The 57328-nt window shown below is 53.3% G+C and carries 55 protein-coding genes (2 of these 55 cut by a window edge); 20 read left to right on the forward strand and 35 right to left on the reverse strand.

What is annotated here, in order from left to right; all coding sequences use genetic code 11:
- On the forward strand, positions 1 to 1091 hold the 3' portion of the coding sequence (locus OGY83_RS14145) for a cytochrome-c peroxidase (protein WP_123268853.1). 304 nt of this gene lie to the left of the window's left edge; the window shows 1091 of its 1395 coding nt (coding positions 305-1395); its start codon lies beyond the left edge, outside the window; the stop codon is at positions 1089 to 1091.
- 110 nt (positions 1092 to 1201) lie between these two features.
- Here the strand turns inward: OGY83_RS14145 and OGY83_RS14150 are convergent, their stop codons facing one another.
- On the reverse strand, positions 1202 to 1924 hold the full coding sequence (locus tag OGY83_RS14150; protein WP_191234522.1) for a hypothetical protein: 723 nt from the start codon (positions 1922 to 1924) through the stop codon (positions 1202 to 1204).
- Positions 1925 to 2115: 191 nt separating this feature from the next.
- Between OGY83_RS14150 and OGY83_RS14155 the strand changes: the two genes are divergently transcribed.
- Positions 2116 to 2544 carry a hypothetical protein gene (locus tag OGY83_RS14155; RefSeq protein ID WP_286636126.1) on the forward strand — a complete coding sequence of 143 codons (429 nt, stop codon included), beginning with the start codon at positions 2116 to 2118 and terminating at the stop codon, positions 2542 to 2544.
- Positions 2545 to 2559: 15 nt separating this feature from the next.
- On the opposite strand, the gene gorA is transcribed toward OGY83_RS14155, so the two are convergent.
- Both gorA and OGY83_RS14165 read right to left on the reverse strand, forming a co-directional pair.
- Complete coding sequence (gene gorA, locus OGY83_RS14160) at positions 2560 to 3912, reverse strand: glutathione-disulfide reductase (protein ID WP_079938180.1); 1353 nt, start codon at positions 3910 to 3912, stop codon at positions 2560 to 2562.
- Between the two features lie 104 nt (positions 3913 to 4016).
- Complete coding sequence (locus OGY83_RS14165; protein WP_003023347.1) at positions 4017 to 4859, reverse strand: 23S rRNA (adenine(2030)-N(6))-methyltransferase RlmJ; 843 nt, start codon at positions 4857 to 4859, stop codon at positions 4017 to 4019.
- Positions 4860 to 5067: 208 nt separating this feature from the next.
- Here OGY83_RS14165 and prlC point away from each other — a divergent pair, with 208 nt between their 5' ends.
- A complete protein-coding gene (gene prlC / locus OGY83_RS14170) occupies positions 5068 to 7110 on the forward strand; it encodes an oligopeptidase A (protein ID WP_286636127.1) in 2043 nt (680 codons plus the stop codon).
- Positions 7111 to 7244: 134 nt separating this feature from the next.
- Complete coding sequence (rsmJ, locus tag OGY83_RS14175) at positions 7245 to 7994, forward strand: 16S rRNA (guanine(1516)-N(2))-methyltransferase RsmJ (RefSeq protein WP_079938177.1); 750 nt, start codon at positions 7245 to 7247, stop codon at positions 7992 to 7994.
- Between the two features lie 379 nt (positions 7995 to 8373).
- Here rsmJ and OGY83_RS14180 read toward each other — a convergent pair whose 3' ends face one another.
- On the reverse strand, positions 8374 to 9573 hold the full coding sequence (locus OGY83_RS14180; RefSeq protein WP_286636128.1) for an NAD(P)/FAD-dependent oxidoreductase: 1200 nt from the start codon (positions 9571 to 9573) through the stop codon (positions 8374 to 8376).
- 232 nt (positions 9574 to 9805) lie between these two features.
- Between OGY83_RS14180 and OGY83_RS14185 the strand changes: the two genes are divergently transcribed.
- Positions 9806 to 10309 carry an RrF2 family transcriptional regulator gene (locus tag OGY83_RS14185; RefSeq protein ID WP_003023361.1) on the forward strand — a complete coding sequence of 168 codons (504 nt, stop codon included), beginning with the start codon at positions 9806 to 9808 and terminating at the stop codon, positions 10307 to 10309.
- Between the two features lie 85 nt (positions 10310 to 10394).
- On the opposite strand, the gene dtpB is transcribed toward OGY83_RS14185, so the two are convergent.
- Entirely contained in the window at positions 10395 to 11867 is a 1473-nt protein-coding gene (gene dtpB, locus OGY83_RS14190; protein ID WP_079938175.1) for a dipeptide/tripeptide permease DtpB, read from the reverse strand.
- 281 nt (positions 11868 to 12148) lie between these two features.
- Entirely contained in the window at positions 12149 to 12586 is a 438-nt protein-coding gene (gene uspA / locus OGY83_RS14195; protein ID WP_003023368.1) for a universal stress protein UspA, read from the reverse strand.
- A 393-nt stretch (positions 12587 to 12979) separates the two neighbouring features.
- Between uspA and uspB the strand changes: the two genes are divergently transcribed.
- Positions 12980 to 13315, forward strand: coding sequence for a universal stress protein UspB (uspB, locus tag OGY83_RS14200; protein WP_003023371.1), 336 nt, complete (start codon positions 12980 to 12982; stop codon positions 13313 to 13315).
- A gap of 64 nt (positions 13316 to 13379) precedes the next feature.
- Here the strand turns inward: uspB and pitA are convergent, their stop codons facing one another.
- Positions 13380 to 14879 (reverse strand): inorganic phosphate transporter PitA, encoded by a 1500-nt coding sequence (pitA, locus tag OGY83_RS14205; protein WP_003827471.1) that lies wholly within the window; start codon positions 14877 to 14879, stop codon positions 13380 to 13382.
- A 229-nt stretch (positions 14880 to 15108) separates the two neighbouring features.
- On the opposite strand from pitA, the gene OGY83_RS14210 reads away from it, so the two are divergent.
- Both OGY83_RS14210 and OGY83_RS14215 read left to right on the forward strand, forming a co-directional pair.
- On the forward strand, positions 15109 to 16305 hold the full coding sequence (locus OGY83_RS14210; protein ID WP_286636129.1) for a BaiN/RdsA family NAD(P)/FAD-dependent oxidoreductase: 1197 nt from the start codon (positions 15109 to 15111) through the stop codon (positions 16303 to 16305).
- Between the two features lie 102 nt (positions 16306 to 16407).
- The gene (locus OGY83_RS14215) at positions 16408 to 17085 is read left to right on the forward strand and encodes a FadR/GntR family transcriptional regulator (RefSeq protein WP_370614973.1); all 678 of its coding nucleotides are present in this window, start codon (positions 16408 to 16410) and stop codon (positions 17083 to 17085) included.
- A gap of 10 nt (positions 17086 to 17095) precedes the next feature.
- On the opposite strand, the gene OGY83_RS14220 is transcribed toward OGY83_RS14215, so the two are convergent.
- The 4 genes from OGY83_RS14220 to OGY83_RS14235 form a co-directional block, all read right to left on the reverse strand.
- A complete protein-coding gene (locus tag OGY83_RS14220; RefSeq protein ID WP_286636131.1) occupies positions 17096 to 18568 on the reverse strand; it encodes a fructuronate reductase in 1473 nt (490 codons plus the stop codon).
- A gap of 107 nt (positions 18569 to 18675) precedes the next feature.
- Entirely contained in the window at positions 18676 to 19857 is a 1182-nt protein-coding gene (gene uxuA, locus OGY83_RS14225) for a mannonate dehydratase (RefSeq protein ID WP_079938172.1), read from the reverse strand.
- Between the two features lie 20 nt (positions 19858 to 19877).
- Positions 19878 to 20903 carry a zinc-binding dehydrogenase gene (locus OGY83_RS14230; RefSeq protein WP_191213768.1) on the reverse strand — a complete coding sequence of 342 codons (1026 nt, stop codon included), beginning with the start codon at positions 20901 to 20903 and terminating at the stop codon, positions 19878 to 19880.
- Positions 20875 to 22164, reverse strand: a complete 1290-nt coding sequence (locus tag OGY83_RS14235) for an MFS transporter (protein WP_063941413.1) — start codon at positions 22162 to 22164, stop codon at positions 20875 to 20877. Before OGY83_RS14235 ends, OGY83_RS14230 begins: the two co-directional genes overlap by 29 nt.
- Positions 22165 to 22724: 560 nt before the next feature.
- On the opposite strand from OGY83_RS14235, the gene OGY83_RS14240 reads away from it, so the two are divergent.
- The 10 genes from OGY83_RS14240 to OGY83_RS14285 all read left to right on the forward strand — a co-directional run bounded on the left by OGY83_RS14240 (position 22725) and on the right by OGY83_RS14285 (position 36363).
- Entirely contained in the window at positions 22725 to 24200 is a 1476-nt protein-coding gene (locus OGY83_RS14240; protein WP_286636133.1) for an MFS transporter, read from the forward strand.
- Positions 24197 to 25741 carry an FGGY family carbohydrate kinase gene (locus OGY83_RS14245; RefSeq protein WP_286636135.1) on the forward strand — a complete coding sequence of 515 codons (1545 nt, stop codon included), beginning with the start codon at positions 24197 to 24199 and terminating at the stop codon, positions 25739 to 25741. The genes OGY83_RS14240 and OGY83_RS14245 overlap by 4 nt, the downstream gene beginning before the upstream one ends.
- Positions 25738 to 27417: a glycerol-3-phosphate dehydrogenase/oxidase gene (locus OGY83_RS14250; RefSeq protein WP_079938168.1), complete on the forward strand. Its 1680-nt coding sequence runs from the start codon at positions 25738 to 25740 to the stop codon at positions 27415 to 27417. Before OGY83_RS14245 ends, OGY83_RS14250 begins: the two co-directional genes overlap by 4 nt.
- Entirely contained in the window at positions 27414 to 28973 is a 1560-nt protein-coding gene (locus OGY83_RS14255) for an FAD-binding oxidoreductase (RefSeq protein WP_286636136.1), read from the forward strand. The genes OGY83_RS14250 and OGY83_RS14255 overlap by 4 nt, the downstream gene beginning before the upstream one ends.
- Positions 28970 to 29545 carry a glycerol-3-phosphate responsive antiterminator gene (locus OGY83_RS14260; RefSeq protein WP_003827492.1) on the forward strand — a complete coding sequence of 192 codons (576 nt, stop codon included), beginning with the start codon at positions 28970 to 28972 and terminating at the stop codon, positions 29543 to 29545. Before OGY83_RS14255 ends, OGY83_RS14260 begins: the two co-directional genes overlap by 4 nt.
- Before the next feature lie 16 nt (positions 29546 to 29561).
- The gene (locus tag OGY83_RS14265) at positions 29562 to 29876 is read left to right on the forward strand and encodes a putative quinol monooxygenase (RefSeq protein ID WP_286636137.1); all 315 of its coding nucleotides are present in this window, start codon (positions 29562 to 29564) and stop codon (positions 29874 to 29876) included.
- 32 nt (positions 29877 to 29908) lie between these two features.
- Positions 29909 to 31075, forward strand: a complete 1167-nt coding sequence (locus tag OGY83_RS14270; protein WP_275396716.1) for an iron-containing alcohol dehydrogenase — start codon at positions 29909 to 29911, stop codon at positions 31073 to 31075.
- Between the two features lie 352 nt (positions 31076 to 31427).
- Positions 31428 to 32495, forward strand: a complete 1068-nt coding sequence (locus tag OGY83_RS14275) for an HlyD family secretion protein (protein WP_079938164.1) — start codon at positions 31428 to 31430, stop codon at positions 32493 to 32495.
- The gene (gene rbbA / locus OGY83_RS14280; protein WP_286636140.1) at positions 32492 to 35239 is read left to right on the forward strand and encodes a ribosome-associated ATPase/putative transporter RbbA; all 2748 of its coding nucleotides are present in this window, start codon (positions 32492 to 32494) and stop codon (positions 35237 to 35239) included. The genes OGY83_RS14275 and rbbA overlap by 4 nt, the downstream gene beginning before the upstream one ends.
- A complete protein-coding gene (locus tag OGY83_RS14285; protein ID WP_286636142.1) occupies positions 35239 to 36363 on the forward strand; it encodes an ABC transporter permease in 1125 nt (374 codons plus the stop codon). The genes rbbA and OGY83_RS14285 overlap by 1 nt, the downstream gene beginning before the upstream one ends.
- A gap of 97 nt (positions 36364 to 36460) precedes the next feature.
- Here OGY83_RS14285 and nikR read toward each other — a convergent pair whose 3' ends face one another.
- The 21 genes from nikR to OGY83_RS14390 form a co-directional block, all read right to left on the reverse strand.
- Positions 36461 to 36862: a nickel-responsive transcriptional regulator NikR gene (nikR, locus tag OGY83_RS14290; protein WP_006687486.1), complete on the reverse strand. Its 402-nt coding sequence runs from the start codon at positions 36860 to 36862 to the stop codon at positions 36461 to 36463.
- 49 nt (positions 36863 to 36911) lie between these two features.
- Entirely contained in the window at positions 36912 to 37490 is a 579-nt protein-coding gene (gene acpT / locus OGY83_RS14295; protein ID WP_286636143.1) for a 4'-phosphopantetheinyl transferase AcpT, read from the reverse strand.
- 1 nt (position 37491) lies between these two features.
- On the reverse strand, positions 37492 to 38721 hold the full coding sequence (locus OGY83_RS14300) for a beta-ketoacyl-ACP synthase (RefSeq protein ID WP_079938160.1): 1230 nt from the start codon (positions 38719 to 38721) through the stop codon (positions 37492 to 37494).
- The gene (locus OGY83_RS14305; RefSeq protein ID WP_194212312.1) at positions 38718 to 39449 is read right to left on the reverse strand and encodes a 3-ketoacyl-ACP reductase FabG2; all 732 of its coding nucleotides are present in this window, start codon (positions 39447 to 39449) and stop codon (positions 38718 to 38720) included. Before OGY83_RS14305 ends, OGY83_RS14300 begins: the two co-directional genes overlap by 4 nt.
- Positions 39446 to 39922: a hotdog family protein gene (locus tag OGY83_RS14310; protein WP_057067185.1), complete on the reverse strand. Its 477-nt coding sequence runs from the start codon at positions 39920 to 39922 to the stop codon at positions 39446 to 39448. Before OGY83_RS14310 ends, OGY83_RS14305 begins: the two co-directional genes overlap by 4 nt.
- Entirely contained in the window at positions 39919 to 41088 is a 1170-nt protein-coding gene (locus OGY83_RS14315; protein ID WP_079938158.1) for a beta-ketoacyl-[acyl-carrier-protein] synthase family protein, read from the reverse strand. The genes OGY83_RS14310 and OGY83_RS14315 overlap by 4 nt, the downstream gene beginning before the upstream one ends.
- Before the next feature lies 1 nt (position 41089).
- The gene (locus OGY83_RS14320) at positions 41090 to 41674 is read right to left on the reverse strand and encodes a DUF3261 domain-containing protein (RefSeq protein WP_123268833.1); all 585 of its coding nucleotides are present in this window, start codon (positions 41672 to 41674) and stop codon (positions 41090 to 41092) included.
- Entirely contained in the window at positions 41671 to 43989 is a 2319-nt protein-coding gene (locus tag OGY83_RS14325; protein WP_286636145.1) for an MMPL family transporter, read from the reverse strand. Before OGY83_RS14325 ends, OGY83_RS14320 begins: the two co-directional genes overlap by 4 nt.
- Positions 43958 to 44563, reverse strand: a complete 606-nt coding sequence (locus tag OGY83_RS14330) for a LolA family protein (protein ID WP_079938155.1) — start codon at positions 44561 to 44563, stop codon at positions 43958 to 43960. Before OGY83_RS14330 ends, OGY83_RS14325 begins: the two co-directional genes overlap by 32 nt.
- Entirely contained in the window at positions 44560 to 44982 is a 423-nt protein-coding gene (locus OGY83_RS14335) for an acyl-CoA thioesterase (protein WP_003827529.1), read from the reverse strand. The genes OGY83_RS14330 and OGY83_RS14335 overlap by 4 nt, the downstream gene beginning before the upstream one ends.
- A 3-nt stretch (positions 44983 to 44985) precedes the next feature.
- Positions 44986 to 46677 carry a glycosyltransferase family 2 protein gene (locus OGY83_RS14340; RefSeq protein ID WP_286636146.1) on the reverse strand — a complete coding sequence of 564 codons (1692 nt, stop codon included), beginning with the start codon at positions 46675 to 46677 and terminating at the stop codon, positions 44986 to 44988.
- On the reverse strand, positions 46668 to 47021 hold the full coding sequence (locus tag OGY83_RS14345; RefSeq protein ID WP_123268830.1) for an ApeI family dehydratase: 354 nt from the start codon (positions 47019 to 47021) through the stop codon (positions 46668 to 46670). Before OGY83_RS14345 ends, OGY83_RS14340 begins: the two co-directional genes overlap by 10 nt.
- The gene (locus OGY83_RS14350; RefSeq protein WP_286636148.1) at positions 47008 to 48369 is read right to left on the reverse strand and encodes an AMP-binding protein; all 1362 of its coding nucleotides are present in this window, start codon (positions 48367 to 48369) and stop codon (positions 47008 to 47010) included. The genes OGY83_RS14345 and OGY83_RS14350 overlap by 14 nt, the downstream gene beginning before the upstream one ends.
- Positions 48366 to 48947, reverse strand: coding sequence for a COG4648 family protein (locus tag OGY83_RS14355; RefSeq protein WP_079938152.1), 582 nt, complete (start codon positions 48945 to 48947; stop codon positions 48366 to 48368). Before OGY83_RS14355 ends, OGY83_RS14350 begins: the two co-directional genes overlap by 4 nt.
- Before the next feature lie 6 nt (positions 48948 to 48953).
- Positions 48954 to 49205, reverse strand: a complete 252-nt coding sequence (locus OGY83_RS14360) for an acyl carrier protein (RefSeq protein ID WP_123268828.1) — start codon at positions 49203 to 49205, stop codon at positions 48954 to 48956.
- A gap of 12 nt (positions 49206 to 49217) precedes the next feature.
- Positions 49218 to 49475, reverse strand: a complete 258-nt coding sequence (locus OGY83_RS14365) for a phosphopantetheine-binding protein (RefSeq protein WP_003827537.1) — start codon at positions 49473 to 49475, stop codon at positions 49218 to 49220.
- Positions 49456 to 50271: a lysophospholipid acyltransferase family protein gene (locus OGY83_RS14370; RefSeq protein ID WP_079938151.1), complete on the reverse strand. Its 816-nt coding sequence runs from the start codon at positions 50269 to 50271 to the stop codon at positions 49456 to 49458. Before OGY83_RS14370 ends, OGY83_RS14365 begins: the two co-directional genes overlap by 20 nt.
- Positions 50268 to 50990 carry a beta-ketoacyl synthase chain length factor gene (locus OGY83_RS14375; RefSeq protein ID WP_123268827.1) on the reverse strand — a complete coding sequence of 241 codons (723 nt, stop codon included), beginning with the start codon at positions 50988 to 50990 and terminating at the stop codon, positions 50268 to 50270. The genes OGY83_RS14370 and OGY83_RS14375 overlap by 4 nt, the downstream gene beginning before the upstream one ends.
- A 40-nt stretch (positions 50991 to 51030) precedes the next feature.
- Positions 51031 to 52092 carry a class I SAM-dependent methyltransferase gene (locus OGY83_RS14380; protein ID WP_079938149.1) on the reverse strand — a complete coding sequence of 354 codons (1062 nt, stop codon included), beginning with the start codon at positions 52090 to 52092 and terminating at the stop codon, positions 51031 to 51033.
- A gap of 68 nt (positions 52093 to 52160) precedes the next feature.
- The gene (locus tag OGY83_RS14385) at positions 52161 to 52538 is read right to left on the reverse strand and encodes a hypothetical protein (RefSeq protein ID WP_122973906.1); all 378 of its coding nucleotides are present in this window, start codon (positions 52536 to 52538) and stop codon (positions 52161 to 52163) included.
- A 469-nt stretch (positions 52539 to 53007) separates the two neighbouring features.
- Entirely contained in the window at positions 53008 to 54054 is a 1047-nt protein-coding gene (locus OGY83_RS14390; RefSeq protein ID WP_079938148.1) for an AI-2E family transporter, read from the reverse strand.
- A gap of 133 nt (positions 54055 to 54187) precedes the next feature.
- Between OGY83_RS14390 and OGY83_RS14395 the strand changes: the two genes are divergently transcribed.
- Positions 54188 to 55405, forward strand: coding sequence for an MFS transporter (locus OGY83_RS14395; protein ID WP_003827545.1), 1218 nt, complete (start codon positions 54188 to 54190; stop codon positions 55403 to 55405).
- Positions 55406 to 55408: 3 nt separating this feature from the next.
- On the opposite strand, the gene OGY83_RS14400 is transcribed toward OGY83_RS14395, so the two are convergent.
- Together OGY83_RS14400 and OGY83_RS14405 are read right to left on the reverse strand one after the other, a co-directional pair.
- Positions 55409 to 55966 carry a DcrB family lipoprotein gene (locus OGY83_RS14400; RefSeq protein ID WP_003827547.1) on the reverse strand — a complete coding sequence of 186 codons (558 nt, stop codon included), beginning with the start codon at positions 55964 to 55966 and terminating at the stop codon, positions 55409 to 55411.
- 72 nt (positions 55967 to 56038) lie between these two features.
- Complete coding sequence (locus OGY83_RS14405) at positions 56039 to 56704, reverse strand: 7-cyano-7-deazaguanine/7-aminomethyl-7-deazaguanine transporter (protein WP_003827549.1); 666 nt, start codon at positions 56702 to 56704, stop codon at positions 56039 to 56041.
- Between the two features lie 168 nt (positions 56705 to 56872).
- Between OGY83_RS14405 and tusA the strand changes: the two genes are divergently transcribed.
- Positions 56873 to 57118: a sulfurtransferase TusA gene (gene tusA, locus OGY83_RS14410; RefSeq protein WP_003827551.1), complete on the forward strand. Its 246-nt coding sequence runs from the start codon at positions 56873 to 56875 to the stop codon at positions 57116 to 57118.
- Between the two features lie 81 nt (positions 57119 to 57199).
- Here the strand turns inward: tusA and zntA are convergent, their stop codons facing one another.
- Positions 57200 to 57328 carry the 3' end of a Zn(II)/Cd(II)/Pb(II) translocating P-type ATPase ZntA gene (gene zntA / locus OGY83_RS14415; RefSeq protein ID WP_286636150.1) on the reverse strand. 2070 nt of this gene lie beyond the right edge of the window, so 129 of the gene's 2199 nt are visible here — the last part of the coding sequence; its start codon lies beyond the right edge, outside the window — the gene reads right to left on this strand; it ends in the stop codon at positions 57200 to 57202.

The following is a 57328-nucleotide window of genomic DNA, read 5'->3' on the forward strand; positions in this document are numbered from 1 at the left end:
TGGTCGCAGATAAACCCGTTTTGCAAAGCGACCTGAATAAAATTGAATGGGTGATGCAATACGACACCATGCCGCCAACGCGATACACCGCGCTGCACTGGGCTGGCAAGGTAAGCGATACGGAGCGAGCAGAGATCCTGGGCTGGATTGCGAAACAGCGTGAGCAGTATTACGCCAGTAACGATACCGCCGCGCAGCATCGTAATGAACCTGTGCAGCCGATACCGGAAAGCATCCCAACCGATGCCCGCAAAGTGGCGCTAGGCTTTACGCTTTACCACGACCCGCGTATTTCAGGTGACAGCACGATTTCTTGCGCGCATTGCCACGCCCTGAATGCAGGCGGTGTGGATGGCCGGAAAACGTCGATCGGCGTAGGCGGCGCAGTTGGTCCGATTAATGCGCCGACGGTGTTTAACTCGGTCTTCAACGTTGAACAATTCTGGGATGGTCGTGCGCCAACATTGCAGGCGCAGGCAGGCGGCCCGCCGTTGAACCCTATCGAGATGGCGTCTAAATCCTGGGATGAAATTATCCAGAAACTGGACAAGGATCCGCAACTCAAGCAAGAGTTTATCGCGGTTTATCCGCAGGGATTCAGCGGGGATAATATTACCGATGCGATTGCTGAGTTTGAGAAAACGCTAATTACGCCAAATTCGCCGTTTGATAAATGGCTACGCGGCGATGAAACGGCATTAACTGCTCAGCAAAAACATGGCTATCAGTTGTTTAAAGATAATAAGTGTGCGACCTGTCATGGCGGTATTATTTTAGGTGGACGCTCATTCGAACCTTTGGGTTTGAAAAAGGACTTTAATTTTGGCGAGGTCACTGCCGCAGATATTGGCCGCATGAACGTCACTAATGAATTACGTGACAAGCTGCGTCAAAAAGTCCCTGGCTTGCGTAACGTTGCGCTGACCGCGCCTTATTTCCATCGCGGTGATGTGCCTACGCTCGACGGTGCGGTAAAACTGATGCTGCGTTATCAGGTGGGTAAAGAACTGCCGCAGGAAGATATCGACGATATCGTGGCGTTCCTCGAAAGCTTAAACGGCGTGTATACGCCATATATGCAGGGTAAATAATCCCTGACATTATCCAGCCTGACGCGTTTTGCAGGCTGGATAATTTTTCTCCATGAACCGGTATAACATGCCTGCTCGGTTACAACAGCACGTCGATATCGGGTGATGAGTTAAGCAATGTATTCCTCTTCTTCCTGCACATAGCTTGCTTGTGCTTGCGCAAATATTTCTTCGGAGGAAACGAGAGCATGGTACCCCTGACCTTCAGGTTGAATAACAATCTTCAACGATTGAGAGAGGGGAACGCCGTTGTCTTTTTTGTTCTGGCCAATGACGGCACCGGGCGCAAAAGGCGCAACTGCACAAGCGAAAGCCTGAACCATTTTCTCGCGACTCGCGTAATGTGACTTCTTAATGCTGAGGGCGTTACTGATGATAGCGCTGTCAATCATTGTTCCGGTCAACCAGTCACATGATGAAGAGTAACCTGCACACCAGCGCAAACCACTTCCCTGAGTGTACTCTTTCAACAGCTGAGTTTTGGTTCCTGCAAAACACGATCCCAGCATCAACCCGCTGATGTTATTGTCTGCGGCTTTTTCACTGACTGCTTTTAGAATATCTTTCAGCAAAATGCCGCCAATGTGTGATTCGCTACCATGCGCTGCGACGTAAACAATTGTATTGCGAAAAACCTGCATACACAGGCACTCAAGGGCAATTTCGAAACTCTTCTTATTGTAGAAATTCAGAAAATAGACCTCAGTGTCGCCCTGGAGTCTGGCGATCCCTTGAATAAATGGAACGACCGAAGAACGATTGGAATCATGGTCATCCAGTTTCCAGGGGGACTCAATGACCAGGATACAATTACTGCTTTTACTTTTTGGCATGAAATATACACCTAAGTGAAATTATTCTTTTTTGTTTGTGTAATAACTGTGTTTTTGAACTTTTATATCGTTACGCAGCTCTGCAAATAACTGGATAAAAACGGTCTTGTTTCCAGGTAGCTAAACAGGTCATTTAAAGGTCCCTCTTATTTGTTATCCGTCCGGATAACGTCACAATTATTGGAATCTTTATGAACCTTAACGCTAAGCGTCAGGGGATTATCCCTTTGTGTTTGCAAAATACTCGTGAGAAGAATACTTTGCAACATCAAGGAGATAAATCCACGCAATTTGCTGTGAATGGCTTGCAAGAACACCAGCAATTCATAGATCAGCATATTCAGAGTCAGCCTGTAAAAGCGATATTCTTTCGCAGTAATTTAATTAATAGTAGTTTTAATAATATTCTTTTCGCAAATTTAACTCTGAATTGTTGTTATCTTGAAAATCTTATTTTTGAAGATTGTGTCATGCGAAATGTTTGGTTTTCATACTGTGTGATCGTACAGCCTGTGGTTCTACGACGGTGCAATGTGGCGGGAATGCGTCTACTGAATGTGCATCGGAGGATGTTTGTTTTTGAAGAGTGTACCGGTGTCGGGGAATTACTCATTTCCTGACACCGGTCATTCAGATTAACGCATGGTAACGAACTCTTCTGCCGCCGTTGGGTGAATCGCAACGGTGTTATCAAAGTCTTTCTTGGTTGCGCCCATTTTCAGCGCGACCGCGAAGCCTTGCAGCATTTCATCCATTCCAAAACCAATGCCGTGAATACCGACAATTTTCTCTTCCGGACCGACGCAAACCAGCTTCATGCGGCACGGCTGACGATGTGAGGTGACAGCGGTATACATCGCGGTAAACGATGATTTATACACTTTCACCTGGTCATCACCGTGCTGTTCACGAGCCTGCTGCTCGGTCAGGCCCACGGTGCCAATTGGCGGATGGCTGAAGACTACGGTCGGGATGTTGCTGTAATCCAGATGCTCGTCCGGCTTGTTGTTAAACAGACGCTCGGACAGGCGACGGCCCGCGGCAACGGCAACCGGCGTTAGCTCAACGGCGCCGGTATTATCGCCGACGGCATAAATACCCGGCACGCTGGTATTCTGGAATTTATCAACGACGATGTAGCCTTTTTCGTTGGTTTTCACGCCGGTAACAGCCAGGTTGAAATTATCGGTGGCTGGTTCACGACCAATTGCCCAAATCAGGCAGTCTACCGTTTCGCTACGACCATCTTCCAGTTGCAGGGTCAGGCTGCCGTCAGCGTTTTTAACGACCGCTTTCGGAATCGCGTGAGTATGCAGAGTCGGGCCTTCGGCGTTCATCACCTCAACCAGCGTGTCGACGATCATCGGGTCAAAGCTACGCAGCGGCGCGTGTTTACGCACGAACAGATGCGTTTGAGCACCCAGGCCGTTAATCACGCCCGCCAGCTCTACGGCGATGTAGCCTGCGCCAACAACGGCCACGCGTTTTGGCAGCGCGGGCAGTTCAAAGAAACCATCGGAGTCGATACCGTATTCCACACCCGGAATGCTCGGATGGCTCGGGCGACCACCGGTGGCAATCAAAATATGATCGGCAGTAATGGTTTCACCGTTTACTTCAATGGTTTTGGCATCCACAAAGCGGGCAAAGCCTTTGATCACATCGACATTATTTTTGCCCAGCACATTGTCGTACGAGGTATGAATGCGGTCGATATAAGCGGTACGCGTGGCGATCAGTTTATCCCAGTCGAACTTATTGATGGTGGTGTCGAAACCGTAATCCGGACCGTACATGTGGATCGCTTCGCGGACCTGTGCGGCATGCCACATCACTTTCTTCGGTACGCAGCCAACGTTAACGCAGGTGCCGCCCAGCTCTTTGGCTTCAATCAGTGCGCATTTCTGGCCGTACATTGCTGCACGGTTAATGGAGGCAATACCGCCGCTGCCGCCGCCAATAGCGATGTAATCATAGTGCTTGGTCATGACCGCTCCTTTATGTTCATTGTAGGGCGGAGAAGCTTTACGCCATCCGCCAAAATATTCGCGATTGTATACCTGATATTAAAAGGTTCCACCGATGGCTGCGATTACTCCGGCACGATCCAGCTTACTGAAGTATGCCCGGTTCCTGCCGGGACCAGTTTGCTGTGTAGCCACGGCAGGACGTTGTTCATCTGCTGCTCCAGCTTCCATGGCGGGTTAATCACAATCATGCCGGATGCCGTCATGCCACGCTGATCGCTGTCCGGGCGTACCGCCAGCTCAATTTGCAGAATTTTGCGGATGCCGGTGTCTTCCAGATCGTGGATCATGCGCTTGATTTGTTGGCGCAGAACCACCGGATACCACAACGCATAGGTGCCGGTCGCGAAACGTTTGTAGCCTTCGTTAATACCGGTCACTACTGCCTGGTAGTCGCTTTTGATTTCGTATGGGGGATCGATAAGGATCAACCCACGGCGGGAAACTGGCGGTAATTTTGCTTTTAGCTGCTGATAACCATCGGCTTTGGCCACGCGAGCGCGCTCATCCTTCTGGAATTCGCCGCGCAGCAGAGGGAAGTCGCTCGGGTGCAGTTCAGTTAATTGCAGGCTGTCCTGTTCGCGCAGCAGCTGGCGAGCAATTAACGGAGAGCCCGGGTAGTAGCGCAACTGACCGCTACGGTTGAAGTGTTGCACCACGCCAATGTAGGGTTCCAGTTCGGCAGGCAAATCGTCCTGCTGCCAGATGCGGGCGATCCCTTCCAGATATTCACCGGTACGTTCGGCATGCTCACTGCTCAGCTGATAACGGCCAGCGCCAGCATGGGTGTCCAGATAGAGAAACGGTTTTTCTTTCTCTTTGAGCGACTCGATGATCAGACTCTGAACGGTATGTTTAAGGACGTCGGCGTGGTTGCCTGCGTGATAACTGTGGCGATAACTGAGCATGGGTAATGAAATTCCGCTGAAATGACGATTTGCCACAGTTTACAGCAGATCGGCACAGATTACCCGTAGGCCCGGTAAGCGCAGCGCTACCGGGCGTCTTTCCGTCACGGTTAGCATTGAAATCCTCTACACTTAACCCCATTGTACAAATTAATATGCACAGCGCCGGATACGCGCTTCATTCACTCTTTTCAACAGGACCGCGCTAATGACCAATCCATTGTTGACTCCCTTCGAACTGCCGCCGTTTTCTAAAATTCAGCCTGAGCACGTTGTGCCTGCCGTTACTAAGGCGCTGAATGATTGCCGCGAAAACGTTGAGCGCGTGGTTGCGCAGGGCGCGCCGTACACCTGGGAAAACCTCTGCCAGCCGTTGGCGGAAGTTGACGATGTGCTGGGGCGTATTTTCTCTCCGGTTAGCCATCTGAACTCGGTGAAAAACAGCCCGGAACTGCGTGAAGCCTACGAACAAACGCTGCCGCTGCTGTCTGAATACAGCACCTGGGTTGGACAACATGAAGGCCTGTACAAAGCGTACCGCGATCTGCGTGATGGCGATCATTACGCCACTCTGAGCACTGCACAGAAAAAAGCGGTTGATAACGCGCTGCGCGATTTTGAGCTTTCTGGTATTGGTCTGCCGAAAGAAAAACAGCAGCGCTATGGTGAGATCGCTACCCGCCTGTCTGAGCTCGGCAACCTGTACAGCAATAACGTCCTCGATGCTACGATGGGCTGGACTAAGCTGGTGACCGACGAAACGGAACTTGCCGGGATGCCGGAAAGCGCGCTGGCCGCCGCAAAAGCCCAGGCTGAAGCCAAAGAACAGGAAGGCTATCTGTTAACCCTGGACATCCCAAGCTACCTGCCGGTGATGACCTACTGTGATAACCAGGGACTGCGTGAAGAGATGTATCGTGCTTACTCCACGCGCGCGTCTGACCAGGGGCCAAACGCGGGCAAATGGGACAACAGCCCGATAATGGAAGAGATCCTCGCGCTGCGTCATGAGCTGGCACAGCTGCTGGGCTTTGAAAGCTACGCCTTTAAATCCCTGGCTACCAAAATGGCGGAGAACCCGCAGCAGGTACTCGACTTCCTGACCGACCTGGCGAAACGAGCCCGTCCGCAGGGGGAGAAAGAGCTGGCTCAGCTGCGTGCCTTCGCGAAAGCGGAATTTGGTGTTGATGACTTGCAGCCGTGGGATATCGCTTACTACAGCGAGAAACAAAAACAGCACCTCTACAGCATCAGCGATGAGCAACTGCGTCCATACTTCCCGGAAAATAAAGCCGTTAACGGCCTGTTTGAAGTGGTTAAACGTATTTATGGCATCACCGCTAAAGAGCGCACCGATGTTGACGTCTGGCATCCGGAGGTTCGCTTCTTCGAGCTGTACGACGAAAATAACGAGCTGCGCGGCAGCTTCTATCTTGACCTGTATGCCCGTGAACATAAACGCGGCGGGGCGTGGATGGACGACTGCGTCGGCCAGATGCGTAAAGCCGACGGCACATTGCAAAAGCCGGTCGCCTACCTGACCTGTAACTTTAACCGCCCGGTGAACGGTAAACCTGCGCTGTTTACCCACGATGAAGTGATCACCCTGTTCCACGAATTTGGCCATGGTCTGCACCATATGCTGACCCGTGTCGAAACCGCGGGCGTTTCCGGTATCAACGGTGTGCCATGGGATGCGGTCGAACTGCCGAGCCAGTTTATGGAAAACTGGTGTTGGGAGCCGGAAGCGTTGGCGTTTATCTCTGGTCACTTTGAGACTGGTGAACCGCTGCCGAAGGAACTGCTGGATAAAATGCTGGCGGCGAAAAACTACCAGGCGGCGCTGTTTATTCTGCGTCAACTGGAGTTCGGTCTGTTTGATTTCCGTCTGCACGCGGAATTTAACCCGCAGCAAGGGGCTAAAATCCTCGAGACGCTGGCGGAAATTAAAAAACAGGTCGCCGTAGTGCCGGGGCCGACCTGGGGCCGCTTCCCGCATGCCTTCAGCCACATTTTTGCTGGTGGCTACGCGGCGGGTTACTACAGCTATCTGTGGGCCGACGTACTGGCGGCGGATGCCTTCTCTCGCTTTGAAGATGAAGGGATTTTCAACCGTCAAACCGGACAATCGTTCCTCGATAACATCCTCACCCGTGGCGGTTCTGAAGAGCCGATGGAACTGTTTAAGCGCTTCCGTGGCCGCGAGCCACAGCTGGATGCAATGCTGGAGCATTACGGGATCAAAGGCTGATTTACCCGTCATACTTCAAGCTGCCTCTTCGGCAACTGCGCTCACTCACCCTGGTCACGTACTATTTGTACGTTCCCAGGGATTCCTTCACTTGTTGTCTTGATGCAACTCGAATTATTTAGGGTAAAGCGGAATTGAAAATCTGCTTAATTGATGAAACAGGCGCCGGAGACGGCGCCTTATCTGTTCTTGCCGCCCGCTGGGGACTGGAACACGATGAAGATAACCTGATGGCGCTGGTGATGACACCGGAACATCTGGAACTGCGCAAACGTGATGAACCCAAACTCGGCGGTATCTTTGTTGATTTCGTGGGCGGAGCGATGGCCCATCGGCGTAAGTTTGGCGGTGGTCGCGGTGAAGCGGTGGCGAAGGCTGTCGGCATTAAAGGCGATTACCTGCCGGATGTGGTCGATGCAACCGCAGGGCTGGGGCGCGATGCGTTTGTACTGGCCTCGGTGGGCTGTCGCGTACGAATGCTGGAACGTAATCCGGTAGTGGCGGCGTTGCTCGATGATGGTCTGGCGCGCGGCTACGCCGACCCGGAAATCGGTCCGTGGCTGCAGGAACGTTTACAGCTGATCCACGCGTCGAGTCTGACGGCGTTAACCGATATCACGCCGCGCCCGCAGGTGGTGTACCTCGACCCGATGTTCCCGCATAAGCAGAAAAGCGCGCTGGTAAAAAAAGAGATGCGTGTGTTTCAGTCGCTGGTGGGGCCGGACCTGGATGCAGATGGCCTGCTGGAGCCTGCGCGTCAGTTAGCCACCAAACGTGTGGTGGTGAAGCGCCCGGACTACGCGCCGCCGCTGGCGGATGTCGCCACGCCGAACGCGGTAGTCACGAAAGGGCATCGGTTTGATATCTACGCCGGGACGGCATAGTTTGTAGAACTGTGCGCTGAACTGCCTGATGCGCTGCGCTTATCAGGCCTACGGCTGTGCGTGATTTGTAGGCCGGATAAGGCGTTAGCCGCATCCGGCATGGTGCGCTGAACAGCCTGATGCGCTGCGCTTATCAGGCCTACGACAGCGTGTCTTTGTAGGCCGGATAAGGTGTTAGCCGCATCCGGCATGGTGCGCTGAATCGCCTGATGCGCTGTGCTTATCAGGCCTACGGCTGTGCGTGGTTTGTAGGCCGGATAAGGCGTTAGCCGCATCCGGCATGGTGCGCTGAACAGCCTGATGCGCTGTGCTTATCAGGCCTACGACAGCGTGTGGTTTGTAGGCCGGATAAGGTGTTAGCCGCATCCGGCATTACCCATTAAACAAACGGTGCCAGCGGGTCGGCAATTTCAAATGCTACTGCACGGTCTGCTTTCGGCGGATAAATCAGCTCGCTGACAATCGACACCTTCAGCTTCTTCGCTTCTGCGCGCGTCAGTTTCACCTGCTGGTCCCATCCTTCGCTATACACCGCACCCCAGGCACCGAGATCCAGACAAGTGACGTAGTTTTCCTGACGATATGGCAGTGGTGATACGTTTAACAGGTCCGCCGCGGCGTTATTACCGGCAAATTTACCCAACAAAATAGCGTGCTGACAGGTCATCAGCGCATGGTTGCCTTTGTCGTCGGTGGCGGCATAGGCCACATCGCCAGTGGCGTAGATATCATCGTGACCCACAACCTGCAGATTGGCATTCACATGCAGACGTCCCTGGCGATCGCGCGGAGCGTTAATCTGTGCTGTCAGGCCATTGGCCTGCACGCCGACGGTCCAGATAACCGTCTGAGAGGCAATCACCTGCCCATCTTTCAGCGTGACGCCGGAGGCATCCACGCTTTCTACTTCCGCATTGACCAGCCACTCGACGCCCAGTTCAGCAGAGGCTTCGATAATCACGTCACGTAATTCCTGGCTCCAGCGTCCGCCTGGCTGAGCACCGCGTTCAACTACGACAACTCTGGTCTTAGCATCAGCGCCCAATATTTCGCGCAAACGACCCGGCAATTCCAGCGCCATTTCAATCCCGGTAAAGCCGCCGCCGCAGACCACCACGGTATTGCGAGCCTCACTTTCCGGTTGTAATGCCAGATCTTTAATGTGCTGCTCCAGTACGGCGGCGCTTTCGAGTTGGTCGAGGTCAAACGCGTGCTCGGCGGCACCGGCGACGGCGTCGCGGTTTACATGACTTCCGCTGGCGAGCACCAGGCGATCGTAGCGGCGCAGATGAATGTCACCGTTGGCATCTTTCCAGCTCACCTCTTTAGAGTCCGGGAGGATTTGCTCGACGTGACCTTGCAGGAAGTTGACGCCGGTAACGTCAAACAGCGGTTGCAGCGGTGCGACCAGCGTATGAACGGCGCTTTCATAAAAACGTGGGCGGACACGCAGCTCTGGCTGTGGGGCAATTACTGTAATATCAATGGCCTGCTGATGTTTATCCGCCAGTCGCGCGGCGCTTAATGCTGCCCACATACCGGCAAAGCCGGCGCCCACGATCAGAATTTGTTTACGCATTGGGTTTTTCTCACTGGTGACTACGAATTATTTACTCGGATTTTATTTGTCGTAGTTAAGAATTGCAATGCGATCGAGATCCTTTTTGCTTTAAAGGGTGAGTATTTTTGAATATCTATTTGATAAATATATATTTAAATTTTTATTTTGCAGGCGGGTTATTTTGCTGTCTGGAATGAATGAGATGAAAAAGCTACAATAAACTCAGATTAATTTTGGCTGAGATAAGAGAATGGCATTCTACAGTTCTGGGGTTGAGTACGGCATTCATAGCCTGATGTGTATGGTCGACAGTAAGGGCGACGCGCGGGATATGAGCGTGCGGGAAATTGCCGAGCTGCAAAGCGTGCCATATGACTATCTGGCGAAAATTTTTACTCGTTTGTCGAAAGCGGGTCTGGTGCGCAGCATTGAAGGCAAGGGCGGCGGTTTCCAGTTAGCTAAACCCGCTGAACACATCACGGTGCTGGATGTGGTGAATGCTATTGATGGCGATAAGCGCATCTTTGAATGTCGTGAAATTCGCCAGCGGCTGGCGGTATTTGAGGAGCATCCACCGGAGTGGGCCTGTGAAGGTATTTGTGGTGTGCGTTCGGTAATGGACATGGCCCAACAGCGAATGGAAGAAGCGCTCGGCCAGCATACGATTCTGGACTTGGCGCGCAAAATGTACCGTAAAGCACCGGACACCTTTGTGGTGGAAGTGCAGGAGTGGATAGACGCGCGCAAAGGGTAGCGATTGAAAAGGCCCGATGGCGCAAAGCGATCGGGCTTGTTGAATGTAGGCCGGATAAGGCGTAAGCCGCATCCGGCACTGAGTATTACTGTTCGGTACTCGGCGTATTAATCATGCGGTTCAGCCATGGCACCATAATCGCCATCACGACCGTTACAGCCAGGGTGACCAGACCAATCTTACTGAAGACGTTGGTGTAGATAGGCAGCGTTTGTAGCGGGTCGGTGATGTTCTCTGGTACGGCGGTGAACGTGGCGACATAACCCCCCATCAGGAAGGCGGCAGCCTGCGTCAGGAACCACATACCGAGAATGAAGCCCATCAGGTGTTGTGGCACGAGAGCGGCGACCATCGCCAGTCCCAGGGCGCTAATCAACAGTTCACCCAGGCTCTGGAACAGATACACCAGCACGATAAACCATGGCGACGTCAGCCCTTGCGCATCGGCAAACCACATCCCGGCAGCGGCGGCCGTCAGGAAGCCCAATGAGCACAGGAACATACCGAGCGTAAATTTCATCGGCATGGTCAGGTCTTTGCCTTTGTTGCCCAGACGGGTATAGATTGCGGCCAGTACCGGACTCGCCAGTACCACCCAGAACGGGTTCAGCGCCTGGAAGCTCACCGGGTTAATGGCGAAACCAAGAATTTCATGGTGTACGTTATTGATCGCAAAGAAGTTCAGCGATGTCGGCATCTGCGCGTACAGCACGTAGAACACCACCGCTTCCAACATCAGGATAAAGGCCACGAACATCTTGTTGCGCCCGGTTTTATCCAGTTTGAATGCCTGACGGAAGAAGATGATGGTGACGGCAATCGACAGGACGATCAGCACCAGGTTAGCAACCTGCACGTTGTGCATCAGCCAGGCGCAGATAAATACCATCACTACCGTACCGGCCAGCACGCACAACAGGTTACGGAAATTCAGCGGTTTATGGTCAGGTTCAGAACCGATGTCCTTCACCATTCCACGGCAGGCAAAATAGACCAGCAGCGCGACGATAAGCCCGGCCCCGCACAGGTTGTAGGTCACAGCGTAGCCAAACTTATCGGCAATCACCGGTGCCAGCGACAGCGACAGCAGCGAACCGATATTAATCGACATATAAAACAGGGTGAAAGCCCCGTCCAGACGGGCATCTTTTGGTGGATAGCATTTGGACAGCAGGCTTGCCGGGTTGGCTTTAAACAGCCCGTTACCGACGGCAATGGTACCCAAAGCAATAAAGATCAGATCCGGCTTGAGCAGCGACATCCCGGTCATGAAATAGCCGATTGCCAGCACAATGGCACCGAGTACCAGCGTGCGCTTGGTGCCTAACAGGTGGTCGCCGACGTAGCCGCCGATCGAGATCAGACCGTAAACCAGTGCGGCAAAGGCACCAAAGGTGACAAATGCCTGTTCTTGTGAAAATCCGAGCTGCTTAACAAAAAATACCGCCAGGATGCCCTGAACGCCGTAATAGCCAAATCGTTCCCATAATTCCACAAAGAAGATCATGAAGAACGGACGAGGTTGCTGCAGCAAGCCCGTAGGTGCAGTTTTATTCATATTCCATCGCCTTTCAAAGCCATCCCGAAAAGTATGAACGCGTATACTTAAACGCGCCGAAAAAGTCTTATTTTGTTATAGACTGCGGTTATTGGCCGCGGGTGTAGAGTATTATAGAGATAGTTTTCGATCCAATTAGTTGATCACACTAATTATGATTTATTTGTTGGATTGATGTACTAATTGTGTCCGGATGATAAAAACAAAAACGCCCGCAAAAGCGGGCGTTTACAGGCTTAATTGCTTACAGCGTGCCGGGCTATCTTCCGGCGGCAAGCATTTTATGCTTCTTCGTCGTCACGCAGCGGAACAATCAACATGTCGACGTGGACGGTGTTGATCAGTTGGCGCGCGGAGGACATCAGTTTGCTCCAGAAATCCTGGTGGTGACCACATACGACCAGGTCCATGTCGTATTTTTTGATGGCATCAACCAGAACCTGGCCCAGGTCGCCGCTACCGCTCAGGGTTTCGGTGATAGGGTAGCCTGCATTGGTGGACAGCTCGGTTAACGCGTGGTGGGTTTCTTCAGAAATGCGCTTCTGCATGTCGCCCAGATTCACATCGATGAGCCCGGTGTACAGGTCGGAATAGTTTACGTCAACGTGGATAAGGGAGACTTTAGCATTGTAAGGTCGCGCCATAGAAACCGCTTTTTCAACCAGAACTTTGCTTTCCGGAGAAAGATCAACCGCGATAAGAATGTGTTTATAAGCCATAGTGTTACTCCTTCCATAAGTTGTCGATGACTAGCCTGCTGGCGTTTATCTGCCGCCGCGTCATCCGCATCCTGCGAACCTTGTGCGCGGGGCTAGCCCAGTCGTAAAAACGTACCATATAAGGACTATCCTTACATTATAGCGACCAGGATAATCCGTCAATCCGCCTTGCTTGCCAAGCAGTTAAACAAAATTTTTAGTTAATTGCATTGATAGCGATTAACCTTATGGCAAAAAAATTAACTAATCTCCTACACTATCTAAAGAGGCGTTCGGATGCGTGATACTAACACGAACGGTTTCGGCTGCACTCTTCATTGAATGGTTTGGCAGGGTATCGGGGAGCGGTAGTCCCGGAAAGGAGTTCCGTGGGCGGGTCGCCGGGGAGGAGGTATGATAAGCACCATTGCATTATTCTGGGCTTTATGTGTCGTTTGCATTGTTAATATGGCGCGCTATTTTTCTTCGCTACGCGCACTGTTAGTGGTACTTCGTGGTTGCGATCCATTACTTTACCAGTATGTAGATGGAGGGGGCTTTTTTACCTCACATGGGCAACCGAACAAGCAGATGCGTCTGGTGTGGTATATCTACGCTCAGCGTTACCGCGATCATCATGATGATGAATTTATTCGCCGCTGTGAGCGGGTTCGCGGTCAGTTCATCCTTACCAGCGCGCTATGCGGCTTGGTGCTAATCAGCATGGTTGCGCTGATTATTTGGCACTGATTCCAACAACAGATACAAAAAAAGCGGGCCAGCTTCCTGACCCGCTTTTTTACCGTGCATTCGCTTAGATAAGCTTCAGGGAAAGCCAGTACAGCACCCCGGAAAGAATAATCGCAGCCGGCAGGGTGAAGACCCAGGCCATCAGAATGCTGGTTACCGTTTTACGCTGCAATCCGCCGCCATCAACAACCATCGTCCCCGCAACGGAAGAAGAGAGAACGTGGGTGGTGGAAACGGGCATACCGGTGTAACTGGCGAGACCGATAGAGACTGCGGCGGTCATCTGTGCCGACATCCCCTGGGCATAGGTCATGCCTTTCTTACCGATTTTCTCACCAATGGTGGTGGCTACGCGACGCCAGCCAATCATCGTACCAATACCCAGCGCCAGTGCGACGGCCATAATGATCCAGATAGGCGCGTACTCAATGGTGCTCAGCATGTCAGCTTTCAGTTTTTTCAGCAGACGCTGATCGTCAGCGCTTACGCCAGGCAGCTTAACCACTTTATCGGTGGTATCAGAGATGCACAGCATAATACGGCGCAGCTGACCACGCTGTTCGACGCTTAACTTGTCGTAGGTTTCCAGGTTCGCCAGCATACCTTTCGCACGTTCCAGCGCGTTGATGGTATTCGCCGGGTGGCAATGGAACTCTGTCGTCGTCGCGGGTGCCGCATCCGTCGGGGACGGAATCAGCTGGTCTACGCCAGTGGCCTGTTTAAGCAGGTCAGGACGCTGCTGGAAGAAGACTTCGACGTTATTGATTGCATCACGGGTACGGGTAATCTCGTAACCGGAAGCATTCATATTCACCACGAAGCCTGCAGGCGCTACGCCAATAAGCACCAGCATCACCAGACCAATGCCTTTCTGCCCGTCGTTAGCGCCATGAGAGAACGCTACGCCGATAGCGGAGAGGATAAGTGCAATACGGGTCCAGAACGGCGGCTTTTTCTTGCCATCTTTCTTTTCACGTTCTGCTGGCGTCAGGTGGATACGGGCACGTTTTTTTGTACCGCTCCAGTAACGACGCAGAATGAAAATAAGACCGCCTGCAACCACCAGACCAACAATTGGCGAGATGATAAGCGAAGCAAAAATACCGATAACTTTCGGAATGTTAAGTGCGTCCACCACCGAGGTGCCGGTCATCAGTGCATTGGTTAAACCAATACCGATAATGGCGCCAATCAGCGTGTGGGAGCTGGATGCAGGTAAACCAAAGTACCAGGTACCCAGGTTCCAGATTATTGCCGCCAGCAGCATGGAGAACACCATGGCAAGGCCATGTGACGATCCCATATTAAGCAGCAGATCCGTTGGTAGCATATGCACGATGGCATACGCCACGCTGAGACCACCCAGCAAAACACCAAAGAAGTTGAACAACGCAGCCATGACCACCGCCAATTGCGAACGCATTGCACGGGTATAGATCACGGTTGCGACAGCATTGGCTGTGTCATGGAAGCCGTTAATTGCTTCGTAGAACAGCACAAAAGCCAGAGCAAGCAATAGTAAAAGCCCGGTATGTAAATCCAGGCCAGCAAACAAATGTAGCATAGGACGTTACGCCATTTTGAGGACATGAACGCGGCGCATTATCAGTGACTTTGGCGGCGCGGGCAAAGTGAAATATAGAGTTTTTTTGATTTGTCTCCTGCTTTGTTTTACACCACTAAAGAATTATCCTATATATTTCAGTTAAATACCCTTTATCGGTAGTTTGGTGCTGGTGCGACCACTGAGGAATCTTTACAATTCACACCCGCTTTTTAGAGAGGATCGCAACGTGGAAAGGTTTGATACCGTTATTATAGGCGCTGGCGCAGCGGGTATGTTTTGTGCCGCGCAGGCAGGACAAGCAGGTAGTCGAGTACTGCTGATTGATAATGGTAAAAAGCCAGGACGCAAGATTCTCATGTCTGGCGGGGGACGCTGCAACTTTACCAATCTTTATGTCGAACCGGCCGCCTATTTGAGCCAAAACCCCCATTTTTGCAAATCGGCGCTGGCGCGTTACACGCAGTGGGATTTTATCGACCTGGTGGGCAAACACGGTATTGCCTGGCATGAAAAAACGCTAGGTCAGCTGTTCTGCGATGATTCCGCACAGCAAATTGTCGATATGCTGGTAGACGAGTGTGAAAAAGGTAACGTAACTATGCGGTTACGTAGCGAAGTCCTGAGCGTGGCGCGGGATGATGAAGGTTTCACCCTCGAATTGAACGGCATGACGGTCGGCACGAAAAAACTGGTTATCGCTTCCGGTGGGCTTTCCATGCCGGGTCTGGGGGCAACGCCGTTTGGTTATAAAATTGCCGAACAGTTCGGACTGAAGGTGTTGCCAACGCGCGCGGGACTGGTGCCCTTTACGTTGCATAAGCCACTGCTGGAGCAGCTTCAGGTGCTCTCTGGCGTGTCGGTCTCTTCCGTTATCACCGCCGAGGATGGCACCGTGTTTCGTGAAAATCTGCTCTTTACACACCGAGGACTTTCGGGCCCGGCTGTTTTGCAGATTTCCAGTTTTTGGCAGCCAGGCGAATTTGTCAGCATTAATTTGTTGCCGGATGTTGACCTCGCGAGCTTCCTCGACGAACAACGTAGCGCACACCCTAACCAGAGCTTAAAGAACACGTTAGCAATGCAGTTGCCAAAGCGTCTGGTGGAATGCTTGCAGCAGTTAGGGCAAATTCCTGACGTGTCTCTGAAGCAGCTTAACGTGCGCGATCAACAGGCGCTGATTGAAACGCTGACCGAGTGGCGGGTGCAGCCGAACGGTACGGAAGGGTATCGTACCGCTGAAGTCACGCTGGGCGGTGTTGATACCAATGAGCTGTCATCGCGCACGATGGAAGCCCGCAAAGTGCCAGGGCTCTACTTTATCGGCGAAGTGATGGACGTCACCGGCTGGTTGGGAGGCTATAACTTCCAGTGGGCATGGTCGAGTGCCTGGGCATGCGCACAGGATTTGGTATCTGGTGAGTGAATTTGTTTACCTCTGTTACAAGGAACTGACTCAGGCATGCGTTTCTTAACTCCGGGAATGATAAGATAAATCAGTTAAAAATCGTACACAGAAGGGAACGGGATGCACATGGTTATTCCTGAGGTAAAACAGGAGCGGCTCTATCAAAAGATAGCCAATCTCATCATTAAGCTCATCAACGATAGTATTTTTCCGCCGGGAAGCTTCTTGCCCCCTGAACGTGAACTGGCGAAGCAACTTGGCGTGAGTCGGGCATCGCTCAGAGAAGCGTTGATTGTGCTTGAGATCTCAGGGTGGATCACCATCCAGTCCGGTAATGGCGTGATTGTTACTGATAAAAAGCATTCTGCCAGTGATTATACGGTTGAAGAAATACTCTATTCGCGAGAGTTGGTCGACAGCCATTGTGCGCGTCTTGCTGCAGAAGCAGGCAAAGATGAGCTAATTAGCCAGCTTGAAGCGCTGCACCTCAGCATGGAAAAAGCCATTAGTGAAAACAATGTCCATGGTTTTTACTCTCTCGATAAGCAATTCCATTTAACGGTATCTGAAGCCAGTCAGAACCGCGTCTTGCTCGATATGTCGCGTATGTTGTGGGAGCAACGCGTTAACATCCCGTATGCCGGACTGGACAAACGCTCCGGCAACCGGGATGTGTTAACCAGTATGAATCAGCAACATAAAGCAATTGTGGATGCGATTCGCCAGGCGGATGCTGACGGTGCTTATCAAAAATCGCTGGAACATCTGGCTTACGTCAGGCAGATCGTGGGTCTTTGAAACACAAGCGTTAATGACTCAGATCGGCTACCGCTGCACGGGCGCCTAAGCTGTGCAATTGCTGACAGGCAGCGGTGACATGCTCAACAAAGTCGGTGTTATCGCGCAGATCCCGCCCAAAGATGGTGTCAATTGCCAGTAGTGCCCTGACACGTTCCCCAGTTGACGGATAGTGCTGATAAATAGCCCGAAACTGTTCCGCCAAAGGATCGACCACTTCAATTGGATTGCCTTTTTCATCTATACCACTGACGTAGCGCATCCAGCCTGCAACGCCCAGAGCCAGGCGACGGTAGTTGTCTCCTTGTTCAAGATGAAGCCGAATGGGGTCCAGCAAGCGTTGCGGTAATTTTTGACTGCCATCCATCGCAATTTGCCAGGTTCGGTGCTTCAACGATGAATTGCTAAACCTTGCGATCAGCAACTCCGCATAACCTGCCAGGTCTGTACCTTCAGGCATCGACAGCGTTGGAGCCTGTTCATCAAGCATTAACGCCAGCGCAGCGTTGCGATACGCCGGGTTTGTCATCGTATCGGCAATTGTCTCGTAGCCACCCAGATAACCAAGGTATGCGAGGAAAGAGTGACTGCCGTTGAGCATACGCAGCTTCATCATTTCAAACGGCACTACATCTTCCACAAACTGCGCGCCAACCCGATCCCAGTCCGGACGACCATTAACAAAGTTATCTTCGATAACCCACTGGCGGAACGGCTCGCAGGCAATGGCACAGGGATCGTACACGCCAAGCTGTCCGGCGATTTGCGCTAATGTCTCATCCGTTGCCGCTGGGACAATGCGGTCCACCATCGTACAAGGAAACGTAACATGCGCGGCTATCCAATCGACCAGTTGCGGGTCGCGGGTCGCTGCCAGCCCCAGGACAGCTGCTTTCGCGACATGGCCATTCTCTCGCACGTTGTCGCAGGACAGCACGGTAAAGGCCTTTAATCCCTGTTTGCGACGCAACGCCAGAGCTTCGACAATATAGCCAATCGCCGATTTTGGTGACTGCGGGTTTACAATGTCATGCTGGATAAACGGGTGATTCAGATCCAGTTCGCCGCTGGCGGGATCGGTACAATAACCTTTCTCGGTAATCGTCAGTGAAACAATGGCGGTTTCCGGGCGCGCCATTGCGCGGATAATTGCATCTCCGCCATCGAATTCTGGATGCAGAGCTTCGTTCATCGAACCGATGATTTTAAGTTCTGTATTTTGCGCCCCACGCTCGGCAACGGTATAAAGCAGATCCTGCGCCTTTAGATTTTGAATCAGCGTGGCATCGTTTCCGGGCATCAGGTTGACCTCACAGATACCCCAGTCGCTGTCGCTGCTTTCCAGCAGATGATGGGTATAAAGTGCCTGGTGGGCGCGGTGAAAGGCCCCGCAGCCAAGATGTACGATTCGGGAAACCAGGCGTGAACGATCCCAGCATGGGCGCGGGGTGGAAATCTGAGCATTGGCGAGATTTTGTTCCATGACAACCTCCTGTCATTGAAGATCTTCTTTGATGATGTGCTATCAAAGACCGGTCCTGACGGAATGAAAAACCGCATAGCGATGGACACCATGCGGCAATAATCTGATTAACTGAAAAAGGCGCGCCGGATAGCCAGCTCAACACCACGTACTTCAGCCAGACCTTTCAGACGCCCAATAGCGGAATAACCGGGATTGGTTTTCTTTTTCAGATCGTCAAGCATCTGGTGACCATGGTCTGGTCGCATGGGGATCAAGACGGCGTTACCTTCATTTTTACGGCGCTCTTCTTCTTCGACTATCGCTTTCACCACGTTGTACATATCGACATCACCGGAAAGATGTGCCGCTTCATGGAAGGTTTTGGGATTATTTTCGCGTTGCGTGGAGCGCAGATGCGTAAAGTAAATCCGTGGGCCGAACTGTTTAATCATATCTACCAGATCGTTGTCTGCGCGCACCCCATAAGAGCCTGTACACATTGTGAAGCCATTCGCCATGCTGTTGACGGTTTCCACCATCCACTGCATATCTTCGATGGTGGAGACAATACGCGGCAGACCAAGAATTGGGCGCGGCGGATCGTCTGGGTGCACGGCCATACGTACGCCAACCTCTTCCGCAACCGGGATGATGGCCCGCAGGAAAAAGGCAAAGTGCTCGCGCAGGGCCGCTTTGTCGATATTTTGATAAGTCGCCAGGTGGCTACGGAATTGGTCCAACGTGTAACCTTCTTCGGCGCCTGGCAGACCGGCAATAATGTTTCGTGTCAGTCGCGCCTTGTCCTCTTCGCTCATGGTGGAGAAACGCTCACCCGCTTGAGCTATCTCATCCGCGGTGTAATCTGCTTCGGCCCCCGGACGTTTGAGAATATGCAGCTCAAAGGCGGCAAACTCAATCTGGTCAAAGCGCAGGGCTTTTGAGCCATCGGGCAATTCATATTCCAGGTCTGTGCGCGTCCAGTCCAGAACCGGCATGAAGTTGTAACACACGGTATAGATGCCACATTGGGCAAGATTACGCAGCGTCTGCTGATAATTGCTAATCCAGAGATCGTATTGCCCTGTATGGGTCTTGATATCTTCATGAATCGGCACGCTTTCCACGACGGACCAGACCAGACCGGCTTTCTCTACGATCTCTTTGCGTTTGAGAATTTCTTCTACGGACCAGATTTCACCGTTTGGAATATGATGAAGCGCTGTTACTACGCCGGTTGCTCCGGCCTGACGAACATCGGACAACGACACGGGATCGTTCGGGCCATACCAACGCCAGGTTTGTTCCATTGTTTTATCTCCTGGGAAAATTAATGAAAGGTCGCATTGATCTTCAGATAGCGTTCCGGGTATTGATCGAGTTCTTTTACTGCGGCAGGAACCTCATCAATACTCACTACTTTGCTGACAACATCCGCAGGATTGATGTTCAGCGTTGCAAGCATCTGTAACGCTTCTTCAAACTCGCCTGCGCTGGTACGGGATCCGCGAAGATCCAGTTCCTTAAACGTGATCAGATTGGTGGGTAACGATGTTTCCTGTTTTGGCCAGCCGGTGAAGGCAATACGACCAGCAAAAGAGGCCAGATCCAGTGTTTCGCGAATCGCGCTGTTAGCGCCAGAGGCTTCAACCACGACCTGGGCCATCGTGCCCTGCGTAATATCTTTTATCGCGTCAACAACCTGCGTATCCGAGGGATTGATAACGTACGGGACGCCCAGCGATTTGGCATACTGGAGTCTTTCTTCCACGATATCGATCAGGATAGGTGTCGCGCCATAACGTAATGCGCTAAGTGCCGCCATCAGACCTATTGCACCCGCCCCAATGATGGCGATATGTTCCCCTGCGGTGAGTTTGGCCCGATGTAGCGCATGTAGCGCAATGGTCAGCGGTTCTGCCAGCGGTGCCATCTCGGAGGCCACGTCATCGGGGATTTTGTGAATCAAATGCGCAGGGTGAGCAACCACCTCCTGCATTGCGCCATCAATATGCACGCCAATTACTTTTAGATTCTCACAACAATTTGTTCTGCCTACCGAGCAGGGATAACAGTGACCACAATAGATATAAGGGTCAACAATTACGCGGTCTCCTTCTTTTATGTTGGCGGGCATACCATTGCCTTCTTTAATAACTACGCCCGTAACTTCGTGACCAATAATACGTGGGTAGGTTACTAAAGGATTAGTTCCGCGAAATGCACCAATATCAGAACCACATATTCCGGCAGCATCGACTTTAATCAGCACTTCATTATCTTTCTTTTCAGGATAATCAACCCAGCGGGTTTCAATTTCACCAGGTTTATTGATGTAAACAGCTTTGACTTTCATTTTCTTTCAATCCTTTATTTTTGACAAATACGAATACCAGGCAGCTGGAAACAATCGCAATAGCACCAGCAAGATAGAATGCGTAATCATATTTACCGCTGAACTGAACGATGAATCCGGTGACTAGCGGGCCAATAATCCCGGAAATATTCGCTAGCCCATGCATGGCTCCGCCGACGCTACCGACTTTATCTTTATGCACTACATCCTGAATAACAGCCCAATAAATTGGCCCGGTCAGATACAGCAGGAAGAGCGAGACAGACATCAGTCCAACGGCGCTGCTGATGGTGGTGACTGTGCCTGAAACGCCAACACAAATCGCCGCACCAGCCAGGCACACGCCGAGAATAAGACGTCGAGAAAGCAGGGCATTTCCTGTAACGCGATAGATAAAATCAGAACATACGCCGCCCAGAACCATGCCAATTGCGCCTATCACCCACGGGATCACGGTTGCAATACTAATTTCTTTAATATCAAGATGTAATGAGTGATTCAGATAGCTTGGAAACCAGGTCAGGAAGAAAAAGAGTATGTAGTTATAGCTAAAGAAGGCCAGCGTCGTTGCCCACACCATCGGCTGTTTCATGTAATAGCCAAGAGAAGGCATTGCTTTACCGTCATCCGCTAAAATAATGTCGTCATGGTTTTCAAAATCGACACGCTCTTCCGGGGCAAGGTGTTTACTTTTGGACGGTTTATCACTGGCAATGAAGTACCAGAGAATGACCCAGGCTAAACCAAACAGGAAAATAATTCCAAATGCCGGACGCCAGCCTAATGAAAGTGCCAACAGGCCAACGACCGGACCAGAAATTGCACCACCTAACGGTGAACCGGCGCTAAAAATACCAATCGCAGTGGCGGATTCTTTACGCGAAATCCAGTTATTGATGATTTTATTACCGGCTGCGCTAACTGGTCCTTCGGCCATACCAAATAATACGCGTACGGCCAGCATAGTCCATAAACCGGTAACTAAACTGGTCATCCCACAAAATACTGACCAAAGTAATGCGGCGACCAAAAATACTGTCTTAGGACCAAACTTGTCGCTGGCCCAGCCACCGATAAAGTTAAACAGTGCGTAGCCAACAAAGAATGCGCTGAAAATCATACCCATTTCAGCGGCATTAAATCCTAATTCCTTTTCAATGAGTGGAGCGGTGATCGACAATGCTGAACGATCCATATAGTTAAGCATGTAAACTATAAATAGAAGAAAAACGATAAGCCATCCCATTGTTTTTCTTTTCATGATATATCCTCTTATTGTGGTCTAGCGGCCTGACCACAATATTTAAATCCTATTTTAAGATCACCATCATTTTGATGTTAATGTGATCAACATAACGAAAAATCAACGTTGAAAATAACAATAAGCAAAGAGAGTTAATCGTAATTCAATGAATTTAAATGATTTTATTTTAATCTGGTAATTTGTGATAAATCTAATCGCATACTCAAAGTCTATTTATTGCGGGTTTGCATTAACGATGCGCCGAGGAAACGACGTATGTTCAGCATACATCTGGTATTAGCGCTGAGGGGGATGTCCAGCCATCGCATAGAGGCATGCAGGCATCAGCCAGAAATGCCGCGCCAAACGTTGTTAATGTAATCTCCTATTAACAATTGTGCTACATATCACAAAATCAAAGTCAACCGGTAAAGTCGCTTTGACACGCTTTCCGTTACCTTCTAGAGTGGAAAAATACAGATTTTAGATAAGAGACTATCTGTGAAATTAAGATGGTCTCTTATTGCATTTTTTTAGCTAATGGCGACCTTCTTCCGAATATTATGAAGGGGAAAGCCATGTCCGCATGCTCATTCTCGAATCCGATAAAAATCCGTGGTGTTGATGATGTTATTCATTGCATCGACTCACGCGGAAAAATCAATGGTAGAGCCGGTGTTATTTGGTGGTTAGCACTAGGCGGCCTGTTTCTTGACGCTTTTTCAAATTCAGCTCTCAGCGCTGGATTAAATCCAATGACCCGCAATTTAAATCTGAGCGCGACCGAAGTTGCGCTGCTGACCTCATTTTCATCGTGGGTTGCCATATTATTTAACCCCATCGGCGGCTGGATTGCCGATCGCTGGGGGCGTGTTCCGCCGCTGATTATTGCCAAAATAATGGCGGTGATCGGTGCGTTGCTGGTGATGTCGTCCTCCAGCTTCAGCACCATTATCATAGGCCGCTTCTTCGTTGGCGTCTCTTACGGAATGGATTTTGCCGTGGCCATGGCGATGTTAGCGGAGTTCACCCCGGTGAAACTAAAAAGCCGTTTAAACACCTGGCAAGGGGTGTGGTATGTCGCGGTGTGTTTAAACCTGGCATTGGCGCTGATGTTTTATTCCTGGGATGTTGGAGATGCTATCTGGCGTTATTCTATTGCCGTAACAGCATTATGCGGACTGATTGTCCTGTTCTTCCAGTTTCGTTATTTAGTTGAAAGCCCGGTATGGCTGGCGAGAAAATCACGTCTTTCTGAGGCCGTGATCGCTATGAATAAAATATATGGTGAGAATTTTATTCTGGCACCAAAGGCGGAGCAAAAACCGGTCATTGGGCAAGCGGAAAAAGGTGCGAAAAATGTTCTGCTAATATTCCGTGGCGTTTATTTACCGCGTACGATTCTGGCTTCTACGGTTCAGATCTGCCAGTCAATACAATATTTTGGTGTCGGCTGGTATTTACCGGTTATTAGCGCAGCGATGTTCGGTAAGAACTTTGTCTACGCAACATTGTGTTCACTGTTTTTTAACGTTTTCGGTATCGTTGGCGGCTTCCTGTCGCCCGCTATAGGTCGCCGCCTGGGCCTGCGCCGTTCGTCGGCGATCGGTTTTGCCGTGGCTTTTCTCGTACTGCTTACGCTGGGACTGTTCAGCGACAGTATGCCGCTGTGGGCCTCTTTGCTGGTCCCTGCGCTGTTTATTCTTTGCCACTCTGGCGGGCCTGGCGCAAATGGGAAAAGCCTTTCATCACTCTCTTTTCGCAGTGAACTGCGGGCAGGTGCCAATGGTGTGGTGGGGGCGCTTGGCGCAATCGGTGCGGCGCTTGGGTTGTTTATTTTCCCCGTCTTCCGCGATCTGTACGGTCTGCAAACAACTTTCCTGATCATGTCCGCAGTTCCGCTATTTGCGAGCATCGTCTGTTTTGCGATCCCGTGGGATCCCACTCGCACGACCATCCAGCCGGATAACGAGCCTGGCGCTCCGCAGTTCGCACCATCACAGTCGTCTTATCCAGAGTCGATGGCCCCCGAGTCAAACAGGAGCACGAAATGATTGAATATGAAGATGTCATTCTGGCGATAGATGAAGGGACATCTGGTACGCGCGCGGCAGTGGTGGCGCGAAATAGCCAGGTCCACTGCCTGGAATACCAACCGCTTCAGGTGAGTAGCCAGCGCCATGGCGTTGTTGAACAAGATGCTGATGAAATACTAAAGGCCACCATTGCCGTGTGTCGCACTGCGATTGCCAATGCCCAGCGTAGCAAGATGCGCATTGTGGCGCTGGCGATTGCTACGCAACGTTCAACAGCGGTGCTCTGGGATGCAGGCACTGGCAAGGCACTGGCACCTGCGATGGTTTGGCAGGATGCTCGTTTTACGGATGAACTGGCGCAACTTGCCCCACTATGGGATGCGAAGCTGCTGCCGATCATTGGCCGACCGGTTGGGATACGCTCTCCTTACCTCTGGGCGTCATACCATATCGCCAACACATCGGCAGTGAAGAAGGCCCTCCAGGCCGGAACGCTGGTGTTTGGCACCGTTGACAGCTGGTTACTCTGGCATCTGGCGCAAGAAAAAAAATGTGTCACTACCCCTACTAACGCCACGTCTGCTGGGGCGTATTGCCTTAACGAGCATCAGTATCACTTGCCCTGGCTGCAGGCGTTGAATTTCCCGGCGTCATTGCTGCCATCATTACATGATGATGCTGATGATTTTGGCACCACGCGTGAAGATATCCTCGGAATTAGCGTCCCGATCCGGGCCTGTGCCGGAGATCAGTTTGCGGGGGCTATCGGCCTTGGCTGTACTGAACGCGGACAGGCTTTTTGTATGCATGGGACCGGCAGCTTTGTCGACTTGATGATGGGGCCGACGGTACCGACGCTGAATAAGAGTTGTGAAAGCACGCTCACAATGACAGCTCGCCGCCAAAAAGGGCGTTCACACTTCTCTGTAGAAACTTTCGTTCCAACTACCGGTTCGGCTTTGAACTGGGTGTGCGAAAAGCTGCACTGGTTTGACTCGCCCGAACAAATTAGCGAGTTGGCTGCGCAGGCCAGTGATTCTGGCGGCGTGAGTTTCATTCCGGCATTGACGGGTCTGCGTGTTCCTCATCTGCAACCGCAGGCCCGCGCCTCCCTTAACGGTATTTCAATCTCGACCACGCGCCCGCAGGTGGCTTACGCCATTCTGGAAGGTATCGCGCATTCGGTCGCTGCCTGTATTCGTGCGAATGAAGCGGCAACCGGCATACCCGCACAAGAACTGGTGGTTGGGGGCGGGTTATCCAATAGCGATACGTTATTGCAAATCCAGGCTGATGTTAGCGGGATCCCCGTACGGCGGATGGCCGAAACAGCACGGGCCAGCTTACGTGGTGCGGCATTTCTGGCAGGGGCTGATGGGCTGCTGTGGGACTCGTTACCCGATGCTTGCGCCACGCTAAAAACAGCGCGCCTGTTTGAACCCAAAATCAGTCATGACCTTCGCGAACAAAAAATAAACCGCTGGGAGATGCGTATTGCGCTCGAAATAGATGCCGCCAGCAGCTTCACTTCAGCTAATCAGGAGCGTACCCACTCATGAAGTTTTTCCCTTCGCGAAAGCCTAATAAAACACGTAGTGAAATGTACGGCGCAGAGCCGTTGCGTCTGCAGCGACCTGAGCAACTGGACCGACTCGAAAGCGAAACCTACGACATCCTGATTGTCGGCGGCGGCGTGACGGGAGCCTATGCGGCGCTGGATGCCAGCCTGCGTGGCTATCGGGTCGCGCTGATTGAAAAAAGCGATTTCGCTTCTGGGACGTCATCCAAGTCATCAAAAATGGTGCACGGTGGTTTGCGTTATATCGAGCAGGGGAACCTGGGGCTGGTGCGTCACTCTTTGCTCGAACGCCAGCGTATGCGCCGGAACGCTCGCCATCTGGTGCAGCGGCTTCCTTTTTTATTTCCGGTGCTTGATAAGAATGGCGTGTTTGATAAGCGCATGTCTTCGGCGTTTGAAAGTCTGCTCTGGACCTACGATCTCGCCGGCGGATGGCGGGAAGGTATCCTTCACCAAAAATTGACTCCGGCGGAAGTACTGTCGCACTGCCCAACGCTGAAAGAAGAGCAACTCTCCGGCGGTTTTATGTATTTCGATGCCCGCGTTGATGATGCCAGATTAACGCTGGCCCTGGTGCGCACGGCGGCGTTTCATGGGGCGACGGTGACGAACCATGCCGAAGTCATTGAAACCACTCGTGATCAGCATGGCAAAGTCAATGGGGCCATTGTGTATGCCGATGCCCGAGAAATTCAGGTTAAGGCGCGGGTGGTCATTATGGCGACGGGCGTCTGGCTACGTGACTGGAACGGGTTGAAAAAAGGGGAGGCATCTCCTCTGAATATTCGCCCGGCGAAGGGGGTCCACGTCGCGATCCCATGGATGAAGATTCGCAATGATTGCACGGTGACCATCCCGGTTGCCGGACGCAGCCGACGCGCGACCATAACGCGCTGGGGCAACGTCTCCTATCTGGGCACTACGGATGAGGACTATCAGGGCGATCTGAACGATGTTCACTGTAATCGCACTGAGCTGGACTTTCTGTTGGAAGGGGCCAACTCAGCGCTGAAAACGGATCTGCGCCCGGAAGATGTGGTGGGAAGTATCGCCGGTTGCCGTCCTCTGGTGGGCGTGGCGGGTGGAAAGACCGTTGAGATGAAGCGTAACCATGAGATCCGGGTTTCAGCGGACGGGCTCATTACCATCGTCGGCGGCAAGCTGACGACATCACGTCATATGGCGGAAGAAACCATCGACGCGGCCAGCAAAATACTGGGTCGTAAGAAGGCCTGCTCAACGAAAACTGCGTATTTGCTTGGCGCGGCTGGCTATGACCCGCAGGCCATTCTGGCCTCAGGTGGTCTGTCTGCGCATCTGGGCGAGCGCTACGGTACTGAAGCCCATTTTGTCAGCGACATTATCCAGGCCGATCCGTCGCTCATGAAGCCTATCGTCGCAGGGCTTCCCTATACCGAAGCGGAAGTGGTGTACGCCGTGCGCCATGAGCTTGCCAGCACCGTTGACGATGTGCTGTCGCGCCGAATTCGTGCTCGCCTGATGGCGCGCGATGCATCAGCCGCTGCCGCTGAACGCGTTGGGGAAATACTGCAACAAGAACTCCGATTACATCCTGAGCACGTGGCTAAACAGGTCGCCAGCTATCAGGCCGCAATTAAACATGAAAAATCAATGCTTATGGGGACATCAGAATGATCAGTAAAGAAGCGATTAAACGTGGTTACAACCGTGGAAATTATACCGTTGGCGCACATACTCGTCCCGCATGGGCAACGGATATCACCCGCAGCGGTGGCGCAAAAGGAATGCAGGTTGATCCCGTTGCAATAAGCGAAGCAACGTTTGACCGTCTGCGGGTCATTGCCGATGAAGTGCTGACGTCTGAGGCCGATGTGATTTCCTGGACCCGCGACTGGTGGGCCGGTTCGATGATTGCGGAAACCCAGGGCGCCCCCGCCACCTCAAAAGGGGTGATTGTGCGCGTTTCCACCGTGGAACAGATTCAGGACGTGATGCGTCTTGCCAGTGAATCCGCCATCCCGGTCACGGTTTCTGCCGGGCGCAGTAACGTTACCGGAGCCGCCTTGCCGTTGCGTGGGGGGATCGTGCTGGATGTTTGCGAACTCAATAAATTTATCGATTTTGACCCGCAAAGTCAGATTGTTGAGGTAGAAGCCGGCATGTTTGGCGATGTTTTCGAACAAATCATCCAAAAAGAGTACGGTATGACGATGGGCCACTGGCCGTCTTCGTTTGGCATTAGTACCGTGGGTGGGTGGGTCGCCTGTCGTGGCGCGGGGCAGCTTTCTACCCGCTATGGCAAAATTGAAGATATGGTTTTTGGGATGGATGTGGTACTTGCCGATGGGCGCTTAATCACCGTGGGCGGTTATGCACGCAGCGCTATCGGGCCGGATTTACAGCAAATGTTCATTGGTTCGGAAGGCACGCTGGGTGTGATTGTGCGTGTGCGTTTGAAGCTGCATCGCCTGCCGGATTATGGCCGCGCCATCGCCTGGGGTTTTTCCAGTTTCGCCAGTGGACTGGAGGCATGTCGCGAAATCTTACAGCATGGCGCGAATCCGGCGGCACTACGTTTGTACGATAATCTGGAAAGCGGCGTGCAGTTTGGTCTGCCAGAGACCAATGTCCTGCTAATTGCGGACGAAGGAGAGCCAGACATGGTCGACGCGGTGCTGGCTATCAGTGAGCGTGTTTGTAAGCAGAGCGGAGAGGAACTTGACGGTGAGGCCATCTTTGAACGCTGGCTGGATACCCGGTATCTGACGGGCAAAAGCGCTGAAGGCTTTAAGAAAAGCCCCGGTCTGGTGGCGGACACGCTGGAAATGGTGGGACGCTGGCGCGATCTCAGCGCGGTATATGATGATGTGGTGGCTGCGATTAACGCTGTACCGGGGACGCTGGCTGGTTCAGCGCACCAGTCCCACGCCTACGTCGATGGCGCATGCCTTTACTTCTCGCTACGCGGCGATGTGGCGGTTGAGCAACGCGGGGCATGGTATCGTGCGGCATGGGACGCGGCAAATGCGGTGCTGATTAAACACAATGCCTCCCTCAGCCATCACCATGGCGTTGGGCTGCTTCGTTCCCCCTATATGCAGGCCTCTTTAGGTGAATCGCTTTCGGTTTTGGCCGGCATTAAAAAGGCGCTGGATCCGCAGAATATCCTGAACCCGGGAAAACTGGGGTTAAGCGCTGAGCTGCACTCATATCAGGCAGGTCAATCATGATCAAAAACCTTGGCGTGCTTCTGGCACGCCATCCCATCATCATGGCGATTTACGGCATTGAGCAACTGAAAACCGCGCTGTCCAGCAAAGCTGAAGTCTGCATTATTGCCAATATCGATCTGATTAAGCTCCAGCCAGTGATCGAACTGCTGTCGAAGGCGGGAAAGTACGTCATCGTCAATATCGACAGTTGTAATGGGCTTTCGCAGGATAAAGGTGGCATCGATTATGTAGCTGAAACAGGGGCGATGGGGCTGCTCTCTACGCGTTTGCAAACCGTACAGCGTGCGAAAAAATGCGGGCTGGTGACCATGCAGAAAATCTTTGTCACTGACCGTTCCACCTGGCTACGCAGCCTGAAAGCGGTGGAGCAAAGCGAACCTGATTATGTGCAACTGATGCCCGCGCAGATGCTGCCGTTGCTTCCGCAGGCCGATCGTAATGTGTTGCCGCCGATTGTGGCGTCCGGGTTTGTCTGCAATGAGGAGCATGCTCAGACAGCACTGTTGCACGGCGCGATAGCCGTCTCAAGCAGCGACAGTGCGTTATGGGATGTGAATCTTCTACGTTAACCACCGGGAGCCAAAAATGGAAAATACGCAGCTGTTTGTTGTCGCACATTATTTTGCCCAACCGACGATGGGCGACAAGGTAAACGATGCGCTCAGCATGCTGGCGGAGGCGACGCGTAACGAGCCTGAAAATATCACCTATGAGTTTTTCCGTTCCACGGAAGACGACGATCGCTTTGTGATTGTTGAGACTTATCGTTGCGCACAAGGTCTTGAACTTCACCGACAAACGGAACATTTTCAACGTATTGGCGTTGGAATTATTACTCCGCTGTTGGAACGTAAAGAGGTGAAAAGCTTTCACATTCCTCCCGATGAACCGCGTAGGTAAACGCTGTCTTTCTTACTACAAGGAATACATCAATGAACCATGTTATGAAGGATTTTGCGTTTACGACGGTAGCGGAGATCATCGTCGAATGGGCGGGTGCGGCACGATTAGGAGAGATCCTGCAGCAGCGGTTTAGCGCGCGTCGTGTATTGCTGGTAACCGACCCAGGACTGGTCAAAGCAGGGATTCTGCCGCCTGTTCTGCATAGCCTGCAAGACGCAGGATTTCAGGTGACGGTTTATGATCGGGTTCAACCCGATCCGCATGAACACCTTGTTCGCGAAGCCATACAGGTAGCACGCGATGGCCACTGTGACATGGTTATTGGCCTGGGCGGCGGCTCCTCGCTGGATGTCGCGAAGCTGGTGGCTGTGTTAATCAACTCTGAACAAGACCTGCCGGAACTTTACGGGATTGGCAAGGTTATCGGCCAACGTTTGCCGCTGGTAAATATTCCCACTACGGCAGGTACGGGGTCTGAAGTCACCAATATTGCCATTTTAACGACGCATGATGACAGCAAAATGGGCATTGTCTCCCCGCAGCTGTATGGTGATTTGGTGCTGCTGGATGCGCAACTGACGCTGGGGTTACCGCCGGTCCACACCGCTGCCGCCGGGATAGACGCGATGGTGCATGCGATAGAGGCCTATACCGGCAAGCATAAGAAGAATCCGCTTTCGGATGCGTTGGCCCGAGAGGCGTTACGTTTAATCAGTCGCCATCTGGTGACCGCATGTCGTGACGGGAACAACCGTGAAGCACGAGAAAATGTTCTGCTGGGCGCGATGCTGGCAGGCCAGGCTTTTGCCAATTCCCCTGTGGCGGCGGTGCATGCGCTGGCTTATCCCTTGGGCGCACGACACCATATTCCACATGGATTGTCGAATGCGCTGATGTTGATTCCAGTGCTGCAGTTTAACGCGTCAGCGGCGGCTCCACTTTATGGTGAGCTGGCAGCCGTCATTGGGGCGAAGGTGACAGGGGACGTGGAAAATGATGCCCTGTCGTTTATTGCCGCGATGGTGAAGATTATTGCCGCAACCGGCGCACCGAACAGGCTGCGTGACGTCGATGTACCTGAAAAGGACCTGCCGCTGTTGGCCCACGATGCTATGCAGCAGACCCGTTTACTGGATAACAATCCCGTGACGCTTACTGAAGACGATGCGTTGCGACTTTATCAGCAGGCTTTCTAAGCACTATAGGTGTCCGGTGAAGGAATTGCCGGGCACGATTTTTTTCCTGCAACATCCCTGCTACAACCGAATAGACATATTGAATCCAGGTGTTAGTATTCAATAGACAGCAGTTATGAGTATGCGTGTTTCATTTCCGGCCAGGAACGCTGATGATGACAACATTACTACCCGATTTCACAGCATTTTCATCATTCACTTCCTGCGCGGCGCAGGTTGCCTTAGCGCCTGTCCGCTCTCTGGCCAATATTTCTCATTCCTTCTCATCCCGGATGGAATCTCCCGCTGAATAGCTGTTCAGTGGGCTTTGTGACACGCATTGTTTGATAACAGGGATTACGGCGGGTCGAATATGGATAAGTTAAAACGTCATCTGATGTGGTGGGGGGCGGGCATCCTGATTGTGGTGGCCGCGATAGCATGGTGGATGCTCCGTCCTGCGGGAATACCGGAAGGGTTTGCAGCCAGCAACGGCAGAATTGAAGCCACCGAAGTGGATATTGCCACCAAGATTGCCGGGCGAATTGACACGATCCTCGTGTCGGAAGGGCAGTTCGTCCGTCAGGGTGAGGTGCTGGCGAAAATGGATACCCGTGTGCTGCAGGAGCAGCGGCTGGAAGCGGTAGCCCAAATCAAAGAGGCCGAAAGTGCGGTGGCGGCGGCGCGGGCGCTGTTAGAGCAGCGGCAAAGTGAAATGCGCGCCGCGCAGTCGGTGGTAAAACAGCGTGAGGCGGAACTGCAGTCGGTCTCTAAACGCCACGTCCGCTCCCGTTCGCTATCTCAGCGTGGGGCTGTGTCTGAGCAACAGCTGGATGACGACAGGGCTGCGGCAGAAAGCGCACGCGCTGCACTGGAATCCGCAAAGGCGCAGGTCTCTGCGGCAAAAGCCGCCATTGAAGCCGCTCGTACCAGTATCATTCAGGCGCAAACCCGCGTAGAAGCCGCGCAGGCTACCGAACGTCGTATTGCGGCTGATATTGATGACAGCGAGTTGAAAGCCCCGCGCGATGGCCGCGTGCAGTACCGCGTTGCCGAACCGGGCGAGGTGCTTTCCGCAGGCGGTCGCGTGCTGAATATGGTCGATCTCAGCGATGTCTACATGACGTTCTTCTTGCCAACCGAACAGGCTGGTTTACTGAAGATTGGCGGAGAAGCGCGGCTGGTGCTGGATGCTGCGCCGGATCTGCGTATTCCGGCGACCATCAGCTTTGTGGCTAGCGTCGCGCAGTTCACGCCGAAAACGGTCGAAACCAGCGATGAACGGCTGAAACTGATGTTTCGCGTCAAAGCGCGTATCCCGCCAGAGCTGTTGCAGCAGCATCTGGAGTACGTGAAAACCGGTCTGCCGGGCATGGCGTGGGTGCGTGTTGATGAAAGTCGAGCCTGGCCTGACGACCTGGTAGTGAGGTTGCCGCAATGACGCATCTGGCGCTGGTTCCCGTTCCTCCCGTGGCGCACCTTGACGGCGTGAGTCAGCATTACGGGAAAACGGTAGCGCTGAACAATATCACGCTGGATATCCCTGCCCGCTGTATGGTGGGACTGATTGGCCCGGATGGCGTCGGAAAATCGAGCCTGCTGTCGCTCATCTCCGGCGCGCGGGTCATTGAACACGGCAACGTGATGGTGCTGGGCGGCGATATGCGCGACCCAAAACATCGCCGGGATGTCTGCCCACGCATTGCCTGGATGCCGCAAGGGCTGGGGAAAAACCTGTATCACACGCTGTCGGTATATGAGAACGTCGATTTCTTTGCCCGCCTGTTTGGGCATGACAAAGCGGAGCGTGAGGCGCGGATTACCGAGCTGCTGAATAGCACCGGACTGGCACCGTTTCGCGACCGTCCTGCCGGGAAACTCTCGGGCGGGATGAAGCAAAAACTGGGGCTGTGCTGCGCGTTAATCCACGACCCGGAGCTGTTAATTCTCGATGAACCCACCACCGGGGTCGACCCGCTGTCCCGCGCCCAGTTCTGGGATCTGATTAACAGCATTCGCCAGCGGCAGACCAACATGAGCGTGCTGGTGGCGACCGCTTACATGGAAGAAGCTGAGCGCTTTGACTGGCTGGTGGCGATGAACGCCGGGGAGGTGTTAGCCACCGGGAGCGCGCAGCAGCTACGCGAAAAAACCAACAGCAACACGCTGGAGCAGGCGTTTATCGCGCTGTTACCTGAAGCTCAGCGCCAGGCGCATAAACCGGTCGTGATCCCGCCGTATCACGCTGAGCAGGAAGAGATTGCCATCGAGGCGAAAGACCTGACCATGCGCTTCGGTAAATTTGTGGCGGTGGACCACGTTAACTTCCGCATTCCGCGCGGGGAAATCTTTGGTTTTCTCGGCTCCAACGGTTGCGGTAAATCCACTACCATGAAAATGCTCACCGGGCTGCTGCCCGCAAGTGAGGGCGAGGCGTGGCTGTTTGGGCAAGCGGTTGACCCGAAAAATATCGATACCCGCCGCCGGGTAGGCTATATGTCGCAGGCATTTTCGCTCTACAGCGAGCTGACCGTCCGGCAAAACCTCGAATTACATGCGCGGTTGTTCCATATCCCCGAAGCAGAAATCCCTGGGCGGGTGCAGGAGATGAGCGAGCGCTTTTCACTGACCGATGTCGAAGATGCGTTGCCCGGTGCGCTGCCGTTGGGGATCCGTCAACGCCTGTCGCTGGCGGTGGCGGTGATCCATCGTCCGGAGATGCTCATTCTTGATGAACCGACCTCCGGGGTCGATCCGGTGGCGAGGGATATGTTCTGGCAACTGATGGTTGATCTGTCGCGTCAGGACAAAGTGACCATTTTTATCTCCACCCACTTTATGAACGAAGCGGAGCGCTGCGACCGCATGTCGCTGATGCACGCCGGAAAAGTACTGGCCAGCGGCACGCCGCAGGAGCTGGTGAAACAGCGTGGAGCTGCCAGTCTGGAAGAAGCGTTTATCTCCTGGTTACAGGAAGCAGCAGGCCCTGCGCCGGAAGCGCAGTTAGCGCCAGCCAATATCCCGACAGTGCATGAAAACAGTAAACCGCCGAGGCAAGGTTTTAGCCTGCGGCGCTTGTTCAGCTACAGCCGCCGCGAGGCGCTGGAGCTACGACGCGATCCGGTACGCTCCACGCTGGCGCTGATGGGCACGGTGATCCTGATGCTGATCATGGGCTACGGCATCAGCATGGATGTGGAGAACCTGCGTTTTTCGGTGCTCGATCGTGACCAGACCGTCAGTAGCCAGGCGTGGACGCTAAATCTGGCGGGATCGCGCTATTTTATCGAGCAACCGCCGCTCACCAGTTATGACGAGCTGGACAAACGGATGCGTTCGGGAGAAGTCGCGGTAGCAATTGAAATTCCGCCAAATTTTGGTCGCGATATCGTGCGTGGAACGCCGGTGAAGATCGGCGTCTGGGTCGATGGCGCAATGCCAAGCCGCGCTGAAACGGTCAGGGGTTACGTGCAGTCGATGCACCAGACCTGGCTGCAGGATGTGATGGCGCGTCAACCCAATGCCAGTGGGCAAAACGGGCTGATGACCATTGAAACTCGCTATCGTTACAACCCGGATGTGAAGAGTCTGCCGGCGATTGTTCCGGCGGTGATCCCACTGCTGTTGATGATGATCCCTTCCATGCTCAGCGCCCTCAGCGTAGTGCGTGAGAAAGAGCTGGGGTCGATTATCAACCTGTATGTTACGCCCACGACCCGCAGCGAGTTTTTACTCGGCAAACAGTTGCCGTACATCGTGCTGGGCATGCTGAACTTCCTGCTGTTGTGCGCGCTGTCGGTGTTTGTGTTCGGCGTCCCGCATAAGGGGAGCTTTGTGACCCTGACGCTGGCCGCGCTGCTGTACGTCACCATTGCCACCGGGTTGGGGCTGTTAATTTCCACGTTTATGAAAAGCCAGATCGCGGCCATTTTTGGTACGGCGATTATTACGCTGATCCCGGCGACGCAGTTTTCCGGGATGATCGATCCGGTGGCTTCGCTGGAAGGGCCAGGACGGTGGATTGGTGAAATTTACCCGACCAGCCATTTTCTGACCATCGCGCGTGGAACATTCTCTAAAGCGTTGGATCTGACCGATCTTTGGCAGCTGTTTATTCCGCTGGCGGTAGCCATTCCGGTGGTGATTGGTCTGAGCGTATTGCTGCTGAAAAAACAGGAGGGGTGATGCGCCGATTACGCAATATTTATAACCTCGGCATCAAAGAGTTGCGCAGCCTGCTGGGTGACAAAGCGATGCTGACGCTGATCGTCTTCGCCTTCACGGTTTCGGTTTATTCTTCCGCGACCGTCCTGCCGGGTTCGCTGCACCTGGCGCCGATTGCCATTGCCGATATGGACCAGTCGCAGTTGTCGAATCGGATTGTGAACAGCTTTTATCGCCCGTGGTTTTTACCGCCGGAGATGATCACTGCCGATGAGATGGATGCCGGGCTGGATGCCGGGCGCTATACCTTCGCCGTAAACATTCCGCCTGATTTTCAGCGTGATGTGCTGGCCGGACGACAACCAGATATACAGGTTAACGTCGATGCCACGCGGATGAGCCAGGCGTTTACCGGCAACAGCTATATCCAGAATATCATTAGCGGCGAGGTGAACAGCTTTGTGGCGCGTTACCGCGATAACAATGAGCCGCCGGTGGCGCTGGAAATGCGCATGCGCTTTAACCCTAATCTGGAACCCGCCCGTTTTGGCGCGGTGATGGCGATCATCAATAACATCACCATGCTGGCGATTGTGCTTACCGGGTCGGCGCTGATCCGCGAGCGCGAGCACGGGACCATTGAGCATCTGCTGGTGATGCCGGTGACGCCGTTTGAGATCATGATGGCAAAAATCTGGTCGATGGGGCTGGTGGTGCTGGTAGTTTCCGGTCTGTCGCTGATGCTGATGGTAAAAGGCGTGCTCGGCGTACCGATTGAAGGTTCGATACCGCTGTTTATGCTGGGCGTGGCGCTGAGCCTGTTTGCCACCACCTCGATCGGCATTTTTATGGGCACGCTGGCGCGCTCCATGCCGCAGTTGGGACTGCTGATGATTCTGGTGCTGCTGCCGTTACAGATGCTTTCTGGTGGTTCTACACCACGTGAAAGCATGCCGCAGGCGGTGCAGGACATTATGCTGACCATGCCAACTACCCATTTTGTCAGCCTCGCGCAGGCGATACTTTACCGCGGCGCAGGGTTTGAAATTGTCTGGCCGCAGTTTCTGACGCTGCTGGCGATTGGCAGCGCGTTCTTCTTGATAGCGCTACTACGCTTTCGAAAGACGATTGGTACGATGGCGTAATCATCATTGCCAGGGGCGCTTCGCTTGCCCGGCCTACAGACGGTAACGGACGTAGGCCGGATAAGGCGCAGCCGCCATCCGGCAACGAAACAGGCAATTACTCTTCTTTCGGCAGGCACTGCAAATGACCGTGGCGCACGCCGCGCTGGGAAATCACGTCATCGGCAAAATGCTGCACATCGCCCATGTCGCCTTTAAGCACGGCGATTTCCAGGCAGTCGTCATGGTTGATGTGTACGTGCAGCGTGGCGACCGATAAATCGTGGTGGTGGTGTTGGGTAGAAACAATGCGGCTCGCCAGGTCACGCTTCTCATGCTCATAAACATACGAGAGCACCGCGAAGCCCTGAGTGCCGTGCTCCTGAGTGGTTTCCTGCGCCAGTGCGCCGCGCAGAATATCGCGGATCGCTTCGGAACGGTTGTTGTAGCCACGGCGCTGACTCAGGCCGTCGAGCGTTTCCAGTAAATCGTCATCGAGGGTAATGGTGACTCGTTGCATCCGATTGTAACCTTACGATATGGCGCGGTAGCGCACGGGAATGAGGGCGTTACAGGCGCTGCACGGCGTCTGCGGTCAGGGTAAACGGCGTGGGGGTACACACCGCCAGGCTCAGGGTATCGAGCTGGCACTGGCTGACGGAGAGTGAGGAAGTTAGCGCGGTGCTGTCGACGCTGACGATTTGCCAGGCACTGCCGCCGCGCTGTTTCACGATAGCTTCTTTACGCGTCCAGATGCGCCAGAACGCCGCCAGCCGTTGCTCCGGGCGTTCGGCCTCGACTTCGGCATGTTCCCCGAGACTGAACACTGTGTTTGCCAGTGTCTGCCAGTTATCGCGCGGGCGCACGACTTCAATATCGCAGCCGACTTCCCCTTCGTCGCTGAGCAGCAAGGCGATATCATCACCGCTGTGGCTGAGATTGAACCACAGCGGCGTGTCAGCAGAAAAGGCCGGTTTTCCTTGCTCGCCATATACGATGTCTGGTAATGGCGAAAGGGTATGGGAAAGCAGCACGCGACCTGCCAACCAGCGCGCACGGCGGACACCTTGCGGCGCTTGCTCACTCAGTGCGGCAGGCAGTGCGCCAGCGCTTAAAACAGAAACTTTCCCAAGAACGATCCGGTACATATCACGGCCAACGTTTAATGATGATAGAAGTATTTATGCCGCCAAACGCAAAGTTGTTGCTCTGCAAAAACTCGCAATCAATCTTGCGGGCTTCACCCATAATGTAATCCAGTTCGCCACAATTGGCATCTGGCTGACTCAAATTTAGCGTAGGCGCAAACCAGCCTTCACGCATCATTTGCAGACTCATCCAGGCCTCGAGTGCGCCACAAGCGCCAAGGGTATGTCCAAAATAGCTTTTAAGCGAGGATAGCGGAACATTATCACCATAAATTGCAGAGGTTGCCTGACTTTCTGCAACATCACCGCGATCGGTTGCGGTACCGTGCGCTGAAATATAGCCGATATCCCGGGCGCTAATACCTGCCATATTCAGAGATTTTTCCATGCAAATCTGCATTGTTTCGCGCTGTGGCTGGGTGATATGAGCAGCATCGCAGTTAGTGGCAAAGCCAACGATTTCACCATAAATCGTTGCTCCGCGCGCTTTAGCGTGTTCCAGCTCTTCCAGCACTAGCGTACCTGCGCCTTCTCCGATGACCAGACCATCGCGTTTTTCATCGAACGGGGAGGGGGTGGTTTTCGGTTCGTCGTTGCGTTGGCTGGTCGCGAATAGCGTATCAAACACGGCGGCTTCGGAAGGACACAGTTCTTCTGCACCGCCGGCGACCATCACCGTTTGATAACCGTGTCGAATGGCTTCCCATGCGTAACCAATTGCCTGGCTACCAGATGTGCAGGCGCTGGATGTCGGGATAACTCGCCCACGCAGACCGAAAAACAATCCGGTGTTAACGGCAGTGGTATGCGGCATCATTTGCACGTAGGTCGTGCCGGTGATGTTATTAGTGTGTTTCTCGGTCAGCATGGTCGCGAACTCGCTCACTGGACCGGTACTACCGGTTGATGAACCATAAGCGATTCCGGTTTCACCGTTAGTCAGTACCCGATCGCCAATCAGTCCGGCCTGCTCAAGCGCCAGCTCTGTTGCGCGGGTGGACATCAGCGATACGCGGCCCATGGCGCGAATTCGCTTGCGGGTATAGTGTTCTGGTAGAGTGAAGTCGTCGATCGGCGCACCCAGCAGTGTGTGCAGTCCGTCATAAACCTGCCACTCCGGCATTTTGCGTACCGCATTTTCATATGCCAATAACCTGGCGGAGACAGCCTGCCAGTTTTCCCCAAAGGCGGTGACGCCGCCCATGCCTGTAATCACGACACGACGTGTCATAACATCCCTCCATTGATGGAAATCACCTGGCGAGTTACATAGCCCGCCACATCCGACATTAAATAACTGGCAAGCCCGGCCACTTCTTCAGCCTGACCTATTCGTTTCATGGGAATCATCGACATCGCCTCTTTCAATGCGGCTTCTTCCATCTCGATCATCCCGGTATCAATGAGTCCCGGTGCAATGCAGTTTACGGTAATTTTGCGTTTTGCCAGTTCGATAGCCAGCGCTTTGGTGGCACCAATGATTCCGGCTTTTGCCGCACTGTAATTGACCTGACCGCGGTTGCCCATCACGCCCGAAACCGAAGACAGTGTGATGATACGCCCCCCCTGGCGTGCGCTGATCATCGGCATAATGCACGGATGAATGACGTTGTAAAAGCTGTCGAGGTTGGTATGGATCACCGCATCCCAGTCGCTATCACTGAGCGCAGGGAAAGCGGCATCACGAGTGATCCCAGCGTTGCTGACAATGCCGTACCATGTGCCGTTTGCTTCAATATCTTGCGACAGTACTTCACGGCACTGCTCGCGATTGGCAACATCAAATGTCAACAGGCGCCCTGCGCCGCCAGCGGCGAGGATAGCATCCAGCGTTTCTTGTGCTCCTTGCACATCGCGATGATAGTGTACGCCGACCACAAAACCGTCCGCGGCCAGTTGTCTGGCGATGGCGCGACCGATACCTTTGCTGGCACCCGTAACTAAAACTGAACGGCTCATGTGGACGCTCCTTGTTGAAATAGCGTGTTAATTTCTTCTGATGTCGGCTGGAAGGTGTTGACGCGACCGGTTGCCAGCGTCTCGTTGTCTGCCTGGATGGCACATTCAAAGCTACCGAATCGTGCATCCTGCATCAGCAATTTGACATGGATGCTCAGCGTCTTCCCGGCAGGCAGAACACCTGTGGCACAGACTAACTCACGTGCGCCCAGTACCATGCCTAACGTAATACTCGCCTGACCTTGTTGCTGGCGGTGCCAGCCAGACCAGACGCCAATGGTCTGCGCCATCAGTTCCAGTGCGAACCAGCCAGGTAGATTGCCGTCGGGGTCGAGGAAGGGGGCCAGTACGCTGTTTGCTGATACCGTCACGTGGCAGGTGGCGGTTTCGTCCGCCACACTGACGACCTCTTCAAGGAGCAGCATCGGCGCATCATGCGGTAAATAATCGCCCGGTGATAAATAGTGGCTCATGAGATTCTCCCGATCAGGATGCTGGCATTATTACCGCCGAAGGCGAACGAATTAGACAAGATAACCGGGCGAGTTAGCGACTGCGGCTGTTCAATGATGCCGCAGGCTGGCAATGTTTCATCGCGCGGTGACTGGCTAAAGTCCTGCGGAGGCAGCGGCAGTTCGCGTTGCAGAATCAGCATACTGATCGCTGCTTCGGTGATCCCCGCGGCGCCTAGTGTGTGCCCGGTCAGGTGTTTGGTTGAACTGCACGGGACCGTTTCGCCAAATAGCGCGTTCACGACGTTGGACTCAATCTGATCGTTTAGCGGTGTGGCGGTACCGTGCAGATTGATATAGCCCACGTGTTCCGGCGTCATTCCTGCGTCGTTAAGCGCCTGGCCGATGGCGCGAATGGCACCTTCCCCCTGTGGATGGGGAGCCGAAATATGGTACGCGTCGCTGGATTCGCCAACGCCAAGAAGCGCGATAGGCTGTGGCTCGCGGGTTAATACCATCAAGGCGGCGCCTTCGCCAATGGTGATCCCACAACGGTCGCGGCCAAACGGCTGACACAGCGTTGGGGAGAGTGATTCCAGACTGTGAAATCCGTTGATTGGCATTCGGCTTAGCGTATCCGCACCGCCGACAATGGCGATATCGACCAGACCAGATTCGATCAAACGACGTCCGCTCATGATAGCCCTTGCACTGGACGAGCAGGCGGTTGAGAGCGTAAAGGCCGGGCCATCCAGCGCCAGCCAGTGGCTAAGAAAACGTGACGGATCGCCCAGTTCCTGTTGTGGATAGCGCCAGTCAGTGCTCTCTTTGCCGTTGAGCATCAAATCAACGTGAACGTCACCCTCATCCAGACCGGAGGTGCTGGTGCCGAGAACAACAGCAATACGATCGCGACCAAATCGGGCGATAGCGTCGTCCACCTGCGGCTGGATTTGCATCAGTGCTGCCAGCAGTAGCTGGTTGTTGCGCGAACAATGAGCGCTAAATTGCTGAGGAATAGCGGGCAGCTCGCCGTCAACGCCGGCTAACACGGCGGATGGGTGTCCTTGCAGCCAGCCCGTGCGCGGGCGCATTCCCGGCGCTATGCCACGAGTGAGGTTGGCTGCGATTTCATCAGTGTTATTGCCCAACGCGTTAATCATGCCAACGGCAGAAATGTAGATCATCTCAGTCACCCAGATATTGAATGGTGATGTGGTATTTAAAAACGTGCTGCTCAATGCTGATCGGTTCGCGTTTTCCTTTTCGATTCAGATAAGTGATTTCCGTGACCACTTTGCCGCGGGCATTGCGCAGCTCACGCTTATCACCCGTATCGACGAGCGTCCAGCCTGTGGGTAATTGCGGTTGCCAGGTGCTAATCGGCCAATGGCTGAGCATCACGTCGGCCAGCACCTGGCTGGCTGGCGGCAATTGTGGAACGATGATCGATTGCTCGGTGTGCAGTCCTTTTTCATCGTAAGTCACGAGGAACAGGCGAATGCCGACTGATGACAGCCCGGCAAGTGTGATTTTCTTGTCATCAGCATTGAGCATGACCAACAGTGACTGAGTTTTGCCGTTAAAACTTCCGGTTAGTAGCTGTTGTGAATTCACCGCGGGAGAAATCCCCGGGGCAGGTAGCGTTACACGAGTACCCGGCTCTAACCAGGCTTGCGGTCGGCCTTTCTGTTCCGGCTGCGAGTGGCTGCAACCGGCCAGCAGCAACGTGGCGACCAGCGCAGCGGTGCGCCAGAATGTCTGTTTAATCATCTTCTTTTTTTCTCTTTTTTCCCTGGCATCGCCAGCGGTGACAGCAGGAAGGCGGTGAAAATACCGCTCACTAGCACAATGCCAAAACTGCTGATTGCCTGAGTGGCGCTAAAGACCAGCATGCCGAGCGTCAGGAGCGTGGTCATCATCGCCAGCGTGATGGCCAGCAGCGACGTCAGTGGCGTACCGCGTGGATTACTGAAAAACAGCGTGTAGTTAATGCCAATTCCCAGTACCAGCACCAGTGCCAACAGCGAGAACAGGTTGAGCGCATGACCGCTCAGGGCCAGTACTGCCAGACCACAACCTAAAGACAGCACTGAGGGGACCAGGCTAATTAAGCCCTTACGCCAGCCAAGCCGAATGACGGCACCACAGGCAATCACTGCCAGCGCAATGCACAGCAGGCCGGTCAGAATATGGCGATAAAGGGCAAACAGGTTGTCAAAGCTGCTCTTACGATCCACCCACGCCACGCCGGAATATTTTGCGCTGAGCGTATTTAAAGCATCACTTTGTTTCACCCCTTCAACGGGAACCAGTACGCTGCTTTCGCCATCAGCCAGAGACAGCCATAGCAAGCGCCAGCCTTCACTGGCCGGGCTGGCAAGCCAGGCATCGACGGTTACGGGCATGGCGCTAAGATCGGGGTTCACCGTTTCCAGACCTGCGTTGTTTAAGGCTTTCGTGATGGCGGGCGCAGCATCTTTTAGCAGAGACAGATCCTGCTGTTGCCGGGCGAGTGAATTGAGCGGAATGGTACGATATCCGCTGAGTAACCCGTCTTTTTTTGCCTGTTCCAGCGCGGGGGTAAAGGTTTCCAGCCGTTCCAGCGTTTGCTGAGCGGATTTGCCGTACACCACAAACCACTTCTGGTCGACGCTTTGCCCGGTCAGGGCGGTAATCGCTTTTTCCTGAGCGAGAATGTCCTGCGGCAGCGCCTGTAACTGGGAGATATCATCATCTACGCGCAGCGTCGCTATTCCTGCCAGCGAGAACAACGCCAGTGCCACCGGCAGGCCAACGGAGAGTTTTTTATTGCGTCGCCATGCAGCAAGCCAGCGTAGCATGAGTACCATTGCCGGCACCGGGCGTACCGGCAACCGACGACACAACCACGGGTGCCAGAAAATGACCGTCAGGCAGGAGGCGCTCAGACCTACCGCCGCGAATACCGCCATCTGGCGAATACCGGGGAAGGGGGCCAGCATCATAATCAGATAAGCCGCTACGGTGGTGAGTAGCGCCAGGAGCAGGGCATTGCGCACTTTTGCAAGGCTTTGCCATGGCGATGTTTCCGCACCGTGTACCATCCGTTCGGTCAAATAGTAGAGCGTATAGTCGGCGGAAATACCGATGATGCTCATGCTCATCACCAGCGTCATCAGATGGAGCTCGCCAAAAATCAGCAGCGTGACGACGGTCCCCGCCAGCGCACCAATGCCAATTGAAATCAGACACAGCAGCAGCGGACGCAGCGAACGAAATACAGCCACGATGAGCAGGATCACCCCGAGCACAGTAGCTATGCCGAGAGTAGAGATATCTTGTTTCGCCTGCTGGCTGGCGTAATCGCTATAGAACAGCGTCCCGCGGGACAGCAGTTGAGCCTGTGGATAGTGGGCTTTGAGCTCACCTTCCAGCGTATTCAGCGTGGTGACCAATTGGTGCGTCTGTTGCATATCAAACGATGAGCCGGTCAACTCGCCATGTAACAGATACCAATAGTTGCCTTGCTCGTCCTGGGTGACCAGCCAGCCGTCCATCAGGCGCAGACGCTGCCCGGTTTTGGCCATGGCCAACTGCGAGCCACGCATCAGCATGAAGGGATCGTTTTGTAGCTCTTTGCCACTGACGCCGGAGAATGCGGAGTAAAGTTGGGACAGGATCCACTGGCCCTGCGCTTCGCCGCCGTTTTGCAGTCGGGCGCGGGTATCGTTATCTATCAGGCCGTTACGATGTTGCCAGAAGAATGCCCCCCAGGCCTGCTGGCTGTCGGCATCCATTGGACCTTTTACCTGGGCTAGCGCGTGCGATTTTTGCAGTAAAGCCAGCCAGTCCCGGGCTATCGCTGGGTCCGGTTGCTTACCGGGACTCACCAGCCAGACCACCTGACGGTCAAGGCGCTGCATAAATCCCTCGTTCAGATCCGGAGGTATAGCGCCCAGCGCCTGCTTTGGCAACATGGCCAGTACGCTGCTGTTAAGGCGGGCCTGAGGTAGCAGCGTCAGAAAGATGCCCAGCAGAAGCAGGCAGATGACTCCCCAAAACAGCGCGGGACGTTTACTGGGCGGCAAAGCGTTGGCGTTCGTCATCGGTCAGTTGCGCTGGCGTTAGTTGGTGTTGGGAAAGCGCGATATCGGTGCGATCGCCCTGCTTATCATTGAGCTGAATGCTTTCCAGGTAGGTCTTTCCTGCTAAATCAATCGTCGCAAAAATCTTATCCAGCGGTGTGGTGATTGGCGTCAGGCGTAGCGTCCAGCGACCTTCTCCTAAGTCAGCGAACTCCACGCGGAAGTTTTGTTCCAGCACTTTACGATCCGCCTGGAATAACGCCCGTAGCAGATGATTAAACTGGAACATTTGCGGGTTATTCTCAGCGGTAACGGTCTGCGGTGGTTGACCGTTAATTGCCTGAACCATCCGTTTGTCATCCAGCAGCAGCTGCATCGGGAACGGGGACGTTTGATCCCACAGCAACCCCTGGTCGCGGGCGATCAACATCTTGCCCTGAGATCGCAGCGGCTGCGGCAGATCCTTTATCGTCCGGGTTTGATCGAAGTGGGCGCGAACCACCGGTTGTTCGGTAAAACGCTGTTGTAGGGAGTCGAGCGTCAGGGCACTGACGAAAGGGCTGACGAGCAGCACGAGCAATGGCCATAATTTCATGGTGTCACTCCCATCCGTTCAAACAGAATATCCGGGCTGACAAAGCACAGTTCACGGCTTTTTTCGTCAACGGCGACCTGGATGGTGTAGCCTGTTGTGGCGCGTTTACCTGTTTCGGCATCAAAAATCTCGTAGCCGATACGCAGGCGATTTTCGTACTCTTTAATTTGGGCGCGTACACGGATACGCTGCTCGAAAGTCAGCGCATTGCGATACTTCACCCGCGTGTCGACCACGGGCCACAGATAGCCAGATTCTTTCATCTGCCGATAGCCATAATCGAATTGGTTCAGCAGTGCCTCACGGGCAATCTCGAAGTAACGGAAGTAGTTACCATGCCACGCTACGCCCATCATATCGACGTCGTGAAACGGAATAGTTAGCTCGACTTCAGCCGTAAAACGGGGATCGTTAAGCACCCTTTACTCCTTGTCATTGGTGTCCGGCAGTTGCCAGAAATCGAAAAAGTTAAACCAGTCGAGGGGCGACTGAAGCGCATAGTGCTCAAGGCGTTCGGCGTAGCGATCGACAGTATTCTGTAATGCCTGTTGTCGTGTGGCGCGCGGTAAGAGCAGCGGGTCGGCAAATGGTTCACAGTAGATGTGGAGTTTCTCCTGCTGGCGCAGGGCAAAAATCAGATCTACAGGGCAGCGTAAAATAGACGCAAGAATAAACGGGCCCTGAGGGAATGGCGCGTTTTGCCCCATAAAGCGGCTCCAGCATACACGCCACTCGCCGCCGCGTTGGGGATTGACTGCGATGCGATCGCCTACGATGGCTACCCATTCACCGCGCTCCAGTTTCTCTTTGAGCAGAATGGCAGTATCTGGACCAATACTGTTCACCGGGAGCAGATTTAATCCAGCCTGCGGGGCCATCTCTTGCATGATCTGTTTAAAGCGTTGGGCGTTATCGCTAAATACCAGCGCATTGATTGTTTTACTGCCCTGTATCTGGGCCAGTGCCCGACAGGCTTCGACATCGCCAAGATGTGAAGCCAGTAGCAGTTTTCCCCGAGGCTCGCTGATATTCAGCGCCGTTTCTGCACCCGGTGCAAAAATCACATCGCGACCGAAGTGCAGCTCACCACGCCAGCTGGCAATCTTATCCAGCATCGCGCCGCCAAAACGCAGGAAATGCTGATAACTGGTCAGGTTTGGCGGTACTGGCATCCGGCGCGTGATCAGTTGCGCCCTTACGCGGCTAATCCAGCGTTGAGAGGCTTTTCGGGCAGTTGAAGCGCTGAGCCAGTAAACGCCGACGACCGGATACAGCAGCAGGGAGAAGGCTTTGCGACCCAGTACACGCCAGACCAGCAGCATCAGGCGCATTCCCCACAACCCTTTGACTTCCTGCTGCTGCGCCCAGTGTGTCGATGAACGACGACAAAGCAGGGAGGGGATGCGTGGCAACATGCCAAAGAACAGGCGAGTGTGCATCAATGAAATGTGCAGATTGTCTTTAAGCGCGTCGAAATGGGATAGCCCGTCCTGCGGATAGGTGACTCGCGTGGGGATAAAATAGCTGGTATTGCCTTGCCAGTAGAGGCGCACCATCACTTCAGTATCAAAATCCATCCGTTTGCCGAGCGTTACGCGCTGTGCCAGTTGCAGCGTAGGGGCCACCGGATATACCCGGAAGCCACACATACTGTCTTTGAGCTGCAACGAGAGGGTTTCTATCCACACCCAGATATGGGTTACCCAACGACCGTACAGGCGCGAGCGAGGAACCGAATCATCGTAAATCGGTTGTCCGGAAATCAGTGCTGTCGGATGTTCTTTTGCCAATGCAAGCAGCCTGGGAATATCTTCAATGGCATGTTGCCCGTCGGCATCGACCTGCACGGCATGACTGAACCCGGCATCTGCCGCCGTCTGCATTCCGCGAATAACCGCTGCGCCTTTGCCTGCGTTGATGGGCAGGCGAATTAACGTCAGATTGCTGTATTCTGCCGCCAGGCGTGCCAGTTCATCTCGTGTAGTCTCGTCGCTGCCATCGTCCACCACAATGCAGGGGAGATTGAACGGCCGAAGACGATCCAACACGTCCGACATCATCGCGCCGTGGTTGTAGCAGGGGATCAACACGCACGGGGAAAAGGTCAGCGGCATAACCGAATCTTCCCGCTGCTGGCGGTATGGCGCACGTCACCGTCGTGGCGCTGGTAGCTAAAAGAGAGCATCTGACGCGCTTCCTGCCAGCTCAGACTCAGGGTGACGGTGGCATCTGGCAATAGCGGTGACTGGAACTTCACGTTTTGAATACTGTGAAAACGCCAGCCTGGGACCAGCAGCGTGGTGGCGTAATCCATCGCCCAGTTCAGCTGTGCAACGCCCGGCAGCAGTGGCTGCACGCTAAAATGCCCGCTGAACCAAAACAGAGACGGGTCGAGTTGTAAAACAATCTCAGCCTGATGAGGCAGTGCCTGATGGCGCTCGATTTCATGGGGTTTCATGAAATAACTCCTGTAATTGCGCATAGACACGCTTATTCATACTGTTGACCGGAATCTCATCAATCACCCGCCAGTAGCGGGGAACCGCGACAGGCTCCAGCCAGGGCAGCAGCGAACGTCGCCAGGTCAGCTCTTGCGGTTTACCTCCGCACTCAAGCCAGCGTTGCCGGGCTTCGTCATCCAGTACCAGCAGGACGCCAACGCCCTGACGTCCCCCACGTGAGACCGGCAATGCCGCGACTTCACAGATACCATCCAGTGCCAGTAAACGTTGCTCCACTTCGCTGAGTGAAATGCGTTTTTCTTCAATTTTGACCACCCGCCCGCGTCTGCCCATCAGGCGGAACTGTCCGTTTTCGATAAACTGCAGAACATCATCGAGTAACAGGCCATCATCAGCATTAATTAGTGGTGAAAACACACGAAATGCGTCGTCTTCTGACTGGAATCTGACGCCGGGAAAGGGCAGCCATGCCACATCATCCTGGTGGCGATAGCGCCACGCAAGGATCCCGGTTTCAGTACTGCCGTAGATCTCATCGGGCCAGACATTTAGCCAGTCAGCAGCCTGCGTGACGTCCTGCCAGGGCAGCATGCCGCCAGCAGACAGAATCAGTTCGACCGGCGGCGGTGTCAGGTTGTGGTCGAGGCGTTTCAGAAACGCCGGGCTGCTGATAAACGCATACCGATGCTCAGAACTCAGTGCCGCCAATTGTTCGGCATACCAAAGCATCGCCGCGTGCAGCGGCAGGCCTAAGGCCATCGGCAAAAAGATACGAAACGTCAGGCCATACAGATGTTGCGGTACCACTGACGCGACCAACCGGCAACCTGCCAGACGATCGGCAAAGCGCGTTGCGAGCAATGCCGCTTCGCTATCCAGACGAGCGATCGGTTTGATCACGCGTTTCGGCTGGCCGGTTGAACCGGAAGTGAATAGCTCCACAAAGGCGTCACTGCGTATTGCCGGGAACGTGATGTCGTGGGCCACGGATGTCATGGCGGAGCTGACCACCCGCAGCGTTCCCTGCCAGTCCATCGCTTTATCGCTCAGTACGCCGTCAAACAGCAAGTGCTGCTCGTTTAACAACGAAACGCGACAATGTCCAGGGATCACCGGTGTTTTGCCGGCATGGAGCGTTGCCAGCAGCGCGACGATGAATAAGTAGCTGTTCTCGAAGCACAATGCCCAGCGCTCACCTTCCTGCTGCCGTAGATATGTTATCAACTGGGCCACATCGTGGCGCAGATGACCCAGCGTCCAGGTATGATCTTCCTGCCACGCAACAGGAACGTCGTTCGGGCGTGGGTCACAGAGCCATTGAGCAAGTGTGAGGGGCTGATTCATTGGGTATCTCGTTTTATCACCAGTTGGCGAACTAACCACTCGCCGACCATCAATGTTCCCATTAGCAGATAGGAAACCATACCGTTCCAGGTCGTCCACAGGGTCATATCGCCATTCAGTGCAGTAAAGAGCGCAACGCTGCCATTGATGATGAAAAAGGCGCACCAGATTTGTGTCACACGGCGGGTGTAGCGCACGCCCGCATCGGGCAGATTTGGGTCGCGCAGTCGTGCCAGGCGTTCAACAATGGGCATTGCAGACCATAACGATCCACCAAAAACCGACAGCATAACGGCGTTTACCACTACCGGATAAAACAGCAGCAGCTGGTGCGTTTTGAGCAGATAACTGGCAATGCACAAGGTGATACCCGCGACCGCCACTACCTGTGTCACGACGCGCAGCGGCCCCGCCTGTCGCCGGGTCTGGCGAAAGCGTAAAAAAAGGAGTAGCGCCATCAACGGTAGCAACCAGTGCAGACTGTTATGCGCCAGGCCAAACCAGATCAAAAACGGCCAGGCCAGCAACAGTAGACCTGTCAGCAGTTGTACGACTGGCAACGAGCGTGTGCCCGACACGGAGAATTACGCTTCTTTTAGAAGGCGTTCTACCGCATCGACGACATCTTGTACGGTGCGTACTGCTTTGAACTCTTCCGGCTTGATTTTCTTACCGGTTTTCTTTTGCAGATGCACGATCATGTCGACGGCGTCGATGCTGTCGAGTTCCAAATCTTCGTACAGGCGCGCCTCAGGCTTAATATCTTGCGGGTCAACTTCAAACAGCTTGACCAGCAGCGAGGAGACTTCTGTGTAAATGGCTTTTTGTTCGGTCATAACGGACTATCCTCAGGCACGTTGCGCGTGAATGAAAGATGCCAGCGTGGCGACGGAGAAGAAGTGCTGACGCATTTCTTCGCTCTCTGCTGAGAGGATCACGCCATACTCGTTTTTCACCGCCAGACCCAGCTCCAGAGCATCGATTGAGTCCAGACCTAAGCCATCGCCAAAGAGTGCCGCTTCGGTTTCAATATCATCAGCTGTCAGTTCGTCGAGATTCAATGTCGTTATAATGAGATTTTTGATTTCAAGATAAAGCGCTTGCATCATTAATTCCTGAAAGAGGTAAAGTACCTGGTTGTAATTGAAGCAAAAGATGCCGGTTCAACTGCCTTGCGGCCAGCGCCGGTTCTTGTGAGTTTGCGTCGTAAAATTGGTCGATCTTAACCCGTTCGTGTACTGAAACGGTAAACATCGGTTTTACCGATGGGACGTTGTACCATTGGCTTTCTTTATCCAGCATTTGTTCGCTGCAGTTAATAGTCACAATGCGTAAATCACTGCTGCAGCGCACGGCGATATTCGCCGCACCACGCTGTAACGTCATTGCTTCTCCGGGGCGTGTACGGGTTCCCTCGGGGAAAATTAAAATGGTATCGCCTTGCTCCAGACGTTGCTGGCAAGCGGGCAATAGCGCATCAGCCTGGCTGTTAATCAGATAATCTGCGGCCCGGACTACGCCGCCGAGAAACGGATTTTTGAGTAGTGCACTTTTCACCAGACAGTCGGTTTCTGGCATGACCGAGGCCAGTAGGACATAGTCGATGAGCGTCGGGTGGTTGGCGACGACAAGACACCCTTGCTCGTTGCGTAAAATGTCTCGTCCTTCAATCTGGTAATCCAGCACGCCTAGCCGCTTCGCCACGGTTAAGAAGAGACGAAAACTGGCAGCGATACTGCGTCTGGCGATACGTCGACGTCGGGCTTTATCCCATACCGCGATCAGCAGGACGTTAAACCAAATCGTAGACAGGAGGAGCCCGCCGAGGCCAAACAGGGCAAAGCAAAAACCGGTCATCACCAGTCGCCATACCCGGTTAAGCCGCAGGAGCATCGTGTTCATCCCTGACTCCACTGCCACTGTACGCGTTCGCCAGGCAGGGTAAACGCCCTGGCATCTTGTAAGTAATGTTGTAAAAACAACAGGCTTTGCGGCAACGTTGTCTCGCCCTGCGCGCTGTGTGGACGGGTTTCACATTGCCAGCTATCACCGGATTCAATGACCAGCGCGACGGCAAACGGCCATGTTGGCATGTCTGGTGGTAACTGTGGGTGATAAAACTCGGGCAGAAAACCGTCGAAATCGACCATCAATACGCGCTGATACCCCGCCTGCAACAGCCCGATGACTTCGCATAACCCCTGCTGGAATGTATCCCTGCCAGCAGAAAGCGAGGAGGAGACAATCGGTTTTTTCGCGGCGATGGTCAGGTTACCCACAGCAGAGTTATGGACAGAGAGGGCAAAATCGGTCGGTGAGAGCGCCTGCTCAGTCGCCAGGGCGTGTAGGATCCTGTAGTTACGCTCCAGTTCACCATGGCGGCTGGTATACAAAACGGCATTGATATCATGACGACGTAACATCGCCAGACCGCAATCGACGGCCAGTTTGCTGCCGGAACTGAGGCGGCGAGCTGTCATCATCGGTAACTCATTGAGCTTAGCCAACGGCGCGGTGGGATCGATGGCGTGCGAAAGCCGTGACCATTCATGCCACTGTTCTGTTTCGCTTAACCCAGGCGCCCTGGCCTGCCAGTCGATAATATTGAAAGCAAATTTCATCAACGCGTATCCGCGGTAAATCGGTTGTTCCGATTGTTTCTTATTTTTTCTTCTGACATATCAATAAAGTATGCCCAACACCTAAGTTATCGTGGCGTTCATCTACCTGAAAACCTGCCTGATTCAGATAGTGATAAAACTTCTCTACGCTGTAGAAACGGCTGTTGCCATTCGCCATACAGGTAAAATAAAGCGAAGACGCATTCAGGCTAAATGAGGCCGCCTCAAATTTTTGGGCATCCCAAAACAGTTCCATAATGCACAGCTTCGCGCCTGGTTTCATCACCCGAGCAACGTTGCTTAGCATAGCGATAATTTGTTCCGGGGAAAAACAGTCCAGGAATTGACTCATCCACCAGATATCAGCGCCGTCAGGTAAAGGCGAGTCGCTAAGCATATCCACAGCATGGAAATTTATGCGATGAGATAATCCTGCATTTTCTATATTTTCGCGGGCAAGTGCAATTTGTTGCGGCAAATCTAAGAGGGTGACTGTAATATTGTCATCATGTTGACAACAACGTAATGCCCATTTTCCGGTATTTCCGCCGACATCGTACAGGGTTGCAGGGGCGCTGGCGAATACATATGGCAATGCGGCATCAAATGCGCCATCTGAATAGTAATGATCAAAAGCAAACCAACTTTCACGCGCAGCCAGCGGTAATTGTGATAGCGCAGGATAGATTGTTGGCCAGTCGCCAAAAATTTTTAATCCCGCGGGTTTTCCATCTTTCAGCGCATTTTCCAGATAAAACAGTCCCTGGTAACAAACATCCTGAGTGAAGTCCATATTCACGCGCGTCATCGTGTCATGTAAAAGAAAATGACCGACTTTAGCGAGGTAATAGTATCCTTCTTTGTGGGTAATGATTCGCCCACTTAACCCCATATCCAACAGGATACTGGCGGCATATTCGTTGATGGTGCTGTTCTTGGTAATTTCGTCGAGCGTAGCGCCGCGTTTACCTTGCTTGTCTAGCCAGGTGAGTACTCCCGCATTTCGCAGACACAACGCGGTTTGAAAAAGCATAGGGGCAAAGGCGATACGTTGTGCTTCAGTAATGGCATCCAGTGCGCTTAGCGAATCCTGTTCGTACATGTGGGGACAACCTGTTAAATGGCAGATAATAAGAGTATCGGGCCTTTTCGACCCGACTTTAGGCATAATTACAGATTGGCACCGGCTGACAGATTAAGCTGGATGTCTTTATCCAGATTGCGTACCCAGCGGTTATAGTTTTTGTGAATTTTTCCACCAGAGGCCTGCAGGTTGAGGCTGCTGTCGTATTTGATGTCATAGCTGGTGGCGGTATAAGTGATACGGACTTCAGCCACATGATCGCGGGTTTGTTGGCGAGCTTTAATAACACCTGGTCCGGCTTCTGACATGACCCATTGGCGTTGAATACCGGCTTTCAGGATAGCGGTTTTAACCTGGTCCTGAGTATGTCCCGCGCTCACACTGGTGTGAACTTGATCGATCGGCGCAGTGCGTGCACAACCCGCCAGGGCACCGACAACGGCAATGGCCGCAAACCACTTAATATACTGTTTCATTAAAGCTCCCTATCAAAGTACCGTTTATACGTGTTAAATAATAAACTCCGAAATCATGGGCACCTTGTATTGCCTGTGATTATATTTAAGCTAAATTAGCATTTTATTTCATATGGTTGGTAGAAAAGTAATGAGATAACCGGGTAGTAATATCCCAGGACTTTCTTCAACGGAATTTTTCAGCATCATCATTGGCGAGAAGTATAGATTTTTAGAGAAAATGTATCAAATAAAATAACCTTTAAAGATAAGTAGATAGTTTACGTTAAATGCTTTGGGGGGATTCATTTTTTTTATGCGTTTTGACAAAGAAACCATCATCTTGGCTTATGTATTTTCTTTATAAAGAATGAAATCCCTTTCACTCTTTATTTAAGATAAGATTCTATATATAACTACGTTGGCGTCATTTTAACGGTCATATAAAAATATAAAAACTACCTCGGTTGGTAGTTTTTCAAGGAAGCCGACTTTTAGGCCTGCCTGGCCCCAGCAAAATTGCCAGTTTGCTGCCGCCTGTGGTCGTTTCCATCCAGATTTTACACACGCTGGTTAACGGCACGGAGAGCAACATACCTACCGGACCAAGTAGCCATCCCCACACTAACAGAGAGAGAAAGACGATTAACGTTGATAATCCCAGCCGGTGCCCCATCATGCGGGGTTCGAGGATATTGCCAATCACCATATGCACCACCAGAAACAGCGCGCCAACCAGTACGCATTCGTAAACGCCGTTGAATAGCAGTGCCTGGATCATGGGCGGGACGGCAGAAATGACTGAGCCAATGTTGGGCACGTAGTTCAACAGGAATGCCAGTACGCCCCACATCAGAGCAAACTGAATCCCCATCAGCGCCAACCCCAGCCAGACGATAGCGCCGGTCCATAGGCTGAGCAACGTTTTCAGCGCCAGATAGTGAGATACGCCCTTTAACGCCCGATGCAGCCCTGCAATATGGATTTGTGGGTTGTTCAGCGCAAAGCGCAGCTTATAGGGGACATGACGCACCTCAAACAGCATAAAAACTACCGTCATCACCAGCAGAAAGACGCTGGCCATGGCGCCAGAAAGGCTCGTCATCAGCGTGGTTGTGAAGGTCATCAACTTGTCGGAATCCATGCGCTGCAGCATGCGCTCCGGAGACATATGCAGATTCAGAAACGGCACCATCTCTTGCAAATACAGAATCTTGCGCGTCAGTTCCTTATTGTATTTTGGTAGGAGGTCCATGAATTCAGTGATTGATGACGCCAGAACGCCGACCAACGCGGTAAGAACGATCAGCATCACCACGACCACTAACGTAATAGCTACCGGGCGACGTACCCCCCGGCGAATAAACCAGGTGACCAGCGGATTCAATACGATGGCAAAAAAGAGAGCCAGTAGCAGTTGTACAATGATATCCGCCGCGGCATGAATACCGGCGAGGATCACCACCAGGGCGGCCAGTTTGAGCAAAATGTGCAAACCCGTTTTATCGGGTTGAGGGGTTGTCATGTTTTCTTCCTGCCTGCGTTTTTGCATTAAGTGTAGCGGCTGGTTTGCGACTAAAACTCCTAAACTGGCTACTGATTTCTGCTCTGCAACATGGTAGAAATGAAACACTGTTGTGAAAATGTGGTGACCCTCCATGCCCGAACCCGTCGCTGAACCGACGCTTAGCGGTTTACGCCTGAACCTGCGTATTGTCTCTGTGGTGATGTTTAACTTCGCCAGCTACCTGACCATCGGTCTGCCGCTCGCGGTGTTGCCTGGCTACGTCCATGATGTAATGGGATTTAGCGCTTTCTGGGCCGGACTGGTCATCAGCCTGCAATATTTCGCTACGCTGCTGAGCCGTCCGCACGCCGGTCGCTATGCCGATCTGCTGGGGCCAAAGAAAATTGTGGTATTTGGGCTGTGCGGCTGCTTTTTAAGTGGCCTGGGCTATTTACTGGCGGGATCAACGAACGGATGGCCGTTGGCCAGTCTGCTGCTGTTATGCCTGGGGCGGGTGATTCTCGGGATCGGGCAAAGCTTTGCCGGGACCGGCTCTACGCTGTGGGGCGTAGGGGTGGTTGGCTCAATGCACATCGGACGGGTGATTTCCTGGAATGGCATCGTGACCTATGGCGCGATGGCGATAGGCGCGCCGCTGGGTGTTCTGTTTTATGCCTGGGGTGGTTTACAGGGGCTGGCGCTGACGGTGATGGGCGTGGCGTTGCTGGCGATACTGCTGGCGCTCCCTCGTCCGGCGGTGAAGGCCAGCAAAGGCAAACCGTTGCCGTTTCGCGCGGTGCTCGGGCGGGTCTGGTTGTACGGCATGGCGCTGGCCCTGGCCTCCGCCGGATTTGGGGTAATCGCTACCTTCATTACCTTGTTCTATGATGCCAAAGGTTGGGATGGCGCCGCATTCGCGCTAACGCTTTTTAGCTGCACGTTTGTCGGCACTCGTTTGTTGTTCCCAAACGGTATCAACCGTTTAGGCGGGCTAAATGTGGCGATGATCTGCTTTAGCGTCGAGATCGTCGGGCTGTTACTGGTCGGGATGGCTTCGATGCCGTGGATGGCGAAAATCGGCGTTCTGCTCGCCGGGGCCGGGTTCTCGCTAGTCTTCCCGGCGCTGGGCGTGGTGGCGGTAAAAGCTGTTCCACAGCAAAATCAGGGCGCTGCGCTGGCGACCTATACGGTGTTTATGGATTTATCGCTGGGGGTGACCGGGCCGCTGGCCGGGTTGGTCATGACGTGGGCGGGCGTGCCGGTTATCTATCTGGCGGCAGCCGGACTGGTAGCGGTGGCGTTATTGCTGACCTGGCGGTTAAAAAAACGGCCTCAGGTGGTGTCACCGGAGGCCGCGTCATCGTCTTAACCGTTACTGGATAACCAGCGTGTTAATGATGTTTTCTGCGGTAGTCTGCGCTTTTTGCTGATCGTCAGCAGGCAGCGTGATTTGCAGCGTCAGCAGTTGGTTGTCCACTTTACCCAACACCACGGAAGAGTATGCGGTCTGGCCTTTGGCCGAGATGATGCTGTCTAACTGCTGCAGCGTGTGGCCTTTTAGCTCAATAGATTTATTGGTGACGACCTGCAGCTGCGGGTCGCGGCTACGCTGCTGATCTTCCAGACGTTTTGCCAGCACGGCCAGATCTTCGTTGGTGTTGTCGCCAACAATCACAATCACCGCTTTCTGGCCGGTTGCGTCAGAATATACGTGCATATTGTTCGCCTGGGTGCCCAGCTTGCCGCTCTGATCGGTCATATCAGCTGGCAGGGAAAAACTGAGTTTGCCGTCCAGCAGGCTGACCGGTTGTCCGGTGGCGTTACTTTCTGCGGCAGCACCCTCGGCTGGCGCTTTTGTATCGCTATTATCACAGGCCGCAAGCCCCATAACCAGCAGGCCAATACCGACATATTTAACCAGATTGCGCATTGACTTCTTCCTTTCAATAAACGGCCATAACGGCTCATTCGTCCATCTTATCACAACTCGGAAAATGAACCTTTAACTCGTCTGCAATGCAGAGATTTCGGATTTATCTGCCAGCCTTTTCAGTAACATATTCAGCAACACGCCGTACATCGGCAGGAAGAAAATAATGCTGATCAGCACTTTGAAGCAGTAGTCGACCAGCGCGATTTCCATCCAGTGCTCGGCCATAAAGGCATCCGGGCTGCGCCAGAAGGCGATAAAGAAGAAGGCCAACGTATCGCTGATGTTGCCAAACAGCGTGGACGCCGTCGGTGCCAGCCACCAGCGACGGTTCTGACGAAGGCGGTTAAAGACATGCACATCCAGAATTTGTCCCAGCGCGTAAGCCATAAAGCTGGCGGCGGCGATACGGGCGACAAACAGATTAAAGTGCAGCAGCGCGCCGAATCCCTGCCACGATCCCATATAGAACAGTGATGAAACGACATAGGAGATCAGCAATGCGGGGATCATAACCGCAAAGATGATACGTCGTGCCAGCGGTGCGCCAAAAATACGCACGGTCAGGTCGGTCGCGAGGAAAATAAACGGAAAGCTAAACGCGCCCCATGTGGTATGGAAACCAAAAATGGAGATTGGAAGCTGCACCAGATAGTTGCTGGAGGTGATCACCAGCAGATGAAATAGCGATAGCCAGAACAACGCTTTTACGCGCTGAGTTTGTGTAAACGGAGTCATATTGTGACCTTTTTGTTGGATGGGGTGAGGGAACCCAATAAAAAACCGTCGCATGATACTGCTTTAAGAGCACATTGCAATGGTTGTTTTTCACGCAATCGTTAACCTGATTGGCTTACGCCACAACAGAGCGTAAAATAACGCCGTTTTTGTATGAATGAGACGACGATGAGCGACCTGTTTACTTCCCCCGACCATACTCTTGATGCCCAGGGGCTGCGCTGCCCGGAGCCGGTAATGATGGTGCGTAAAACCGTACGCGGCATGCAGGCCGGTGAAACGCTGCTGATTGTCGCCGACGATCCGGCAACAACCCGCGATATTCCTGGCTTCTGTACCTTTATGGAACATGAGCTGGTGGCCAAAGAGACCGACTCGCTGCCGTACCGCTATCTGGTGCGCAAAGGCCAGTAATCTTATTATGCCGGATGGCGCTCCTACAAAGCCTGTGTAACCTCCAGGACGGATAAGGCAACGCCGCATCCGGCACACACATTACCCTTTGCGCAATAACCGCAGCGCGTTAGCGGTCACCAGTACCGTCGCCCCCGTATCCGCCAGCACCGCCAGCCACAGTCCGGTTATCCCGAGCAGCGTGGTGACAAGGAAAATCCCCTTCAGGCC

The sequence above is a fragment of the Citrobacter sp. Cpo090 genome, assembly GCF_030332665.1.
Classification (GTDB): domain Bacteria; phylum Pseudomonadota; class Gammaproteobacteria; order Enterobacterales; family Enterobacteriaceae; genus Citrobacter; species Citrobacter portucalensis.

What these genes read in the sequence shown, in the direction of transcription:
- nikR (WP_006687486.1), bottom strand. Translation starts at nt 36,862, where the DNA reads ATGCAACGAGTCACCATTACCCTCGATGACGATTTACTGGAAACGCTC.
- uxuA (WP_079938172.1), bottom strand. Translation starts at nt 19,857, where the DNA reads ATGGAACAAACCTGGCGTTGGTATGGCCCGAACGATCCCGTGTCGTTG.
- tusA (WP_003827551.1), top strand. Translation starts at nt 56,873, where the DNA reads ATGAGCGACCTGTTTACTTCCCCCGACCATACTCTTGATGCCCAGGGG.
- OGY83_RS14245 (WP_286636135.1), top strand. Translation starts at nt 24,197, where the DNA reads ATGATTGAATATGAAGATGTCATTCTGGCGATAGATGAAGGGACATCT.
- uspA (WP_003023368.1), bottom strand. Translation starts at nt 12,586, where the DNA reads ATGGCTTATAAACACATTCTTATCGCGGTTGATCTTTCTCCGGAAAGC.
- OGY83_RS14340 (WP_286636146.1), bottom strand. Translation starts at nt 46,677, where the DNA reads ATGCCGCTGACCTTTTCCCCGTGCGTGTTGATCCCCTGCTACAACCAC.
- OGY83_RS14345 (WP_123268830.1), bottom strand. Translation starts at nt 47,021, where the DNA reads ATGAAACCCCATGAAATCGAGCGCCATCAGGCACTGCCTCATCAGGCT.
- OGY83_RS14390 (WP_079938148.1), bottom strand. Translation starts at nt 54,054, where the DNA reads ATGACAACCCCTCAACCCGATAAAACGGGTTTGCACATTTTGCTCAAA.
- OGY83_RS14275 (WP_079938164.1), top strand. Translation starts at nt 31,428, where the DNA reads ATGGATAAGTTAAAACGTCATCTGATGTGGTGGGGGGCGGGCATCCTG.
- dtpB (WP_079938175.1), bottom strand. Translation starts at nt 11,867, where the DNA reads ATGAATAAAACTGCACCTACGGGCTTGCTGCAGCAACCTCGTCCGTTC.
- OGY83_RS14180 (WP_286636128.1), bottom strand. Translation starts at nt 9,573, where the DNA reads ATGCGTAAACAAATTCTGATCGTGGGCGCCGGCTTTGCCGGTATGTGG.
- OGY83_RS14250 (WP_079938168.1), top strand. Translation starts at nt 25,738, where the DNA reads ATGAAGTTTTTCCCTTCGCGAAAGCCTAATAAAACACGTAGTGAAATG.
- OGY83_RS14320 (WP_123268833.1), bottom strand. Translation starts at nt 41,674, where the DNA reads ATGATTAAACAGACATTCTGGCGCACCGCTGCGCTGGTCGCCACGTTG.
- acpT (WP_286636143.1), bottom strand. Translation starts at nt 37,490, where the DNA reads ATGTACCGGATCGTTCTTGGGAAAGTTTCTGTTTTAAGCGCTGGCGCA.
- OGY83_RS14305 (WP_194212312.1), bottom strand. Translation starts at nt 39,449, where the DNA reads ATGAGCCGTTCAGTTTTAGTTACGGGTGCCAGCAAAGGTATCGGTCGC.
- OGY83_RS14350 (WP_286636148.1), bottom strand. Translation starts at nt 48,369, where the DNA reads ATGAATCAGCCCCTCACACTTGCTCAATGGCTCTGTGACCCACGCCCG.
- OGY83_RS14300 (WP_079938160.1), bottom strand. Translation starts at nt 38,721, where the DNA reads ATGACACGTCGTGTCGTGATTACAGGCATGGGCGGCGTCACCGCCTTT.
- pitA (WP_003827471.1), bottom strand. Translation starts at nt 14,879, where the DNA reads ATGCTACATTTGTTTGCTGGCCTGGATTTACATACCGGGCTTTTACTA.
- gorA (WP_079938180.1), bottom strand. Translation starts at nt 3,912, where the DNA reads ATGACCAAGCACTATGATTACATCGCTATTGGCGGCGGCAGCGGCGGT.
- prlC (WP_286636127.1), top strand. Translation starts at nt 5,068, where the DNA reads ATGACCAATCCATTGTTGACTCCCTTCGAACTGCCGCCGTTTTCTAAA.
- OGY83_RS14375 (WP_123268827.1), bottom strand. Translation starts at nt 50,990, where the DNA reads ATGAAATTTGCTTTCAATATTATCGACTGGCAGGCCAGGGCGCCTGGG.
- OGY83_RS14330 (WP_079938155.1), bottom strand. Translation starts at nt 44,563, where the DNA reads ATGAAATTATGGCCATTGCTCGTGCTGCTCGTCAGCCCTTTCGTCAGT.
- OGY83_RS14365 (WP_003827537.1), bottom strand. Translation starts at nt 49,475, where the DNA reads ATGCAAGCGCTTTATCTTGAAATCAAAAATCTCATTATAACGACATTG.
- OGY83_RS14325 (WP_286636145.1), bottom strand. Translation starts at nt 43,989, where the DNA reads ATGACGAACGCCAACGCTTTGCCGCCCAGTAAACGTCCCGCGCTGTTT.
- OGY83_RS14230 (WP_191213768.1), bottom strand. Translation starts at nt 20,903, where the DNA reads ATGAAAGTCAAAGCTGTTTACATCAATAAACCTGGTGAAATTGAAACC.
- OGY83_RS14370 (WP_079938151.1), bottom strand. Translation starts at nt 50,271, where the DNA reads ATGAACACGATGCTCCTGCGGCTTAACCGGGTATGGCGACTGGTGATG.
- OGY83_RS14260 (WP_003827492.1), top strand. Translation starts at nt 28,970, where the DNA reads ATGATCAAAAACCTTGGCGTGCTTCTGGCACGCCATCCCATCATCATG.
- uspB (WP_003023371.1), top strand. Translation starts at nt 12,980, where the DNA reads ATGATAAGCACCATTGCATTATTCTGGGCTTTATGTGTCGTTTGCATT.
- OGY83_RS14270 (WP_275396716.1), top strand. Translation starts at nt 29,909, where the DNA reads ATGAACCATGTTATGAAGGATTTTGCGTTTACGACGGTAGCGGAGATC.
- OGY83_RS14165 (WP_003023347.1), bottom strand. Translation starts at nt 4,859, where the DNA reads ATGCTCAGTTATCGCCACAGTTATCACGCAGGCAACCACGCCGACGTC.
- OGY83_RS14150 (WP_191234522.1), bottom strand. Translation starts at nt 1,924, where the DNA reads ATGCCAAAAAGTAAAAGCAGTAATTGTATCCTGGTCATTGAGTCCCCC.
- OGY83_RS14240 (WP_286636133.1), top strand. Translation starts at nt 22,725, where the DNA reads ATGTCCGCATGCTCATTCTCGAATCCGATAAAAATCCGTGGTGTTGAT.
- OGY83_RS14265 (WP_286636137.1), top strand. Translation starts at nt 29,562, where the DNA reads ATGGAAAATACGCAGCTGTTTGTTGTCGCACATTATTTTGCCCAACCG.
- OGY83_RS14185 (WP_003023361.1), top strand. Translation starts at nt 9,806, where the DNA reads ATGGCATTCTACAGTTCTGGGGTTGAGTACGGCATTCATAGCCTGATG.
- OGY83_RS14380 (WP_079938149.1), bottom strand. Translation starts at nt 52,092, where the DNA reads ATGTACGAACAGGATTCGCTAAGCGCACTGGATGCCATTACTGAAGCA.
- OGY83_RS14315 (WP_079938158.1), bottom strand. Translation starts at nt 41,088, where the DNA reads ATGATCTACATTTCTGCCGTTGGCATGATTAACGCGTTGGGCAATAAC.
- OGY83_RS14310 (WP_057067185.1), bottom strand. Translation starts at nt 39,922, where the DNA reads ATGAGCCACTATTTATCACCGGGCGATTATTTACCGCATGATGCGCCG.
- OGY83_RS14220 (WP_286636131.1), bottom strand. Translation starts at nt 18,568, where the DNA reads ATGGAACAAAATCTCGCCAATGCTCAGATTTCCACCCCGCGCCCATGC.
- OGY83_RS14235 (WP_063941413.1), bottom strand. Translation starts at nt 22,164, where the DNA reads ATGAAAAGAAAAACAATGGGATGGCTTATCGTTTTTCTTCTATTTATA.
- OGY83_RS14405 (WP_003827549.1), bottom strand. Translation starts at nt 56,704, where the DNA reads ATGACTCCGTTTACACAAACTCAGCGCGTAAAAGCGTTGTTCTGGCTA.
- OGY83_RS14255 (WP_286636136.1), top strand. Translation starts at nt 27,414, where the DNA reads ATGATCAGTAAAGAAGCGATTAAACGTGGTTACAACCGTGGAAATTAT.
- OGY83_RS14400 (WP_003827547.1), bottom strand. Translation starts at nt 55,966, where the DNA reads ATGCGCAATCTGGTTAAATATGTCGGTATTGGCCTGCTGGTTATGGGG.
- OGY83_RS14215 (WP_370614973.1), top strand. Translation starts at nt 16,408, where the DNA reads ATGCACATGGTTATTCCTGAGGTAAAACAGGAGCGGCTCTATCAAAAG.
- rbbA (WP_286636140.1), top strand. Translation starts at nt 32,492, where the DNA reads ATGACGCATCTGGCGCTGGTTCCCGTTCCTCCCGTGGCGCACCTTGAC.
- OGY83_RS14285 (WP_286636142.1), top strand. Translation starts at nt 35,239, where the DNA reads ATGCGCCGATTACGCAATATTTATAACCTCGGCATCAAAGAGTTGCGC.
- OGY83_RS14155 (WP_286636126.1), top strand. Translation starts at nt 2,116, where the DNA reads ATGAACCTTAACGCTAAGCGTCAGGGGATTATCCCTTTGTGTTTGCAA.
- OGY83_RS14395 (WP_003827545.1), top strand. Translation starts at nt 54,188, where the DNA reads ATGCCCGAACCCGTCGCTGAACCGACGCTTAGCGGTTTACGCCTGAAC.
- OGY83_RS14360 (WP_123268828.1), bottom strand. Translation starts at nt 49,205, where the DNA reads ATGACCGAACAAAAAGCCATTTACACAGAAGTCTCCTCGCTGCTGGTC.